The organism is Jatrophihabitans endophyticus (assembly GCF_900129455.1).
GTDB classification, from domain to species: domain Bacteria; phylum Actinomycetota; class Actinomycetes; order Mycobacteriales; family Jatrophihabitantaceae; genus Jatrophihabitans; species Jatrophihabitans endophyticus.
Genome location: NZ_FQVU01000003.1, coordinates 113,988 through 168,294, shown reverse-complemented (window position 1 = coordinate 168,294; position 54,307 = coordinate 113,988). Strand labels below are relative to the sequence as shown.

The window sequence follows — 54,307 nt, the reverse complement described above, 5'->3', positions numbered from 1 at the left end:
CGTGCCAGGGCGGTCGGCCGCCGTCACGCGGATCCGGGAACACGTCGTGCACGGCCAGCAGCCCGCCGGGGACGACGTGACGGGCGAAGGCGGCGTAGTCGTGCTGGGCGACGTCCTCGGTGTGGTTGCCGTCGAGGAAGAGCAGCGTCAGCGGCGTGCTCCACCACCGCGCGACCTGCTGCGTGCTCGAGACGAGCACCGCGACCGCGTCCTCGACCGCCGCGTCGGCCAGCGTGCGCCGGAGCGACGGCAGCGTGTCGAGGCGGCCGGTGTGCGGGTCGACGAGCGAGGCGTCGTGCCACTCCCAGCCGGGCTGGTTCTCCTCCGAACCGCGGTGGTGGTCGAGGGTGACCAGCTGCGCCCCACGGGCGCGGGCGACGGTCGCGAGGTGGACGGTCGACTTGCCGCAGTAGGTGCCGATCTCGAGCCAGGTGCCCACCGGCGCCGCGGCGGCCGCCGCGCGGAGGGCGTCGGCCTCGTCGCCGGGCAGGAAGCCCTTCGCGTCGTCGGCGACCGCGCGGGCGGCGGCGTCGTCCGGTGCTCCGTCGGTCGTCACGGCGCGGGACGGTGCGCCGTGGCGCAGTGGTCGTCGCAGCCGCCGAACTCGAGCAGCGGCGGCAGCCCGTCGCCGCGAAGGACGCCGCTGCCGGCGGTCGTGCCGGCCAGCGCGTCGGCGGCCAGGACGACGGCGCCGGCCGTCCACGTGGTCTGCTGCCGGGGCCACACCGTGTCCTCGGGGAAGACCCAGCCGGTCCAGTAGCCGCCGGTGTCCGTGCGCAGGAACTGCACGTCGCGCAACAGGGCGGCCGCCCGACCGTGCTCGCCGACGGCGTCGAGGGTGAGCACGAGCTCGCTCGTCTCGGCCGCCGTCACCCACGGCCGGTCGGCGACGCAGCGCACGCCGCGGCCGGCGACGACGAACTCGTCCCACCGCGCCGCGAGCAGCTCGTGCGCCGCCCGGCCGCGGACCGCGCCGCCCAGCACCGGGTAGTACCAGTCCATCGAGAAGCGGCTGCGGTCGGCGAACGCGTCCGGGTGCGCGGCGACGGCGTGGGCCAGCCGCGCCACCGCCAGCTCCCAGTCCGGACGCGGGTCGCCCACGAGGTCGGCCAGCGCCACCGCGCAGCGCAGCGACAGCACCAGGCAGGCGCTGCCGGTGAGCAGCGCGTCGTCGGCCGGTGCGCCGTGGACGTCGCGGGCCCACGCGATCGCGCCGGCCGCCTGCTGCAACCCGACCGCGAAACCGACGGCGCTGCGCACCGACGGCCACATCGCTCGCACGAACCGCTCGTCGCGCGTCACCAGCCAGTGGTGCCAGACGCCGACGGCGAGGTAACCGGCCTGGTTCGCGTCCCCCGCGGCCGTGTCGTCGTCGACCCCCGAGGTCTCGTCGCGGATCTCCATCGGCCAGCTGCCGTCGGCCCGCTGCTGCTCGGCGCTCCACGCGTAAGCGGCGCGGGCCTCGTCGAGCAGGCCGCCGACGGTGAGCGCCATGGCCGCCTCGACGTGGTCCCACGGGTCGGCGTGATGCCCCGTGAACCACGGGACGAGGCCGTCGCCGCGCTGCTCGTCGGCGATGTGGGCGACCGTCGCGGCGACCTCGCTCGCGGCGAGGACCCCCGGCAGGTGCGGCAGTTCCCAGCTCGACGGCTGCGCCGTCACGGCTTGGCCAGGTAGAGCACCAGGCTCTTGCCGAGGACGGGGTCGAGCACCCGCTCGGCGGTCCGGGTCAGCCAGGGTCGCTTCATGAGGTCCCAGACGAGCACCCGGTGGTACGCGCGGGTCAGCGCGTGGTCCTCGTCCACCCCGACGGCGCACTTGAGCCACCAGTAGGGCGAGTGCAGCGCGTGGGCGTGGTGCCGCCCGAGCGGCACCAGGCCGGCCTCGGTGAGCAGCCGCACCAGCTCGCTGCCACGGTAGATGCGCACGTGCCCGCCCTCGACCTCGTGATAGGCGTCCGAGAGCGCCCAGCAGATCTGCTCGGTCCAGCGCCGCGGCACGCTCACCGCGACCGTCCCACCGGGCTTGGCGACGCGCGCGATCTCGGCGATGGCGGCGCGGTCGTCGGGGATGTGCTCCAGGATCTCCGAGGCGATCACCCGCTCGAACGAGCCGTCGGGGAAGGGCAGGGCGAGGGCGTCGGCGGCGAGCGTCACCGGCCCGTCGGGACGCTTGATCTCGCCTTCCTCGGCCATGGCCTCGACCATCTCGTCGATGCCGCGCAGGTCGTCGGTGTTCTGGTCGAGCGCGACGACGTCGGCGCCGAGCCGCAGCGCCTGGTACGTGTGCCGGCCGGCGCCGCAGCCGATGTCGATCAGGCGGTCACCCTCGACGAGACCGAGCCGGTCGAAGTCGATCGTCAGCACTCAGCGGGCTCCTTCACGACGGTGGCGGGCGATCGCCTCGCGGTAGACGCCGGCCGTGGCGCGCGCCGTCGCGCCCCAGCTGAACTCGGTACGGGCCCGCTCGCGGGCGGCGGCGCCCAGCCGCGCCCGCTGCTCGGGTGCGGCGAACAGGTCGTCGAGGCGGCGCGCGAGCGTGACGGGGTCACCGGCCGGCACGAGCAGGCCGGCCGTCCCGTCGCGTCCCACGACCTCGGGCAGCGCACCGGCGTCCGACGCGACCAGCGGCGTCCCCGACGCCATGGCCTCGACCGCCGGCAGCGAGAAGCCCTCGTACAGCGACGGCACGCACGCGACCTCGGCCGAGGCGAGCAGCTCGGCCAGCTCGTCGTCGCCGAGGCCCGAGACGAACGACACCCGGTGCGCCAGGCCGAGCTCGGCGACGAGCTTCTCGGTCCGGCCGCCGGGTTCGAGGCGCGAGACGACGGTCAGCGACGCGTGCGAGGTGCGCAGCTGCGCCATCGCCCGCAGCAGCACCGACAGTCCCTTGAGCGGGACGTCGGCACTGCACATCGTGACGATGCGGCCGGGCACCCGCTCACCCCGTGGCCGGAAGCGCTCGACGTCCACCCCGATCGGGACGACCCGGAACTGCTCGTCGCGCACGCCGAAGTCGCGGATCGCGTCGGCCACGCTGTTGCGCGACGGCGAGAGCAGCAGGTCCATGCCGCGCGCGACGCGGGCCTGGGTGCGCACGAAGCCGTACCAGCGCCGCAGCGAGAGACGGCGCCGACCCGACGCGGCCGCGAGCTCGAGCGCGCGGTCGACCGAGATCGGATGGTGGATCGTGCCCACCAGCGGCAGTCCCGCCCCCGGGAGCGCGAGCAGCGCCGGACCGAGCGTCTGGTTGTCGTGCACGACGTCGAACTCGCCGGTGCGGGCGCGCAGCACGCGGACGACGCGCCGGCTGAAGGTGCGCGGCTCCGGGAAGCCGCCGGTGCACATGGTCGCGAACTCGAGGACGTCGGTGGCGTCGCGGAACTCGCGTCCGCGCCGGAACGGGTGCGCGTCGTCGTACAGGTCGAGGCTGGGGACCTCGGTGAGCCCCACGCCCGCGTCGAGGTCTGGGTACGGCGGCCCGGAGAACACCTCGACCCGGTGGCCGAGCGCCGCCAGCTCGCGCGAGAGGTTGCGGACGTAGACGCCCTGACCGCCGCAGTGCGGCTTGCTGCGGTAGGACGTGAGCGCGATCCGCAGCGGGCGTTCGTCCACGTCCTGCACTCCCCTCGACGAACGGCCCGGCGTCGGAGCCGCGGCGTCCCGGCACGATATAACGCCGGCGGCGCGGGCCGCGCGGCGGCGTGAGCGCGACGACGCCGCTGCGCAGACCGACCGTTCCTAGAGTGTGGGGGTGATCCCCCGCCGAACCGACCGACGCACGCCCCGCCGCAGCCCCCGGCGACGAGCCGCGGTCGCGGTCGTCGGGACCGCCGCCGCGGTCGTGCTGACCGCCTGCTCCGGCTCGTCCGGGGGCGACGCGTCGTCCACCCTGCCCACCGTCTCCCCGGCCACGTCCGCGACGATGCCGGCCACCGCCTCGTCGTCGTCGAGCGGCTCTCCCACCGCGGCGGCGGGCCGGCTCTACGTCTCGGTCGGGGACTCCTACGCCGCCGGCTACCAGCCGAGCGGACGCACCGGCGGCGCCACGACGCGCAACGGGTTCGCGTACCAGGTCGTGCGCCTGGCGAAGGCCCGCGGTTACGACCTGACGCTCGCCAACTTCGGCTGCAGTGGCGCGACGACGGCCTCCGCGCTGAGCCGGGCCGGGTGCGGCGACCGCCAGCTCGGCCCCGGCGCGACGCCGTACCGCAAGCCCCAGGTGGCCGCCGCGGTCGACTACCTGCGTGCGCACCGCGGCCAGGTCGCCCTGCTCACGGTGTCGCTGGGCGGCAACGATGTCACCGCGTGCGCCGCCGCCGCCGACGTCAACGCCGCGACGAGCTGCGTCAGCGCCGCCCTGCAGCGCATCACCGCCAACATCACCACGATCGTCACGCGGCTGCGCGCGGCCGCCGGCCCGGCCACCCGGATCGTCGGCCTCACCTACCCCGACGTCTTCCTCGGCGGCACGATCTCCAACGACCCGCGGCAACGGCAGCTCGCGAGCGTCTCGGTGCTCGCGTTCCGCAGCCTGATCAACCCGCAGCTGCAGGCCGCGTACGCACGGGGCGGCGCGTCCTTCGCCGACGTCACCGCCGCGACCGGGGCCTACGGGTCGCAGGAGCGCACGACGACCCTGCAGCCCTACGGCGAGATCCCGGTGCCGGTCGCGCGCATCTGCACGCTCACCTACTACTGCCAGTACCAGGACATCCACCCCCGCACCGAGGGCTACCGGCTCATCGCCGAGCTCGTGACGAGGACGCTGCCCCAGCGCTGAGCGCACCGCCAGCAGGCGGGCGGGCATACCCTCGGACGATGAGCGCATTCCTCTACGACGCGGTCCGCACGCCGTTCGGCCGCTTCAACGGCGCGCTGGCCGCGGTGCGGCCCGACAACCTCGCCGCCACCGCGCTCGGCGCGCTGCTGGCCCGCACTCCCGCGCTGGATCCGGCCGACGTCGACGACGTCGTGTTCGGGCTGGCGAACGGGGCGGGCGAGGACAACCGCAACCTGGGCCGGATGGCCGCGCTGCTCGCCGGTCTGCCGACCTCGGTGCCGGGCTCGACGGTGAACCGGCTCTGCGGTTCCAGCCTCGACGCCACGATGATCGCCTCCCGCGCGATCGAGACCGGCGACGCCGACGTCGTGGTCGCCGGCGGCGCCGAGTCGATGACGCGCGCACCCTGGGTGCTGCCCAAGCCCGACAAGGCGTTCCCCGTCGCCAACGTGACCGCGGTGTCGACCGCACTGGGCTGGCGGCTGGTGAATCCCGCGATGCCCGAGGAATGGACGATCAGTCTCGGCGAGGCCAACGAGCAGCTGCAGGAGAAGTTCGGCATCTCCCGCGAGCGTCAGGACGAGTTCGCCGCGCGCTCGCACCAGCGCGCCGACGCCGCGTGGGACGACGGTTTCTACGATCCGCTCGTCGTGCCGGTGCCCGGCGTCGAGCTCCCCCGTGACGAGGGCATCCGGCCCGGCAGCACGGCGGAGAAGCTCGCGGCGCTGAAGCCGTCCTTCCGCAAGGACGGCACCATCACCGCGGGCAACGCCTCGCCGCTGAACGACGGTGCCGGCGCGCTGCTCGTCGGCTCCGAGGCCGCGGCGGGACGGCTGGGACGCGAGCCGGTGGCGCGCATCGCCGGTCGGGGGGCGTTCGCGCTCGACCCGCGCGACTTCGGGTACGCGCCGGTCGAGGCCGCGAACCGTGCCCTCGCCCGCGCCGGCATCGGCTGGGACGACGTGAGCGCGGTCGAGCTCAACGAGGCCTTCGCGGTGCAGTCGCTGGCCTGCGTCGACGGTTGGAAGATCGACCCCGACATCGTCAACACCCGCGGCGGCGCGATCGCGATCGGCCATCCGCTCGGGGCGTCCGGCACCCGCATCCTCGGCACGCTCGCCGAGGTCCTGCGCCGCGACGGCGGCCGGTGGGGCGTCGCGGCGATCTGCATCGGTGTCGGCCAGGGGCTCGCGATCGTGCTCGAGAACGTCTCGTCCTGACGGGTCGGCCATGAGGATCGCGCTGTTCGCGACGTGTCTCGTCGACGGGCTGTTCCCCGACGTCGGGCGGGCGACGGCGACGGTGCTGCGCCGGCTCGGCCACGAGGTGGTGTTCCCGCGTGCGCAGACGTGTTGCGGGCAGATGCACGTGAACACCGGCTACCCGGACGAGGCGCTGCCGCTGGTGCGCCGGTACGCGGAGGTGTTCGCCGGGTTCGACGCGGTGGTGGTGCCGAGCGGGTCGTGCACCGGTTCGATCCGCCACCAGCACGCCGAGGTCGCGCGCCGCGCCGGGGACGAGGCGCTGGCGCGCGCGGCCGAGGACGTCGCGTCGCGCACGTACGAGCTGTCCGAGCTGCTGATCGACGTGCTGGGCGTGACGGAGGTGGGCGCGTACTACCCGCACCGGGTGACGTACCACCCGACGTGCCATTCGTTGCGGGTGCTGCGGGTGGGTGACCGGCCGGTGCGCCTGCTGCGGGCGGTACGCGGGCTGGAGTTGGTGGAGCTGCCCGAGGCCGAGTCGTGCTGCGGCTTCGGCGGCACGTTCGCGATGAAGAACGCCGACGTGTCGGCGGCGATGCTGGCCGACAAGACCGCGCACGTGGTGGCGACCGGCGCGGCGGTGTGCACCGCGGGCGACGCGTCGTGCCTGATGCACATCGGCGGTGGGTTGGGGCGACAGCGGACCGGCGTCCGCACGCTGCACCTCGCCGAGATCCTTGCCAGCACCGCGGGTACGGCGAGCCCGGCATGACCTTCCTGGGCATGCCGGCCGGGCAGGGCGAGCTCACCGGGGACCAGCCGTTCCCGGCCGCCGCCCGGGTCGCGCTGGCCGACGACCAGCTGCGCCGCAACCTCGGCACCGCGACGTCGACGATCCGCACGAAACGGGCCGGCGTCGTCGCGGAGCTGCCGGACTGGGCGCAGCTGCGTGCGGCGGGCGCGGCGATCAAGGACGACGTGCTCGCCCACCTCGACACCTACCTGCTGCAGCTCGAGGCCGCCGTCACCGCGCGCGGCGGAACGGTGCACTGGGCCCGCGACGCCGCCGAGGCCAACGCGATCGTCACCGGGCTGGTGCAGGCCACCGGGGCGGACGAGGTCGTCAAGGTCAAGTCGATGGCGACGCAGGAGATCGGGCTGAACGACGCGCTGGCCGCCGCCGGCATCACCGCCGCCGAGACCGATCTGGCCGAGCTGATCGTGCAGCTCGGCCACGACAGGCCGAGCCACATCCTCGTCCCCGCGATCCACCGCAACCGCAGCGAGATCCGCGACATCTTCGCCAGGGAGATGCCCGGCGTGGACCCCGGCCTGACCGACGACCCCGCGGCGCTCGCCGAGGCGGCGCGACGTCACCTGCGGGCCAAGTTCCTGTCGGCGCAGGTGGCGATCAGCGGCGCCAACGTCGCGGTGGCCGAGACGGGCACGCTGGCCGTCGTCGAGTCCGAGGGCAACGGTCGGATGTGCCTGACGCTGCCGCGCACGCTGATCACGGTCATGGGCATCGAGAAGCTGGTGCCCACGTGGCGCGACCTCGAGGTGTTCCTGCAGCTGCTGCCCCGCTCGTCCACCGGTGAGCGGATGAACCCGTACACGTCGATGTGGACGGGCGCGGCCGAGGGGCAGGACTTCCACCTCGTCCTGCTCGACAACGGCCGCACCGCCACGCTGGCCGATCCGCAGGGGCGCAGCGCGCTGCGCTGCATCCGGTGCTCGGCGTGCCTCAACGTCTGCCCCGTCTACGAACGCACCGGCGGTCACGCCTACGGCTCGGTCTACCCCGGCCCGATCGGGGCGGTGCTCTCACCGCAGCTCACCGGCGTCGACGCCAACCCGTCCCTGCCGTTCGCGTCCACGCTGTGCGGTGCCTGCTACGACGTCTGCCCCGTCGCGATCGACATCCCCACCATGCTGGTGCACCTGCGTGCCCGGGTCACCGAGGTCAAGGGCGCGACGCCCGAACGTGCCGCCATGCGCACCGCCGCCTGGACCATGCGCTCGCCCCGCCGCTGGACCGCCGCGCTGCGCGCGCTTCGCCTCGTGCGTCCCTTCCGGCGGCTGCGGCACCTGCCCCCACCGCTGGCCGGATGGACCGCATCGCGCGATCTCCCCGAGCCGCCGAGACGCCCGCTGCGCGACTCGTGGGAGGGGCCGTGACCGCGCGCGACGAGGTCCTCGGCCGCATCCGCGCCGCGCTGACCGACCGACCCGATCCCCCGCCCGTCGTCCGCGACTACCGCGGTGCCGGCGCGACCGAGGGCGGACCGGCGCTCGAGCTGTTCGTCGAGCGCGTCACCGACTACCGCGCGACCGTCCACCGTGCCGACCCGCACGTCGATCCCGCGGCGGCCGTCGCGGCGGTGCTCGCGACGCGCGGCATCACCCGCGTCGTCGTGCCCGACGGCTTCCCGGAGGCGTTCGTCCCCGGCGCCGGCGGCGCGACCGACACCGCGGTCGAGGTCGTGCGCGAGCCGGCCGGCACCGACGTCCTCGACACCGTCGGCGCCGTGCTGACCACCTGCCGCGTCGCCGTCGCCGAGACCGGCACCATCGTGTTGGACGCCGGACCGGGCATGGGCCCGCGTGCGCTCACCCTCGTCCCCGACTACCACCTCGTCGTCGTCCGCGCCGACCAGATCGTCCCCGGCGTCCCCGACGCCGTGGCGGCGCTCGACCCCACCCGTCCGCTCACGTGGATCAGCGGCCCCAGCGCCACCAGCGACATCGAGCTGCAACGCGTCGAGGGCGTCCACGGCCCCCGCACGCTCGACGTCGTCCTCGTCCCGGCCGCTGCGATAGCTTGATCCGGCCGGGGCGGTAGCTCAGCAGGTCAGAGCAGGGGACTCATAATCCCTGGGTCGTGGGTTCGAGCCCCACCCGCCCCACGCGCTGCGGTTCGACCTGCACCGGCGTGGCCGAGACCGCGGTGATGCAGGTCGAACCGGTTACGCGGGGACGGGTGGGTGAGAGAACCGGCATGCCCGACGAGAGCGACGCGGTGGCCGCGGCGGCCGACCGGCTGTACGCCGCGCCGGTGGACGACTTCACCGCCGTGCGCGGCGACCTCGCGAAAGAGGCCAAGGCTGCGGGCGACGCCGCGACGCCGCGACGCCGCGACGGCCAAGGCCGTCGCCGCGCTGCGGCGCCACCACCGGTTCCGCGTCAAACATCAGCACGTGAGCAACCCCCGCTACTGGCTCGGCAAGTTCGCCGCGCTCACCGACAACGGCATTCGTCAGATGATCGAGCGGCGTTGCACCGACGCCGGCATCCCGCACATCCACCTACATCAATTCGCAACACCTTCGCGCACGACTGGTTGGCGAGAGGCAGTCAGGGAACAGACTGATGCGCCCTTGCAGGCCGGCGTACCCCGAGAGATGGTCGGCCCATGCGCCGCCAGCGCCGCGGACGAACGAGCCTGCGACGCCCGCCGTCGCATGTCGCCGGGCGACCGCTTATGAAGAGGTCCGGGGCTTACGACGGCCTTCCGCGGCGCGTGCGCTTCCGCGGCGTTCGCGCAGGCGTCGTTGAGTCGACACCGCCATGACCCGACGCAGGCGTTGAGGGATTGCTTCGCCGGTCTAGTGTGTTTGTCCAAGGAATGTTGAAGGCGTACACGAGCCCAGTGTTCATGATCCAGGGGCCCTGTTTTTGCCATTTATAGGCATCGCGTCGATGATAGAACTGCACGTAACCCGCACCCGGCCGATAATTACCTATTGCGCCCTGGAGAAACGCATACTCGCCGAACCGATCTACATCACTCTGGGCTGTAAAACCAGAATCACTAAGCGCTTCTTCCAGTTCAGAGCGCGAAAAGATCCGTTGAGGAAGGCCGCTGAGAATTGCCTCAAAGCGGTCAATCATCGATTCAGGAAGCAGCCCTGTGGCTTCGGACATTATTTCCGTCAAAAGATGACGCGTCGAAAAGTTGTCCACAGCCCTCCGAACCTGACTGTTCGTAAAGTGCCCCTCCGGGCGCACCTCCTGCAGCGTGGTAAAAAGAAGCGTCATGTCGCGCGGCGTGTACCGCGTAAACTGCTGCAAATAGCCTCTTATTTCAACTCTCTGGCGAACGCCGACGCGAACCGCACGTGGGAGGTACGCGAGCAGTTCGTCTTTAGAAGTCTGCGCCTTATCCGCGATGTAGTCCCACAGGCGCATATCTGCTGGGTCCTCCGCCTCGGCCCCCCAGTCCATATGCACCCCGCCGTCCGCGGAAATCTTGGCGGCGTCGGAAAATCGCACACGGCGAAACACATCGCTTCGGCACATAACGAGAACGAAGACGTGCTCCGCGCCTGCGCTCCGGAGGTCTCGGGTAAGACTGTCCGCGACTCGCACCAGCGCCGCAAGCGTCTGCCAGTAAGCGGGATTGTCTCCAATTGCTTTATCCAGTCCATCAATTGCAAGGATGTGTCGATTTGACGTGCGAGCGTCGATAACTAAGCGCAGCAGAGCGTCCCCAAGCTGATTGACAGGCACTTGATCACTTTGCTGCGACCCGGCCGACCCGCTTAGCAAATTGCCGGGTAACGCAAAGCCGCCTTTCCTTTCTCGAACCCGACGCAGGACCTGAGGGAAGTCGTCGGAGGCTAGGCCCGCCACGCGCAGCTGCTCCACAAGACCCGACACCTGCGGATCCCGATTCAAATAACACGCTTGATCCCGAAGTAGTGAGTCGAGAAGGCGCACGCCGATGAATAGACGCCACGCAGCGTCCGTAAGGGCCGTCACGTCACCAACGAGGTGCTTATCCATGCTAGCGAGCGGTGATTGAGTGCGGTTCAATTCGTCGAAATCAACGAACGTCGGAAAGACGCTCTCGGCACCAAAGCGATTGACCCATGCGAGCCGGATGTAATGGGCAGCGGCGCTCTTCCCGGTACCCTTCGGACCCAAGATGAGAAAGCGTTTATGTTGCTCCACTGCGGGCATAAGTGACCAGCGGTCCTGGTAGGTCGCTAGGAAGCGGTCGGGATTGTCGGCGACCTCGTTCTCCGCCGCGGCCATTCCGAAATACAGCTGACCCAAACCCGGTTCTCGCACGGCTGCATCACCCTCCGGCTGGCGTATCGAGTGTGCCACGGATCCTAGCCCTAGCTTGAAACAACGCAGTGTGGAGTTTGGCGTAGAGGAGATCAAGAGCGGCCGCTGCGCGGCCGCGACGCTGTGCGCTCGCCAGTCCGTACGGTGCCGCCCGCTCCGCTTGCGGCGGCATCCACTCGGCTCAGCGGCCGCTACGCGGCTTCGGTCGGTCTGTGGTGCCCCCGTTGCCCTCGACACGATGGAGTCGCACGTTCTCTGGACCTCGTCAAGGGTCCTGCACTCGTTCCAGCGCATGCAGACTGACGACCGGGTCGCCTTTTCTTGACGAGGGCCGTCGGTCGTGCGGCGTTGCGCCTATGAGGGCAACGGAGGCGACTCATCGGCATTGATCAGCACAGCGGTGCCAAACGCTTCCAGCTCTACCACGACCGCTCGGTCGTTCGAGGCGTCGTGCTGGGCCGGCTGCGCCACCGCCCACACCGCTGCTTCCGCGCGAAGCTGCGCCATCGTCAATCCCCAGTTCCGCAATGCCGACCAGGTCCGATACCTCGCCTTGACCAACTCGCGCGTGACCTCGCCGCCGCTCTCGATGTCGACGACGTCAGCACGCCAGGGCACCTGCCAGCGGGCGTCCGCAGACTTAATAACGTACTTCGAGACGTAAGACGCTTCACGACGCGACCCCGGTTCCATGTCGTCCATCGAGACGGAATGGCCGTCACCCGCTTGGATCACGAGGCGGCGAATCTGCTTCTCGTCCAAGGCGTAGCGAGTCCGAATGATCACGTGATCGTGCAGCCCGAGGCGACCAACGCCGTCAGTGCGACGTTGGCCGTCCTGAATCTCGCACACGCAAATGTACTGCGCATCAGGCGCTTACGACGCAGCAGCGTGATGAAGTGATTCCAACGCTTGCCGTGCGAGGCATTCCAGTCAGCTAAGTCCGGCCCATCCTCGCGTGTGCAGGAGCAGAGCTTGTGACCGCAATGTGGTGCACAGTCGCAACCGGGTCGCTGGCAATGGACGCGATCGCCGACTGGAGCGAGCGTGACGAAGTAGGACCGCTCGCCGGCTATAGACGCGCCTGACAGAGCAATTGCTCTAACTCGTCGCCGGTGACGAGCCGAGCACGGTCGGCAACGTGAGGCGCTCCGCAGCAGTCGTACCGGTGGCAGCCGCGGTCGCACACCACGGCACGGGGGCTGTTGCAGTCCACTCCAGCTCGCGGACGTCCGAACAGAGGGCGAAGGCGCTGCAGTCGTCCGCCGCACCGACACTATGCTCGTTGGCGGTTCCGTCCCATTCCTGACCCCGCCCCGCCCGAACGAAGTCGCCGAGCAACGGCAGCGACACGTAGGAGATGTGCACGGCGAAGCTGATCGGCGCGACGTTCACGCTCGTCCTGGTCGAGGACTTTGTCAGGGTCAACCTGCTGAAGGAAGTTAGACCACACTGCGGCTCGAGCCGGCGCGGTTACAGCGGTGCGGTCACGCTCACGAGCCCACCGCTCGGCTGCAGCGATACGGGCACACAGAACAACGTCTTCACGGGTACGGCCAGCCACGAGGAACTCCGGGCATTCGACGATACGAATGCGCGGAGGCTAAGAACCGAATAACCGGTTCCATTGGTTCGCTGGCGGGACCAAACACCCGAGTCACACGGGCTGGTCCTCGTTCCACGGAGGACGTCCCGCTACTCGCCGGTGGCGCACTCGAAAGCTAGCACGGCAGTGCGACACGCTGCCGGGTACGCGCGCTGGATTGACCCAGGTAGCCGGCGACATGTCATCAGCCCAAGGGCCTTCGAAACCCGCAACTACGAGGCTGCGCACAGCGGCCAGGCTCAGAGATCTTATGTTCCCTGGGTCGCGGGTTCGAGCCCCACCCGCACTACACGTCCACCGCCGCCCGGCCGGCCCACGGGTCCCTCTCCCCGGTTGTCACACGGCCCGAATACGGGCCGTATACGGGCCGTGTGACAACCGGAGAACACGGTCCACGTCGGCGACTGCACTCTCCGGTCCCGATCGCGCACCTAGGTTGGTGACCGGACGGGCCGTTACCGAGGACGAGCCGGTGCCGAGGACGAACGCACCGCGAACGTCCCGACGAGAGGACCGGCATGCCCGACGAGAGCGACGCGGTGGCCGCGGCGGCCGACCGGCTGTACGCCGCGCCGGTGGACGACTTCACCGCCGTGCGCGGCGACCTCGCGAGAGAGGCCAAGGCTGCGGGCGACGCCGCGACGGCCAAGGCCGTGGCCGCGCTGCGCAAGCCGACGGTCGCCGCGTCCGTCGTGAACCGCTACGCGCTGCACGAGCGCGGCGTGGTCGCACAGCTGACCGAGCTGGGCGACACCATGCGCCGCGCGCAGCAGGATCTCGACGCCGACCGGCTCCGGGAGCTCTCGACCCGGCGCCGCGCGCTCGTCGCCGAGGTCACCCGGGCCGCGCTCGCCCACGTCGGCCGGCCCGACCCACCCGCCGCGCTGCACGACGAGGTCTCAGCCACCTTCGACGCCGCCGTCGCCGATCCGGACGTCGCCGGCCGACTGGGACGGTTGCTCCGTCCCGAGCGGTTCTCCGGCTTCGGTGTCGCCCCCGGCCCGGGGCTCACCCTCGTCGCGGGTGACGGTCACCGGCCGAGGAAGGCGGGTGCCCGCGCGTCCGACCGCCGCACCGCGCCGACGGAGCGCGCGACGGCGCCGGAACCACCGGCCGGCACGAGGGCACCCGCCGCGCCGGCCCCGCCGAAGCCTGCGGCCCGGCGCCGCCTCGCCCGCCGCGTCGACGCGGCCCGCACGGCCTTCGACGACGCCGACCGACGTCACGACGAGGCGGCAGCGACCGAGCGGCGGGCCGCCGAGCGGATCCGCGAGCTCGGTGACGAGCTCGCCGCGCTGCAGCGCGAGCTCGACGAGGCCAAGACCCGCCAGGACGCCGCCCGCCGCGAGGTCCGCGACGCCCGCAGCGCCCGGCGGGAGGCGCGCTCGGCCCTCGACCGGGCCGAGCGGGCCCAGCAGCGCGGCGAGTGAGGGTCAGCCGGGCGTGCGCGCCCCGGCGCTGTCCCGATGTGCCGAACGGTAGGCACGCGGACTGAGCCCGAACTCGCGACGGAAGGCGCGGGAGAAGTACTCGGCCGAGGCGAACCCGCACTCGACGGCGACCCGCTCGACGTGGCCGGGCCCGGAACGCGCCGCGAGGATCTCGGCCGCCCGCTCCAGACGGCGCCGGCGGATGCGCGACGCGGGGCTCTCGGTGCCGGTGAAGGCGCGGTAGAGCTGGCGCAGCGAGATGTTCAGCTGCGCCGCGATGATCGCCGGCGTGAGCTCGGGATCGGCCGCCTGCTCGAAGATGATCGCGTCCGTCCGCAGCCGGATGCTCTCGACGTGCGCGAGGTCGGGGCCGGGGCGCGACACCGCCGTGCGCAGCAGCAGCCCCGCCAGCCCGGCGAGGTAGCGGTCGACACCGACGAGGCTGGCCGCCGACTCGAACTCCTCCCCACCGGCGACGAGCAGCCCCGCCGCCGAGCGCAGCAGCTGCTGCTGGAAGGGCGAGAGGCCGTAGGTGCGATCGGCCATGGCCTTGATCGCCGGGGCCTCGAGACCGATGACCGCGTGCGGGACGCTCAGCGTGAACAGGTGACCGTTGCCGGCGAACTGCTCGGTGATCTCGTCGGCCGGGTCGTGGACGCGCAGCGCGGCGGGCGCCGGGCCGGCGGGATCGAACACGCTGCCCTCGGCGTCGATACGGGCCAGCAACTGCACGTTGCTGTCGAACGGGGCCGGCACCGCCGCCCGCGCCGGTCGGTACAGCTCGGTGCTGCTGACCGTCGACGCCGACCACACGCAGCGGGTGCCGCGCAGCCGGGCGCCCTTGAAGAAGTACGCGGCCCGCGCGTTGCGCATCGGGGCGATCTGCAGGCCGAGCGGCCCGGTCCGCAATCGGCCGCTCCAGGTGTCGGGGTTCTCGGCGGAGACGTCCAACCACGCGATCGCACCGGGGGGCGGCACGTCGTACCGCCCGGGGCTCTCGGCCATCCCTGCCACCGCTCCCTACGCGCCCGCCGGCCCACCTATCCGCGTCGCACCAGCATCGGATCGTCCGCGACGACCCGACCATCGTGTGACACGAACCGTAAGAGCCGCCTCGCTCCACCGCAAGCAAGTCGGGACCTCCGACCCGCTGGGCGTGATGTCGCCGTCAGTTCGCGAGGACGAGGACGACCACCAGCACGCCGGACACCGCCACGACGACCGACAGCAGCGCCACCAGCCGGGAGCGTGGCAGCGGCTCGCCGGCACGAAGGGCACGTTCGACGGCCCGGTGCCGGGCGTGGACACCGATCGCGAGCACGGCTCCCAGGATCGCCAGCCCGACCGCCAGCACGGTGCGTAGGGCGGTCAGGTGCGTGCCGGGGACGAAATGGACCACGCCGACGGCGGCGGCGAGGACCGCGAGCGCGGTGCGGATCCAGGCGAGGAAGGTCCGTTCGTTGGCGAGCAGGAAACGCGGGTCCGGCTCCGTCCCGTTCCCGTCGGCCGGCCGCCGGGGCATCAACGACCGAGGTCGGCGAGCGGCACCTGCTCGCGCCGCCGTTGCACGGCGTCGTCGGCGCGGCGCTTGGTGATGGCCACCCGCCGCGCCACGTACTGCTGCGTGTACCGCGCGACGGCCAGTGGGCTCGGCCGCTCGCCGATCCCGCTCGGCTCGTACCCGTTCGCGCGGAGCGCGCGTCCGGCGACGTACTCGAACAGGCCGATCTCCTGCGGCGTCAACGCGGTACGCCAGGCCTCGATGCGGGTCGGGTCGAGCTGGCCGCGGACCCGGTCGTGCCAGGTCTTGCGGGTGGGCACGATGTCCGCCGCCGACCGGGTGCGATCGAGCATCGCCTCGTCGAAGTCCTCGCCCAGGAAACCGCACACCGCGCTCAACTGGGTCACCGGGTCGGCGAGCAGGTCCTCGTAGCGCAGGTAGTGGTATGCGCCGTCGGGAAGCCGTCGTCCCAGCCGGCGCAGCTGCTGGTCGGCGAGCGCCCAGGTGGTCATCGAGCCCAGCGACCCGCGCCCCCACCACTCGACCTGGTTGAGCGAGGACACGCAGGCCCGGCCGTCCCGGACCAGGTGGACGATCTGCGCGTCGGGGAAGAGCCGCAGCACGACGTCCATCTCGCGCCAGTACGCCGGCCGCTTCTCCCCCCAGCGCACCTTGCCGCGACTTCGCGCGAACTCGCGCCAGACGATGCCCGCGGCCGAGCCCAGGGTCGGCGGACCGTTCACGATCCGCTTGATCGTCCGCTTCTTGTCCAGGCCCAGGTCGCGGAACTTCGATCCCTTGCCGGTGATGCGCTTGGCCAGTCGGCGCCGGTTGGCCCGTTCGGTCAGATCGCCGAACTCGGCGCGGTCGTGATAGGCGGGCAGCAGGAACCGGGTCTCGGGCGGGATGGCGATACGCGGATGGGCATGCAGCATGGTGCTCAACAGCGTGGTGCCCGACCTGGGGCACCCCACGATGAAGATCGGTCGGTCGCTCATCGTCGCCCTGTCTATCGCACCCCGCTGTGACCCGCTCCGCGCCCCTCCGCTCAGCGGCCGACGGCTTCGGTCAGATGTTCGAGCGTCTGCTGCAGCTGGTGCTCGGAGACGAGCGGGAAGGAGACCTTGCGCAGCACGTCCTTGTCGGTGACCTTGCCCCAGTCGTAGGTCAGGGTGACGTCCGTGGATCCCGGCCCCTGCGGGGCGAGCTCCCATACCCACTCCCACCCGGCCGGCTCGTTCCCGGCGGGTGCCGTCTGCCAGGCGAGGAGCTTGTCCTTCACGTATCCGGTGACGGTGTTGTCGGTCTGGTAGTCCCCGCCCATGTGCGGGCCCGACATGTTCATCCGGAACACCTGCCCGACGGCGGTGATCCGGTCGGTCTTCTCGTCGCTGCGCACGAAGCCCGAGCCGTCGAGCTCGGCGTGACGCTCGGGATTCGACAGGACGTCGAAGAGGTCCTTGGCCGAGGCGTCGATGGTGCGGTGGACGATCACTGCGGTGTCGGTCGTGGTCATGTCTTCGTCCTACCCAGTTCTGCGACCCGCCCACGAGTCGGCCGGGTTCCGGCGCGGAGGGAGACGTGAGCCGTCCGGACGGGTAGATCGCTGCCATGGGGAAGCACAGCAGGCCCGAGCCGGACGTCGACGAGGACGAGGCCCGCGTCGACAGTCGCGACACCGGGGGCGTGCCCGACGCCGACAAGCCCGACCAGGGCAGCACGACGGGCAGCACACCGAAGGGCGAGTACGTCGGACGAACGGCGGGCCAGGACGTCGGCTACGCCGAGGAGACGGGCGCGGAGCGCCGCGCACAGGGTTGACGGGGCTCGCGTAGGTTCGCCGGGGTGACCCCGGTGTCCCCCCGCGCGGCGCGACTCGCCGACGCACGCCTCTACCTCTGCGTCGACTCCCGGCGGCGGCAGGGCGACCTGACCGACTTCCTCGACGCGGTGCTCGGTCACGGCGTGGACGTCGTCCAGCTGCGTGAGAAGGGGCTCGAGGCGCGCGAGGAGATCGCCGCCCTCGAGATCATGGCGATCGCGGTTCGCCGGCACGGGGCGCTGTTGGCCGTGAACGACCGTGCCGACGTCGCGCGCGCCGCCGACGCCGACGTCCTGCATCTGGGCCAGGACGATCTGCCCGTCCCGATCGCCCGCGAGATCGTGGGGGCCGACGTGCTCGTCGGCCGATCCACCCACTCCCCCGACCAGGCCGACGCGGCCCGGACCGAGGACGGCGTCGCCTACTACTGCTGCGGGCCGACGTGGGTCACCCCGACCAAGCCGGGCCGCCCCGCTGCCGGACCGCAGCTGCTGACGCACGCGACCGCCGAGCAGGACGACCGGCCGTGGTTCGCCATCGGCGGCATCGAGACGATCGACCGGCTCGACGAGGTGATCGCGCGGGGCGCGCGTCGCGCGGTGGTGGTGCGCGCGCTGACCGAGGCCGCCGATCCGGGAGCCGTCGCCCGCGCGTTCAGCGAGCGGTTGCGCGCTCACCCGCTGCCCGGCCCCAGCGCGTCGACGGTGTGACCGTCACCGGCGGCCGCTTCGACGGCACGATCAGTGGCGTCGGGACGGCGACGGGCACCCGCGTCGTCCTCGGCGCCTGGACCGACACCCCGTTCGGCCCGATCACCGACCTGATGGTCGAGCACGCGGACGGCCGCCGGGTGCTGATCGCGCCGAGCGAGGAGACCGGCCGCTTCATCGCCGAGACCTACGGCTTCGACGAGGTGCGGGTCGAGGCGACGACGCTCGTCCGCGACGGCGCGACCTGGACGGTGACGTGCGCGTCGCTGCGCCTCACGCTCGCGGTCGGGTCGCGCACCGGGATCGGACGGTTGCTCGCGCTCGTGCCGCGCCGCATCGCCCGCAGCCGCCGCTGGTGCCTGCTGGTCAACCCGTTCGCGCGACTGCTGCGTCCCGGCGTGCGCACGATCGGCACCGCCGGCAACGGCCGCGAGGAGCGCTACTGCGCCCTCGACGAGCACGCGGTGGTCGCGGCGCAGGTGGAGTGGGAGGGCGTCGACCAGGGCCCGCTGCGTCCGATCGTCCCGCCGGTGCGATTCGGATTCGGCTCGACGCCGCGGCGGCCGTCGCACGTCCGGGTGACCACCTACGTCACCTGACCGCTTTTGGCGGCAGAGCGCAGTATTAAGCGCTCTGCCGCCAAAAGCGGTAGGACTGGGGGGTGCGCCCCCGCCGCTGGAGTCCCCCGACCGCCTCCGCCCGAGCGAAGCGGACGACGAGCGAGGTGCCGCTGCCGCCGCTGCGACTGCTGCCGCTCCCCGCGCCCGGACCCGAGGACGTCGTGGTCGACCACGACGGCATGCTGCTCACCGGCGTCGCGGACGGCCGCGTGCTCCGTGGCGACCCGGTCACCGGCGAGTGGCGGACGGTCGCCGACACCGGTGGCCGCCCGCTCGGGCTCGAGCCCTGCCCGGACGGCAGCATCCTGTGCTGCGACAGTCGACGCGGCCTGCTGCGCATCGGCCCCGCGGGCGACGTCGAGGTGCTGGTGGGCGAGGTGGGCGGCGTCGCGCTCAACTTCGCCAGCAACGTCGCCCGCGACGACGACGGGACGATCTACTTCAGCGCGTCGACCCGGCGCTACGACCTCGAGCACTACCTGGGCGACCTGCTCGAGCACTCGGGCACCGGCCGGCTGTTCCGACTGCGCCCGGACGGCACCCTCGACACGCTGCTCGACGGGCTCGACTTCGCCAACGGCGTCGTCCTGGCGCCCGACCGGGCGAGCGTCGTCGTGGCGCAGACCGCCGGGTACTGCGTCACGCGGTACTGGCTCACCGGCCCGAAGGCGGGCACGAGCGAACCGCTGATCGCCAACCTGCCGGGGTTCCCCGACAACATGGCGCTCGGCAGCGACGGTCTGCTCTGGGTCTCGCTGCCGACGGGTCGCAACCCGCTGCTCGACCGGTTGCTGCCGCTACCCGGGGTGCTGCGGCAGCTCACCTGGCTGCTGCCCGAGCGGGCCCGTCCCACGCCCCGCCCGACCGTGTGGGCGCTCGCGCTCTCGTGGGACGGCGAGATCGTCCACGACCGGCAGGGTGACCACGACGACTTCCGTTTCGTGACGTCGGCGGTCGAGCACGACGGGACGGTCTACCTCGGCAGCCTCACCGCGGGTGCCGTCGCGGCGTTCGAGCTGTAGGTCGCTCGCCGCTCAGCCGGCCGCGCCCAGCCAACCGCCCAGCAGCAGGGCGACGAGCCCGACCGCGAGTGTCGCCGTGGCGGGAACCGGGATGCGCCGCGGTCGCGCGCCGGCGCCCGCGCCGTGCGTGATGGCGTGTCCCTTGCCCCGTGCCAGGAGCCAGCGATTCACCGGGAACGCCGCCGCATAGGCGACGACGAGCGACAGCAGCAGGCTCCACCAGAAGATCGCGTCCGAGAGCATGGCGTTCAGCGCGCCCGGCACGACCGCCTCCACCGTGTTGTCGACCGCCTCCATCGTCGCGATGGACAGCGTGTCGGCGGCGAGGACGAGACCGAGCACGGCCCGCACCGGCAGTCCCGCGGCCAGCAGCGGCAGCGACGAGAGCGTGTACCCGAAGACGAAGGAGAGCGCGACCGCGACCACGATCGACGCGGCGTTGCCGAGACCCGCGCCCGCGCTGATCATCATGCCGACGATCTCCCCGATCGCGCAGCCGGTGAGGCAGTGCAGGGTCGCCGCCGCGGCCATCGAGACGCCCGCCCCGCCGTGGCCGGCGTGCGATCCGCCGCCCGGACCTTCGTCGTGTCCCGCCGTCATGCCTACCCGCCTCCGTCCAGATACCCTAGGGGGGTAGAGTAGCCGCCATGGACGGCCACACCACGCCCGGTTACGCGGCACGCAAGGACGACTACGCCAAGCGGATGCGTCGCATCGAGGGCCAGGTGAAGGGCATCGAGCGGATGATCGCCGAGGACAAGTACTGCATCGACGTCCTCACCCAGGTCTCCGCGGTCACCAAGGCGCTGCAGGCGGTCGCGCTCGGCCTGCTGGACGAGCACATGGCCCACTGCGTCCTCGACGCCGCCCGGGCCGACTCCCCCGAGGCCGAGACCAAGCTGCGCGAGGCGTCCGACGCCATCGCCCGGCTCGTCCGGTCCTGACACCACGCCACCCACCCCTGCAGAAGAGGACGACATGACCACCACCACGTACACCGTCACCGGGATGACCTGCGAGCACTGCGTCGCCTCGGTGAGCGAAGAGGTCGGCGAGCTCGCCGGCGTCACCGGCGTCGACGTCGACCTCGCGACCGGCGCGGTCACCGTGACCAGCGAGGCTCCCCTGGCCGACGTCGACGTCGCCCGCGCCGTCGACGAGGCGGGCTACCAGCTCGCGTGAGCACCCGATGACCACCGGTACCGACCCTGCCGCGGGATCCGTCGAGCTCGACATCACCGGGATGACGTGCGCGTCGTGCGCGAACCGCATCGAGCGCAAGCTGAACAAGGTGCCCGGCGTCCACGCCACCGTGAACTACGCGACCGAGAAGGCGCGGGTCGAGCACGGCGCCGACGTCACCACCGACGACCTCGTCGCGACCGTCGCCGCGGCGGGCTACGGGGCGACGGTCCCGGTGCCGGTCACGGCCGACGCCGTCGACCCACCCGGCTCGCCCGTCGACCCGGCGGACGCGTTGCGGCAGCGGCTGTTCGTCTCGCTCGTGCTGAGCGTCCCCGTCGTGGCCATGGCGATGGTGCCGGCGCTGCAGTTCGACGACTGGCAGTGGCTGTCGCTCACACTCGCCTCGCCGGTCGTGGTCTGGGGTGCGCTGCCGTTCCACCGCGCGACGTGGACGAACCTGCGCCACGGCGCGGCGACCATGGACACCCTCGTCTCCCTCGGCGTGCTCGCCGCCTACGCGTGGTCGCTCTACGCGCTGTTCCTCGGGACGGCGGGCGAGCACGGCATGACGCACGGTTTCGACCTCACCATCACCCGCACCGACGGCGCCGGGACGATCTACCTCGAGGCCGCGGCCGGCGTCACCACGTTCCTGCTCGCCGGCCGGAACGCCGAGGCGCGCTCTAAGCGCCGCGCCGGCGCCGCACTGCGCAGCCTGCTCGAGCTCGGCGCACGCGACGTCGCGGTGCTGCGCGGCGGGCGCGAGGTCCGGGTGCCCGTCGCCGAGCTGGCCGTCGACGACACCTTCGTGGTGCGCCCGGGCGAGAAGATCGCCACCGACGGCATCGTCGTCGAGGGCAGCTCGGCGGTCGACGCCGCCCTGCTCACCGGCGAGTCGGTACCGGTCGAGGTCGGCGCCGGCGACCCGGTCGCCGGCGCCACCGTCAACGCCGCGGGCCGCCTCGTCGTCCGGGCCACGCGGGTCGGTGCCGACACCCAGCTCGCGCAGCTGGCCCGGCTGGTCGAGGACGCGCAGAACGGCAAGGCCGCCGTGCAACGGCTGGCCGACCGCGTCTCCGCGGTCTTCGTCCCGGTCGTCGTCGCCCTAGCCGTCGCCACCCTCGCGGGGTGGGTGCTCGCCGGCGCCGGCTTCACGGCCGCCTTCACCGCGTCGGTCGCCGTGCTCATCATCGCCTGCCCCTGCGCGCTCGGGCTGGCCACCCCCACGGCGCTGCTGGTGGGCACCGGCCGCGGCGCGCAGCTCGGCATCGTGGTGAAGGGACCCGAGGTCCTGGAGCAGACCCGGATCGTCGACACCGTCGTCCTCGACAAGACCGGCACGGTCACCACGGGCCGGATGAGCCTGACCGGGGTCGTGCCCGGCGACGGCGAGGACGCCGCCGAGGTGCTGCGCGTCGCCGGCGCGCTCGAGGACGCGTCCGAGCACCCGATCGCGCGCGCCGTGGCCGACGCCGCGCGGGCGCGCGCTACGCAGCTGCCCACCGTGAGCGATTTCGCGAACGTCGCCGGCTCGGGCGTCCGCGGGACGGTGGCCGGCCACCCGGTGCTCGTCGGACGCCCCGACCTGCTCGCCGAGCACGGCATGCCGCTGCCCGACGACCTCGTCGCGGCCCTGCGCGACGCCCGCCGCACCGGCACCGCCGTCGCCGTCGGCTGGGACGGTCGGGCCCGCGGCGTCCTGGCCGTGGCCGACACCGTCAAGGACACCTCGGCGGAGGCGGTCGCGCGGTTGCGTGGGCTCGGCCTGCGACCGGTCCTGCTCACCGGTGACAACGCCGACGTCGCCCGGTCCGTCGCCGCCGAGGTCGGGATCGACGCCGACGACGTCGTCGCCGACGTCCTGCCCGCCGGCAAGGTCGACGCCATCAGGACGCTGCAGCACGAGGGCCGCACCGTCGCGATGGTGGGCGACGGCGTCAACGACGCGGCCGCGCTCGCCCAGGCCGATCTCGGCATCGCGCTGGGCACCGGCACCGATGTCGCGATCGAGGCGAGCGACCTCACCCTCGTGCGCGGTGACCTGCGGGTCGCGGCCGACGCGATCCGGCTCGCCCGCCGCACGCTGCGCATCATCAAGGGCAACCTGTGCTGGGCCTTCGGCTACAACGTGGCGGCGATCCCGCTGGCGGCGGCCGGACTGCTCGATCCGATGATCGCGGGCGCGGCCATGGCGTTCTCGTCGGTCTTCGTCGTCGGCAACAGCCTGCGACTGCGACGCTTCGCGCCGGCGACGAGCTGACACCGACCAACGCCGACGGGCGTCGCACCGGGTGGTGCGACGCCCGCCTGCGCTCAGCGCGGGACGCGCGACTTCTCGTCGGGGACGTCCTCACGCGGATCGTCTCCGGGCTTGTTCGGGCTGACCTGCGGGTCGGCCTTGCCGGTGTCGTCGTTGTAGCCGGTGTCGGCAGTGCTGTCGGTGCCGCCGGTGCGCTCCTCGCTCATGCCAGGGCTGTACCCACTCACGGGTGCAGCAGCACCTTCGTCCAGCCGTCCTCGCGGTCGTCGAAGCGGCGGTAGCCCTCCGCCGCCTCGTCGAGGCCCAGCTCGTGCGACACGATCAGCCCCGGGTTGAGCTTGTCGCGGTGGATCAGGTTGCGCAGTTGGCGGTTGTACTGCTTGACGTTCGCCTGACCCGTCCCCATGGTCTGGCCCTTGAAGAAGAACGTGCCGAAGTCCATGCCGAACTTGCCCTCCTGCGCGAGGTCGTCGCCGGAGTTCGGATCCGCCGGGACGAACACCCCGACGACGCCGATGCGCCCGGTGGGGCGGACGGCCTCGATCAGGCTGTTGACGGTCAGCCCGGGGCGCTCCTCGCCGGTGTGGTCGTGGGCCTGGTAGCCGACCGCCTCGACCCCCTTGTCGGCCCCCTCGCCGCGGGTGGCGTCGAGGATCTGCTGCACCGCGTCCCCCGCGCTGTCGTCGATCGGCGTCGCACCGATCGTCTCGGCGAGCCGCAGCCGGTCGGGCTGCCGGTCGACGACGAAGACCTGGTTGGCACCGCGCAGGCCGGCCGACATCGCGGCCATCAGGCCGACCGGCCCGGCTCCCCAGACGACGACGGACTCGCCGATCCCGACCCGCGCCAGCTCCGTGCCGTGGTAGCCGGTGGGCAGGATGTCGGACAGCATGACGTAGTCCTTCTCCTTCTCCCGGGCGTCCTCGGGCAGGACGAGCGCGTTCCAGTCGGCGTAGGGCACCCGCAGCAGTTCGGCCTGGCCGCCGCTGTACGGACCCATCGACGCGTAGCCGTAGGCGGCGCCGGCGCTGCCGGGATTGGCGGTCAGGCAGAAGCCGGTGTAGCCGTTCTCGCAGTTCTTGCAGAAGCCGCAGCCGATGTTGAAGGGCAGGACGACCACGTCGCCGACCTTCACCCGGTCGACGCCGTCGCCGACCTCGATGACCTCGCCCATGTTCTCGTGGCCGAGGACCTTGCCCTCCTCGACGTCGGTGCGCCCCTCGTACATGTGCAGGTCGCTGCCGCAGATGTTGGTCGTGGTGATCCTGACGAGCGCGTCGGTCGGCTTCTCGATCCGGGCGTCGGGGACGTTCTCGACCGCGACGTTCTTCGGGCCGTGGTAGACGAGTGCACGCATGGTGGCTCCTTCGGTGGCGGACACGGTGGTCCGGTGGGTGGTGGTGGATCAGGTCGCGCCGAGGATGTCGACGGGACGGCTGTCGGGCTCACCGGCGAGCAGCTCGCCCGCCGCGTGGGCGATGCCGGCCGGGATCGCGCCGGCGAGGTGCACCCGCCGCGCCGGCTCGCCCTGGAAGGTCGCGAGCAGGCCGAACGTGGTCTCGGACAGCCGCAGCGCGAGCCACGCGACCGTCCCGGTCTCCGACGCGGCGAGCCCGTGGCACTCGCGCAGGAACTCGGCCAGCACGTCGCCCTTGCCCGGCTGGGCCTCGAGCAACGTCCACTGGCCACGGTCGACCGTCATCGGCGACCCTCTCGGTGTCGTCGCCGGAGATGTTCGCCGACGTCGTGCTCCACCGGCCAGGTACCCGCGAGCGCGGTCCGGGTACCGCGGCGGTGAGGCAGGATCCGAACCGCGGGCGCGCCGGTGACGCCCCGGGGAAGTCATGACCGCCAGCCGCATGTCCCTGCAGTTCGTCGGAACAGCCACCACGGTGCTGCGGATCGGGCCGTTCACGCTGCTCACCGACCCGAACTTCCTGCACCGCGGGCAGCGCGCCTACCTCGGTCACGGGCTGTGGTCGACGCGGCGCACCGAACCGGCACTGTCGATCCCGCAGCTGCCGCACCTGGACGCGGTCGTGCTGTCGCACCTGCACGGTGACCACTGGGATCGCGTCGCGCGCCGAGGCCTGCCGCGCGACCTGCCGATCGTGACGACGCCGAAGGCCGCGCGGGCCCTGCTGCGACAGGGCTTCCACGCCGCACAGGCGCTGCCGACCTGGGGCGCGACCCATCTCGTGCGTGACGGGCACGTCCTCACCGTCACCGCGACCCCCGGCCGGCACGGCACCGGCGTCGCCGGCCTGCTGCTCCCACCGGTCATGGGCAGCGTCCTGGACCACACCGCGCCGGACGGCTCGACGCTGCGCACCTACATCAGCGGCGACACCGTGTTCGTCGACGAGCTGCGCACGATCCCCGAGCGTTTCCCCGACATCGACGTCGCGGTGCTGCACCTGGGCGGCACGACGCTGCCCGGCGGCCTCGTGGTGACGATGGACGCCCGGCAGGGCGCGGACCTGCAGGAGCTGTGCCGACCGGGGGTCGCCGTGCCCGTGCACAACGACGACTACGGCGTCTTCCGCTCGCCGCTCGCGGCGTTCCTGGCCGAGACGGGCCGGCGCGGGCTGGCCGACGTGGTGCGGGTCGTCCGTCCCGGAGAGATCGCGGTGCTGCGCGCGTGACGCTCAGCCGGACGTGCCGCCGGCCATCACTGCCCTGAGCTCGGCCAGCGCGTCGCGCAGCAGCCCGGCGAGATCGGCGATGTCACCCGTGTCGGCGGGGTCGGGCTCGGCGACCCAACGCGCGAAGGCCACCTTGAACACGGCGACGCCGGCCTCGGCGGTCAGGCTCGCGGCCGGCTCGGCGACCCCGCGCTCGCGCAACGCCGCTGCGATCACGCTCGACAGGCTCGCCAGCTTGATCAGTTCGCGTTCGCGCAGCGCAGGGTCGCGCGCGATGACGAGCGCGCGGGCGCGGGCGTGCGGCCGGCGGGTCTCGGGCAGCACGGTGGGCGCGGCGGCGAGCGCGACGGCGACGGCGTCGAGCGGGGCGGCCCCGGCGGGCGCGGCCGCGACGCCGGCGACGAACGCCCGGTTGAAGTCCTCCTGGCCGCCGAAGAGCACCTCGCGCTTGTCGGCGAAGTGACGGAAGAAGGTCCGTTCGGTGAGCCCGGCGCGCTGGGCGATCTCGGCGACCGTCGTCTTGTCGAAGCCGTGCTCGGCGTACAGCTCGAGCGCGGCGCCGGCGAGGCGCTCGCGCGCGTTCGGCTCCCACCGTCCCATGGCCCGATCCTAGGCGATGACAGACACTGACATGACTTTGCTAGAGTCGATGTCAGGGACTGACATGGCTCGCGACCGGCGCGGGCCCTCACCGACCTGGAGGTCTGTCATGCGCGTCTTCGTCACCGGTGCGTCGGGATGGATCGGCTCCGCCGCCACCACCGAGCTGCTCGCCCGCGGCCACGAGGTCGTCGGCCTCGCCCGCTCCGACGCCGCGGCGGCGCGGATCGCCGAGCTCGGCGCCGAGGTGCGCCGCGGCAGCATCGACGACCCGGCCGGCCTGCGCGACGGCGCGGCCGCGGCCGACGCCGTCGTCCACCTCGCCTACAACCACGACTTCTCGCGCATGGCCGACGCCGCGCGCACCGACTCGCAGGCGATCGAGGCCTTCGGCGAGGTGCTGGCCGGGACCGACCGGCCGCTGCTCATCGCCTCCGGCGTCGCCGGTCTGGCGAGCGGCACGGTCGCGACCGAGGACGACCGGCCGGCGCACGACGGCCACCCGCGCCTCGTCAACGCCGCGGCCGCCCTCGCGCTCGCCGAACGCGGCGTCCGTTCCTGCGTCGTCCGCTTCGCCCCGACGGTGCACGGCGCGGGCGACTACGGCTTCGTCCCGGTGCTCGTCGCCACGGCTCGCGCGAAGGGCGTCTCGGCGTACGTCGGCGACGGCACGAACGTCTGGCCCGCCGTCCATCGCTCCGACGCCGGCCGACTGGTCGCCCTGGCCACCGAGTCCGCGCCGGCCGGTTCCATCGTCCACGCCGTCGCCGAGCAGGGCATCGCGACCAGGGCGATCGCCGAGACGATCGGCCGCGGGCTGGGCGTCCCGGTGACGTCCGTCCCTGCCGAGGAGGCGGGCGCCCATTTCGACTGGATGGGGCAGTTCTTCGCCGCCGACCTCGCGACGTCGAGCGAGCTCACCCGCGCGCGGTTCGGCTGGCGGCCCACCGGTCCCGGCCTGCTCGCCGATCTCGAGCAGGGGCACTACTTCGCCGCGCCGCCGTCCTGAGCCGACCCGGCCCCGCGGGCGGCCGCGTCGCGGTCGAGATAACACCGCGCCCGCGGGCGCTGGTAGGCCGCCCAGACTCCGCTGCCGATCGCGAGCGCGGCGACGCCGAGGAACGCGGCGCGACCGACGCCGGTGAGGTCGGCGGTGACCGCGAACAGGCAGAACCCCAGGCCGAGGACCGGGGTCACCGCCGGCGCCCATCGCCCGGCGCGGACGAGTCGCACGGCGGTGTCCAGCTCGGCCTCGCGCAGCTCCGGGTCGGCGCTGGGCTCCGCCCGGCGGACGGCCCGACGCGCGGCCCGTCGACGGGAGCGGGTCAGCCCCTGCAGCAACGGCGCCGACCACAGCGTCGGACCTCGATCGGGCGGTGACGGGCGACGCGCGAGCAGTGCCTGCATCCCGACGTACACGAGTACGAACACGACCACGTCGAGCACCGCCATGACGCCGTCCACGGAGCCGGACGGCGTGAAGAACTTCGGTGCCAGGATGATGCCGGCCGCGATGCATGCGCCCGTCGGAGCCGAGATCCACCTGCGCCGCCGCTCGGCGCGCTCCCGCAGCGTCCCTCCCGCATGCGACATGGCTGCAGTCTGCCGCACCGGCGTCGACGGCGCGATCCGGCCAGGGCGACGAATCAGCGGGCCCGGCCTCCGCCGGCGGCGGATGTCAGCGCGCGGGCCGGGCGGGGGTGTCGGGCCCCTCGTGCGCGTCCTCGAGCTCGTCCAGCGCGTCCGTCACGTAGTGCGCCAACCGGTGCGTCCCGGCCAGCGCATCGGGGCTCGCGGTGAACGTGATGTGCAGTCGGCCGCCGCACGACAGCGCGGTCACGTTCAGGGCCTGCCCGGCCTGCAACAGCGACACCGGATGGATTCCCAGCAGCTCCACGCCGTTGTAGAACTGGGTGTCCGAGGGGCCGGGAACGTTCGACACCGCCAGGTTGAACATCGGTCTCGCCCGCGCGCCGAGGCCGAGGACCTGGGCGGCGATGACCGGCGCCATCGTCAGCACCGTGTACGCCGCCATCGCCGGCCGGGGCACCGTCGCGAGATCGGCCTTCGCGATCGTCGTCGCGGCGATCGTCGCCGCCGCCCGGTTCGCCGCGCCCTCGACGTCGGTCGGCAGCGGGACGAACGCGAACGTGATGGCGTTGCCGGCGCGGTCACCGTCGGGCGCACGGACGGACACCGGCACCGCGGCGACCACCGGCGAGTGCGGGAGCGCGCCGGCGTCATCGAGGTAGCGCCGCAACGCACTGCTGCACGCGGTGAGGTACACGTCGTTGATCGTGCCGCCGATCGCGCCGGCGACCCGACGCAGCCGTGCGATGTCCACGGTCATGGTGGTCACCTGCCGCCGTGCGCCGATCGCGGGGTTGAGGATCGTCCGCGGCGCCCGGTAGGCCGCCGTGCCTGCGCCGAGGAGTTCCCGCCCGGCGGATCGCGCGGCGCCGAGCAGGTGGCCGACCCGTGGTCGCTCGCCGCCCCGGGACGCGGCGTGGCCGTCCCCGGCCTCGGGCGCCCAGAACGGCGGCCGACCGCGATCCATGGGATCGGCGGAGAGCGCCGACAGCAGGATGCGAGTCGCCCCGACGCCGTCGACCAGTGCGTGGTGGAACTTGGCGTAGATCGCGAAGCGACGCTCGTCGAGGCCGGTGACGAAGCGCAGCTGCCACGGCGGCCGGGTGAGCGCGAGCGGCTCGCCGTGGAACTGCGACACCAGGGCGGCGAGCTCGCGATCGGTGCCGGGACGGTCGAGGGCGTCGATGCGGACGTGCTCGTCCAGCTCCACCTGCGCCACGGATTCCCACCACGGCCAGACCCGCCCCAGGCCGCGACGGTGCAGCCGGCGGTCGAACGGCTCGCTCGGGGCGGTCCGCTTCATCGTGCGCACCAGGTCGGGGACGAAACTCGCCGACGCGTCCGCCGGGAGGCGGCACACGAGGACGCCCGCGACGTGCATCGGATGACGCGCCTCCATCAGGATCCACGGCAGGTCCAGCACCCCGACGCGGCGACGCCCGGGTCGGCTCATGTCGGGTCGGCCTCGCGCACCGGGGACGTCACGAGGCAGCGGCGGACGGACCGCCCGGCGCGGCGACGTCCCGGGGGTCGAGCAGGAGGACCCGACCGCCGACGAAGGCGACCCGCAGCGTTCCCTCGGCGTCGCGCTCGACCACCGTGCCGCTCGTGCCGCGCCGCACCGGGGCGCGGAACAGCCGCCCGAGATGGTGCAGCGCGACCACGCGATCGCCGACCTCCAGGTCGGGGGGCGCGCTCCCGGCGCCGAACCGGTCCATGGTCATCGTTCGTGCCTTCGGGTGGGCGATCCGGTGCGCACGAGCGCCGCGAAAGGGCCGATCTTCCTGCGCTCCGAGCTGATGCTTACACCGTATCCCCGCGTCCGGCCGACCTAACCGGTGCGCGACGTCCGATCCGGCGGCCGGGTCAGCTCCGGCGGCGGGCGTGCCGGCCGACGAACGCGGCCAGCACGACGAGCGGCACCTGCAGTGGCAGCCGGGCCAGGGCGACGACGACGCTGCCGTCACCGTGCAGCGCGTTCACCGCCATGGCGATGTTGGCGGGGAAGACGGCCACGAAGAGCGCCACGCAGGCCCACCCGGCCGACCGCATGGTGGCCTGGTACAGCAGCCCGGCGGCGCACCCGAGCTCGGCGACGCCGCTGCTCGCCACCCAGAAGCGCGGCGCTCCGAGAAAGCGCGGCACGATCCGCTCGAAGCCGTCCGGTGCCACGAAGTGCAGCACGCCCGTCGTCACGAGCAGCACGGCGAGACCCACCGCCACCGCGCGCGCCTGTCGCACGCGCGGTGGCGGTGGGGTGGCTCGTCGGTGCGCGCTCACCGCCGCCGGCGGCTCAGCGCTCGGCGCCGACGGCCACCGGCTCGGAGGTCGCGGTCGCGCGGTGCGCGGCGTCCGCGGTGACGGCCCGCAGCTCGGCCAGCCGCCGCTTGGACGGGAAGAGCAGCACGCCCATGATCGCCCCGGCCGCGAACGTCCCGGCGCTGATCGCGAACGCGACGGTGTAGCCGTGCGTCTGTGCCTGCGCAGCCACCGCCGCGCCCAGCGACCGGTGCGTGTCGGCGTAGCTCGTCGTCACCGAGGCGACGATCGTGCTCAGCACCGCGGTGCCGATGGAGCCGCCGACCTGCTGCATGGTGCTGACGAGCGCGGACGCGACACCGGAGTCCTGCGGCTGGACACCGGCGGTGGCCGTGTTCATGGACGGGGCCATCACCATGCCCATGGCGAAGCCCATGAAGATGAGCGACGGCAGGACGCCGGCGGCGTAGCTCGAGCTCACGTCCAACCGGCTCAGGTAGAGCAGCGCGAGCGAGCCGACGACCATGCCGATCGTGATGACGACCCGCGGCCCGAAGCGCGGCAGCGTGACGATGTTGGACAGGTTGGAGCTGATCATCACGCAGCCGATCATCGGCAGGAACGCGAGACCGGACATCACCGGGCTGAAGCCCTTGACCTGCTGCAGGTAGTAGGTGAGGAAGAGGAACAGTCCGAACATCGCCAGACCGGCGACGGCGACCGCCGCGAACGCGACCGCACGGGAGCGGTCGGCGACCACCCGCAGCGGCAGCAGCGGGGTACCGACGTGCTGCTCGGCGAACGCGAAGCCCACCAGCAGCACCACGCCGAGGACGAGTGAGGCGACGGTGACGCCCGACGTCCAGCCGGCGCTCTCGGCGTGCGAGAACCCGAAGACGAGGCCGAACAGGCCGGCGGACGCGAGGACGGTGCCGACCACGTCGATACGGGCGCGGACCGCGGGCCGCTCGTGGACCATGTAGACGACGGCGCCGATGCCGGCCGCTGCGGCGAACAGCACGTTGACGTACATGACCCAGCGCCACGAGAGGTACTCGGTCAGGATGCCGCCGAGGATCAGGCCGACCGCGCCTCCGCCGACGGCCACGGTGCCGAAGACGCCGAAGGCCCGGCCCCGCTCGTGGGGCTCGCGGAAGGTCGTGACGAGAGTGGACAGCGCGGCGGGAGCGAGCATCGCGCCCGCGACGCCCTGCAAAGCGCGGGCCGTGACGAGGACGCCGAACGACGGCGCGGCTCCCCCGATCGCCGAGGCCAGCGCGAACGCGACCAGGCCGCCGAGGAAGACCCGTTTGCGGCCGAACATGTCGCCGACCCGGCCGCCGAAGAGCAGCAGGCTGCCGAAGGCCAGGGCGTAGGCGGTGACGATCCACTGCCGCTGCCCGTCGGCGAAACCGAGATCGGCCTGCGCGGACGGCAGCGCGATGTTCACCACCGTCGCGTCGAGAACCACCATCAGTTGCGCGATGGAGACGACGACCAGGATCAACCAGCGATGGTCGGGACGTCGGGCGTCGGCCGCCTTGCGGTCGGCCAGGGTGGGGCTACTTGTCATGTGCTGCTTCCAGGTGAGAGTCGAGCCGGGCGGAGATGCCGGCGAGCAGCGTGGCGAGCTGCTCGCGTTCGGCACGGTTCAGCCCGCCGAAGATCGTGGTCATTGCCTTCTTCTTCACCGCGACCGCGCGTTCGAGGGCGACGGCACCGGCCGGCGTGATCTCGACGAGCCAGGCTCGCCGGTCACGTGGGTCGGGGCTGCGGGTGGCCAGGCCCTCGCGCTCCAGGGCGTCGAGGGTGTCGGTCACCGAACGGGGCGCGAAGCCGAGGCAGGTCGCCACCGCCGCCTGCTTGACCGGACCCTGCTCGGCGAGCACGCCGAGCACCTTGGTCCGCGACAGCGACAGCCCCGCCTCGCTCATCTCGTGGTCGACGAGGCGACGGATCCGGTGGAACAGCTCGAAGTAGAGCTGACCCACCTCGATCGGTGTCTGCCGCGTCATCGACGCCACCCCTCACGGTTCGGATCGGAAGTACCTCATCATGAGGTACGCAATGATGAGGTACCTCATTAGCCTACCTCATGATCCGGCAGGGCGCCGCCCGATCCCTCGCGAGTCCGTCAGTGAGCGCCGGCGACCGGACGTCCGGCCGCCTTACGGACCAGCGAGTACAGCGACACCAGGGCCCACACGCCCTCGAGGAGGATGAAGCCCCACTCGCGGCTGATCACGGCGGTCACCGTCAACACCGCCGATCCCGCCGCGTTGACGGCGAGGTAGCCGTAGCCGGACTGCGCCACCCGGCCGAGCAGAGCGGCGACGAAGGCGCCGAGGATGAGCAGCGAGCCGACGATCTGGACGGTGTCGTACATGACGGTCTCCATCGACACCGTCTTGTCCTGGCCGGGTACGGCGTGCCTCGTCCGGATCGCTCGTCACGAGCGCCGTCCCCAAGTATGCCCGTTCGGCAAGGGTGTACGGTCTTTGCACCCCGGGCAGCCCGGGAGACCATCAAGGCCTTGGGAGGGACCTCGATGACCATTTTTTCGACCGCCAAACTCGGCGCCGTCACGGCAGTGCTGGTCGGCGTCGCGGGGCTGGCGACCGCTCCGCTCGCATCCGCCGCACCGCCGGCGAATCACGGTGTCGACAAGAACGGCTTCTGCAAACCGGTCTGGGTCGGCAACGCGGACTGCTGGCACGAGAGCGGCAAGACGTACAAGACCAAGTCCGCGTGCGTGGCGGACATGAAGGAGTACGCCACGGGTGGTGGGAGCTACAAGGGCACGACGACCGGCAACTGCTACGCGATCCCACCGGACGGCTACTACCGCCTGGAGGCGTACTCGTCGGCCTGCAAGCAGAACGAGACGCTGCAGGCCTGTCGCAAGCACGGCTGACCGCGGCCCCACGCGGTGCCGGCGCGTGCTCTGGTGCACACGTCGGCGCCGCGCCGGGGCGGCAGGCACCGGAACGCGGTGCGACACCGGCGTGACTGTCCCCACGCGAAAAGCGAAAGGCCCCGGTCGCCCGGGGCCTTCTTGCTCTCCCGACTGGACTCGAACCAGTAACCCTTCGATTAACAGTCGAATGCTCTGCCAATTGAGCTACGGGAGATCGCTCACGCGGCCGCACAGGGCGACCGGACGAGGATAACCCACGGCGCCCACCGACCGCGGGCTAGGGTTGGCGGCGACGGGCAAGGAAACGGAGCGAGTCGTGAAGCTGTCGAACCTGGTGTACGCCGCGATCGGCTACACCCTGGGCGCCCGGGCGGGCCGCGACCGCTACGAGTCGATCGTGCGCGCGGCCCGACGCGTCAGCGGCAGCCAGACGGTGCAGGCGACGGCGGGGGTCGTGCAGGCCAACGTCGACCAGCGGGTGCAGCGCGCGAAGGAGGCCGTCGCCACGCGCCTCGGCGGCCCGCCCGCCCGCTCGTCGCACCGGGCCCGCCCCTGAGCCCCGCAGCCGCGGAACGCCGCTAGCCCGCGCGCAGGATCGCCAGCCGCGCCCGCACGGCCGAGCGCACCCGCTCGGTGTCCGGGGTGCCGGGTTCGAGCCGCGCCCACCACGTGATGCCGTCGCGGCCGGGCAGCCGCCGGGCGACGAACCGCACCGCGCCACCGGTGACGCTCACCAGCTCGGTGCGCACGATGTTCTGCTCCACGCGCTTGCGCACCGTCGGCGGCAGGTCACGCGGGACGGTGATCCTGGCGTGGACGGCGGGACGGTCCACCAGCACCGCGTCGTCCTCGACGTCGGCCTCGGTCACCGACAGCACGTTGTCGTGCCAGACGGCCTTGTCGATGCGGTCCCAGGCGATGCGACGCCGGCCCGCCGGGTCGGGCCACCACACCCCGAGCGTCGTGGCGACGACCACGTCGTCACCCGCGTCCGCCCACGACACGACCCGCTCGTCGCCGTCGAGCGCGGCGACGACGTCGGCCGGGGGCCGCTCGCGACGGCCGAACAGCGGCATCAGGCGTTCCCGATCGCGCGCTCGCGCAGACCGCGGTGGTAGGACTCGAGCGCGATCAGCTCGCCGAACATGCGGGCGTACGCGTCCGGTTCGTCCTGCGGATTCGTCCGCTGCAGCTTGCCCTTCACCGCGTGGATCTGCCGGCCGGTGACGTTACTGAGCATGCGCGCCACGATGCCGCCGGCGAAGCGCTCGCGGGCCTCCTCGCCGGAGCGCAGCGGCGCCACGGCCAGCGCGCCGATACCGCTGCGGATGTGCTCGTCGGGGGCGCTGCGGGTGACCGCGTCGATCCACGCCAGGCCGGTGAGGCCGCTGCCCACCCCGCCCGCGGCCACGATCGCCTCGAACACCCGCCGGTAGCGCTCGGTGAGGAAGGCCTCGGGGGCGAGCGCGTCGAACTCGGGGCCGGCGACCGTCGGCAGCTGCAGGGCGACCTGCAGGGCCTGCCGCTCGACCGCGGCGACCGACTCGTCGACCTGGGCGGGGGCGGCCGGCGCGGGAGCGGGCCGAGCCTCGGCCCCGGCGCGCCGGTCGTCGGAGCGCACCAACCCGCGCACCCGAGTGACCACCCGCATCGGGTCGTCGGTGCCGACGAGGCCGCTGAGCCGGCGGGCGTACTCGTCGCGCAGACCGTGGTCCTTGATCCGTGCGACGAGCGGGACGCCGCGGTCGAGTGCCGCGGTGCGTCCCTCGGCGGTGTCGAGGTCGAAACGACCGGTGGTGGCACGCAGCACGAACTCCACCAGCGGGATGCGGCGCGCGACGAGGTCGAGCACCGCGGCGTCGCCGGACTTGAGCCGCAGGTCGCAGGGGTCGAGGCCGGTGGCCTCGATCGCGACGAACGTCTGCGCCATGAACTTCTGGTCGTCGGCGAAGGCCCGCTCGGCCGCCTTCATCCCGGCGGAGTCCCCGTCGAAGGTGAAGATGACCTCGCCGGTGAAGGTGTCGGAGTCCATCAGCAGCCGCCGGACGACCGACACGTGCTCGTTGCCGAAGGCGGTGCCGCACGTGGCGACCGCGGTGGTGACGCCCGCCAGATGGCATGCCATGACGTCGGTGTAGCCCTCGACGATGACCGCCTGGTGCTTGCGGGCGATCTCCTTCTTGGCGAGGTCGACGCCGTAGAGCAGCTGACTCTTCTTGTAGATCGGGGTCTCGGGGGTGTTGAGGTACTTGGCCTCGATGCGATCGTCGTCGAAGAGGCGCCGCGCGCCGAATCCGACGACGTCGCCGTTGACCTCGCGGATCGGCCACAGCAGCCGGCGGTGGAACCGGTCGATGAGCCCGCCCCGACCACCCTCGCGGGACAACCCGGCGAGCGTGAGCTCCTGCGGGGTGAACGTGCGGGCCAGCAGGTGCCGGGTGAGCGCGTCCCACCCCGACGGCGCGAACCCGCAGCCGTAGCGGGCGGCGTCCAGGGCCGAGAAGCCCCGGGCGGCGAGGAACTCGCGCGCCGGCGCGGCCTCGGCCCCGCGCAGCTGCTCGGCGTAGAACTCGACCGCCGCGGCGTGCGCCTCGATCAGCCGAGCGCGCTGCCCGCGGTTGTGCCCCGGCCCGGGACCGCCGCCCTCGGTGTAGCGCAGCTGGATGCCGGCCCGCGTGGCGAGCTGCTCGACGGCCTCGCCGAAGTCGACGTGCTCGATGTCCTGCACGAAGCGGATGACGTCACCGCCGGCCTGGCAGCCGAAACAGTGGTAGAGCCCCCTCGACGGCGTGACGTTGAACGACGGGCTCTTCTCGTCGTGGAACGGGCACAGCCCCTTGAGGTTGCCGCCGCCGGCGTTGCGCAGCTGGATGTGCTCGCCGATGACCTCGTCGATGGGCGACTTCTCGCGGACGGCGGCGATGTCCTCGTCCCGGATTCGCCCTGCCACGTCGTCGATTCTAGAGAGCCGGTCGGACGCCGGTGTGCCGCGGCCGGACCAGCCGTTCGTGCCAGGCGACGGCGGAGGAGTCGGTGAGCTGCGCGACCTGGTCGACGACGACGCGCAGCCGGTCGGCGGCCGTGCCGGCCGCCTGCCAGCGCGGCGCGAGGCCGCGGTCGAGGCTGCCCGGCGCGCCGTCGAGGAGGGCGCTGACGAGCTCGGCGAGCAGCCGCCGCTGGCCGGCCTGGCGCTGCACCGCACCCGGGCGGCGCATGACGTAGTGCACCGCGACCGCCTTGAGCAGCGCGCACTCGGCCGCGACCCGGTCGGGGACGACGAGGTCGGCGTCGTAGCGGCGCAGCCGCTCGTGGCCGTGGACGGCCCGGGTGGCCTCGACGGCGGCGACCGAGAACCGGCCCGTGAGCTCGCTCGCCGCCCGCTTGGCCGCCGCCTGCGCCCGGTGCGTGCCGTCGTAGTCGGCGAGGTCGCGCAGTGTCGGCAGCGCGAGCAGCTCGTCGAGCACCGGCGCCAGCTGCTCCGGACGGCGGGTCGAGTAGTCGCTCGCCGCGATGCGGCAGAGCACCTCGCGCTCGGCGTCGTCCAGCTCGGCCAGCCGCACCTGGCCGGCGTGGATGCCGTCCTCGACGTCGTGGACCGAGTACGCGACGTCGTCGGCCCAGTCCATCACCTGCGCCTCCAGGCAGCGTCGCTCGCCGCCGCCCTCGCCGCGCACCCAGCCGAACGCCGCGCGGTCGTCGCCGTAGACGCCGAACTTGCCCCCCTCGGGCCGCCGTGCCCACGGGTACTTGCAGGTGGCGTCGAGGGTGGCGCGGGTGAGATTGAGCCCGGCCGGGCGACCCGCCGCGTCCAACGTCTTGGCCTCGAGACGGGTCAGCACGCGCAGCGTCTGGGCGTTGCCCTCGAAGCCGCCGCACTCCCCCGCCACCTCGTCGAGGGCCGTCTCGCCGTTGTGGCCGAACGGCGGGTGGCCGATGTCGTGCGCCAGCCCGGCGGTGTCGACGATGTCGGGGTCGCAGCCGAGCGCGGCCGCGATCTCCCGGCCGATCTGCGCGACCTCCAGCGAATGCGTCAGCCGGGTGCGCGGGAAGTCGTCCTCGCCCGGGACCACGACCTGCGTCTTGTCGGCCAGCCGGCGGAACGCGTACGAGTGCAGCACGCGGGCGCGATCGCGGGCGAAGTCGTCCCGGTCGACCGCGCCGCGCTGGGCCCCGGCCCGCTTGGGCGGCTCCTCCACCCGGCGGGCGCGGTCGGCCGGCCCGTACCCGCTGTCCACGGCTGTGCTCCGACTCAGACCTGGTCGTCCACCCAGTCGGCGAAGCGCAGCAGCGAATCGATCCAGGTGGCGACGGTGAACTTGAGCTGGGAGCGGGTGGAACCCTCGAAGTCGTGGCACTCCTCGGCACAGATCGCCACCATGCCGTCGTCGGGCAGGATCGTGTACGCCTTGCCGAACAGCCGCGTCCGGTTCCACTCGTCGAGCAGCAGACTCAACGATCCACGATCGTCGACACTGAACCTGCGATTGAGGTACAGCCGTGCTTGTAGCACCTCGTCCTGCTCGCCGTAGAAGAAGAAGTACAGGCTGCACTTCTCCCAGCGGACGAGCAGGTCGCCGTCGCCGTCGAGGGAGTGGGTGAGACCGAACTCGTCGAGCAGCTGCTGCAGCAGCGGCACCGTGGGTAGCACCTCGGTGGAGCCGCTGCGTTCCGCGCGCTTCGCCCCGCGATCGACGGACAGCTCGGAGCGGAAGCGGCGCAGGAACACGGCTACAAACTACTCGTCGGGATCGGGGTGGCAACGATGCGCGTTGCGGTGCTGGGGACCGGGACGATGGGCGCCGGCATGGCGCGCTCGGCCCGGCGCGAGGGGCTGGACGTGACGGTGTGGAACCGCACGGCGGAGCGGGCCCGACCACTGGCCGCGGACGGCATCACCGTCGCCGGCTCGGTGACCGAGGCGGTCTCGGCCGCCGACGCCGTGATCACCATGCTGTACGACACCGACGCGGTGCTCGCGGTCACCGCCGAGCTGGTCGCGGCGCTCGACGGCGGGGCGGTCTGGCTGCAGGCGGCCACCGTCGGCCCCGGCGGTATCGGCCGCATCGCCGCCGCGGCGGGTGACGCCACGCTGCTGGACGCCCCGGTGCTGGGCACGAAGCAGCCGGCCGAGCAGGGCACGCTCGTCCCGCTGGTGTCCGGCGACCCCGCCGCGATCGACCGGGTACGCCCGCTGCTCGAGGCGATCGGCGCCAGGACCGTCGTCGCGGGCGAGCGGCTCGGCGACGGCAGCGCGCTCAAGCTGGCGTGCAACGCCTGGCTCGCGACCATCACCGCCGCCACCGCGCAGTCGGTCGCCCTGGCGCGCGGCCTCGGGGTCGACCCGTCGCTGTTCCTGCAGGCGATCGACGGCGGCCCGGTCAACTCCCCCTACGCCCAGCTCAAGGGTGGCGCCATGCTCGCGCGGGACTGGACCCCGTCCTTCGCGCTGGACGGCCTGCGCAAGGACATCGCGCTCGTCGCCGGCGCCGCCGCCGACGCGGGCGTCGACACCACGCTCGCCGACGCGCTCGCCCGCGTCTTCGCGCAGGCGTCGGAGCGCGGCCACGGCGCGGACGACATCGCCGCGGTCGTCACCGCCTGGGACTGACTGGCGACTCCGCGGGTCGACTGGCGACCTCTACGCCGACTGGCGAGCTGTAGCTCGCCAGTCGGACGGGAAGTCGCCAGTCGAGCGGAGAGGTCGCCAGTCGAGCGGCGAGGTCAGGTCCGGTCGCCGCGGCCGGCCTCGAGCCGCGCGACGGGGACGCGGAAGGGCGAGCACGAGACGTAGTCGAGCCCGACCCGGTCGAAGAAGTGCACGGAGTCCGGGTCGCCGCCGTGCTCGCCGCAGACGCCGAGCTTGAGGCCCGGGCGGCGCGAGCGGCCCTTCTCGGTCGCGATGCGGACGAGCTCGCCGACGCCCTCGACGTCCAACGACTCGAACGGGCTGACGCCGAAGATGCCCTTCTCCAGGTAGGCGGAGAAGAACGCGGCCTCGACGTCGTCGCGGGAGAAGCCCCACGTCGTCTGGGTCAGGTCGTTGGTGCCGAAGGAGAAGAACTCGGCGGCCTCGGCGATCTGGTCGGCGGTCATGGCCGCGCGGGGCAGCTCGATCATCGTGCCGACGAGGAACTCGAGGTGGACGCCGGTCTCGGTGCGCACCTCGCGAGCCACCTGGATGATGGCCTGCTTCACGGTCTCGAACTCCTGCACGTTCGCGACCAGCGGCACCATGATCTCGACCCGCGGGACCCCGCCGGCCTGGATCCGCTGCGCGGCGGCCTCGAGGATCGCGCGCGACTGCATCTCGAACAGCCCGGGGATCACCACGCCGAGCCGCACGCCCCGCAGCCCCAGCATGGGGTTCTGCTCGTGCAGCTTGTGCACCGCCTGCAGCATCCGCAGGTCGTTCTCGCGGGGCTCGCCGCGGGCCTCGGCCACCGCGACCCGCACCGACAGCTCGGTGATGTCGGGCAGGAACTCGTGCAGCGGCGGGTCGAGCAGCCGGATGGTGACGGGCAGGCCGTCCATGGCCTCGAGGATGCCGACGAAGTCCTCGCGCTGCAGCGGCAGCAGCTCGCCGAGCTGCTTCTCCCGCTCGTCGTCGGTGTCGGCCAGGATCAGCCGCTCGACGAGGGTGCGGCGGTCGCCGAGGAACATGTGCTCGGTGCGGCACAGCCCGATGCCCTGCGCGCCGAACCGGCGCGCACGGGCAGCGTCGTCGGCGGTGTCGGCGTTGGCGCGCACCGACATGCGACGCGCTCCGTCCGCGTGGCGCATGACGCGGTCCACGGCCACGACGAGGTCGTCGCCCTCGTCGACCGTCCCGTCCTCGAAGTAGCGCACCACGGGCGAGTCGACGACCGGCACCTCGCCGAGGAAGACCTCGCCGGAGGTGCCGTCGATCGAGATGACGTCACCCTCCTTGATCTCGTCACCCTTGCGGGTGCGGATCACGCGGCGCTTGGTGTCGACGTCGAGCGACTCGGCACCGCACACGCAGGTCTTGCCCATGCCGCGCGCGACGACGGCGGCGTGGCTCGTCTTGCCGCCGCGCGAGGTGAGGATGCCGCGCGCGGCGATCATGCCGTTGAGGTCGTCGGGGTTGGTCTCGCGGCGCACGAGGATGACGTCCTCGCCCGAGCGGGACCACTTCACGGCGGTGTAGGAGTCGAAGACGACCTTGCCCACGGCGGCGCCGGGCGAGGCGTTCATGCCCTTGCCGATGGCCGACTTGCGGGCGTCGGCGTCGAAGCGCGGGAACATCAGCTGCGCGAGCTGCGCGCCGGTGACGCGCGCGACGGCCTCGTCCATGTCGATCAGGCCCTGGTCGACGAGCTGGACGGCGATGCGGAAGGCGGCCGCCGCGGTGCGCTTGCCCACCCGGGTCTGCAGCATCCACAGCTTGCCGCGCTCGATGGTGAACTCGATGTCGCAGAGGTCCTGGTAGTGCTGCTCGAGCGTCTGCATGATCTGCAGCAGCTCGTCGTAGGAGGACTTGTCGAGCTCCTCGAGGTCGGCCAGCGGCACGGTGTTGCGGATGCCGGCCACGACGTCCTCGCCCTGGGCGTTCTGCAGGTAGTCGCCGTATATGCCCTGCGCGCCGCTGGCCGGGTCGCGCGTGAAGGCGACGCCCGTCCCGGACTCCATGTCCAGGTTGCCGAACACCATGGAGCACACGTTCACGGCGGTGCCGAGCTCGGCCGGGATGCGCTCCTGACGCCGGTAGATCACCGCACGCTCGGTGTTCCAGGACTCGAACACCGCGCGGACCGCGAGGTCCATCTGCTCGCGGGGGTCCTGCGGGAACGCGCGGCCCGCCCGCTCGACCACGACCTCCTTGAACGTCTCGACCAGCTTGCGCAGGTCGTCGGCGTCGAGGTCGAGGTCGGACTCGCTGCCCCGGGCCCGCTTGGCGTCCTCGAGCGCGTCGTCGAAGTGCTCGCCGTCGATGCCCAGCACCGTCTTGCCGAACATCTGGATCAGCCGGCGGTAGGAGTCGAACGCGAAGCGTTCGTTGGCCGCCTGCTTGGCCAGCCCGCGCACCGACTGGTCGTTCAGCCCGATGTTGAGGACGGTCTCCATCATCCCGGGCATCGAGAACTTCGCGCCGGAGCGGACGGAGACGAGCAGCGGGTCGTCGGACTGGCCCAGCGTCTTGCCCATGACCCGTTCGAGCGCGGCGAGGTGCTCGGAGACCTCGTCGGCGAGCTCCTCGGGCTCGTGGCCGCTCTTCAGGAACGCCTGGCAGGCCTCGGTGGTGATGGTGAACCCCGGTGGGACCGGCAGGCCGAGGTTCGTCATCTCGGCCAGGTTGGCGCCCTTGCCACCCAGCAGGTCCTTCATGTCCTTGCTGCCTTCGGCGAAGTCGTACACGTACTTGGTCGAGTGCGACATTGGGGTCTCCGTCCGCTCGCGAGTCGTGTTACGGGGAGCCTATTGGGTGGGAACTCTGCACTCGCGGCGAGACCGGCGTCACCCTTTCGGTTGACACTTGTGCACTGAACGGGTGGACTTGGCGTGACGGACCGCAAGTCGGCCGAGCACGACGACGGGAGCCCCATGGTCGAGACCGGAGCCACGCCCAAGGTGTCGTTCGTACGGCGCCAGGTGTCGCGGATCGGCCGCGTGCTGACCAGTCCCTTGCTGCCCGACGACTACTTCGCCCTGGTTCGCCCCACCTGGTCCACCCGCGAGCTCACCGGGACGATCGTGCGCACGCAGCAGGAGGCCGGTGGCGCCACCACCGTCGTCGTCAAGCCGAACTTCGTCGTCGAGCCGCACCTGTCCGGCCAGTACCTGCGCATCGGCCTGGAGATCGACGGCATCCGGCACTGGCGGGCGTACTCCATCACCTCCGACCCCGACCATCCCGACGGGCTGCTGAGCGTCACGGTGAAGGACACCGAGGGCGGCACGGTGTCACCGGTCTTCAACGGCCGGGTCCGTGCCGGGCAACGGGTGTACCTCGGCGACATCGAGGGCGAGTTCACCCTGCCCGATCCGCTGCCCGAGCAGCTGCTGTTCGTCTCGGCCGGCAGCGGCATCACCCCGATCATGAGCATGCTGCGCGAGCTCGACCGGCGCGACCGCATGGGGCGCGAGGGCGAGGTCGTCCACGTGCACAGCAGCCGCACCAAGGACGAGATGATCTTCGGCACGATGCTGCGCGACCTCGCCGACCGCCGCGAAGGGTACCGGCTCATCGAGGTCCACACCGAGCACGAGGACCGCCTCGGTGCCGACGACCTCGACCGGCACTGCCCCGACTGGCGCGAGCGCCACACCTTCCTGTCCGGCCCGCGCGAGCTGATCGACGCCGTCGAGGAGCGCTTCGAGGCCGAGGACGTCGTCGACCGCCTGCATACCGAACGCTTCCAGCCCGTCATCGGCAACGGGGGCGGCGACGGCTCCGGCGGCACCGTCCACTACCGCGTGTCGGACGCCCAGGGCGAGTGCGGCCCCGGCGTCTCCATCCTCGTCGGCGGCGAGGAGGCCGGCGTCGACCTCGCCTTCGGCTGTCGCATGGGCATCTGCCACACCTGCGTCGGCCGGCTGCAGGACGGCGCCGTGCGCGACATCCGCACCGGCAACGTCGAGAACGCGAACGGCCAGATGATCCGAGTCTGCATCAACGCCCCCGAGGGGCACGTCGAGATCGACCTGTGAGCACGCACCACCCGAACGGATGAGGAGTTCCATGCCCTACGACGAGAACAACCCGCTGTACACATTGTCCGAGGAGCAGCTGGAGAGCCTGGGCAAGGAGCTCGACGCCCTCCACGACGAGGTGTTCGCCGAGCTCGGCGACGTCGACGCCGGCTACATCCGCAACATGATCAAGCTGCAACGCCGGCTCGTCGCGGCGTCGCGCGGCCTGCTGCTCTTCTCGCGCTTCAAGCCCGCCTGGGTCGCGGGCACGGCGGCGCTGTCGGTGGCCAAGATCCTCGAGAACATGGAGATCGGCCACAACGTCATGCACGGCCAGTGGGACTGGATGAACGACCCGAACATCCACTCCTCGACGTGGGACTGGGACACCGCCTCCCCCGCGGCCGCGTGGAAGCACTCGCACAACTACGTCCACCACACCTATACGAACGTCATCGGCAAGGACAAGGACGTCGGGTACGAGATCTTCCGGGTCGACCCGCGCCAGCCGTGGAAGCCGGGCTACCTCTTCCAGCCCATCGGCAACGTGATCCTGATGGCGCTCTTCGAGTGGGGGGTCGCGCTGCACGACCTCGACTTCGAACAGATCAAGAGCGGGCAGAAGTCCCGCAAGCAGGTCTGGCAGGAGCTCAAGGCCATCGGCGTCAAGGCGCGTCGTCAGATCCTCAAGGACTACATCGCCTACCCCGGCATCAGTGCCGGCGCGAACGCCGCCGTCGCGCTCTCGTCGGGCGGGGACGCCGAGGCCGCCGCGCGCGGCGCGTTCAAGGCGACGCTCGTCGCCGACGCCGTCGCCAACGTCGTGCGCAACGTGTGGTCGAACGTCATCATCTTCTGCGGCCACTTCCCCGACCAGACCTTCATGTTCACCGAGGAGGAGGTCGCGAACGAGACCCGGGGCGGGTGGTACGTCCGGCAGATGATCGGCGCCGCCAACATCGACGGCGGCCCGCTGTTCCACATCATGAGCGGCAACCTCTCCTACCAGGTCGAGCACCATCTCTTCCCGGACATGCCGAGCTCGCGCTACCAGCAGATCGCACCGCGGGTGCGCGAGATCTGCGAGCGCTACGGCCTGCCGTACAACACCGGGCCGCTGCGCAAGCAGTGGGGCACGGTGCAGCGCACCATCCTGCGGCTGGCCTTCCCCGGCGGCGGCCCCCGGCCCAAGCCCGGCCCCTACGAGATGTCGGCGCAGGAGAAGGCCGACAAGCAGGCTCTCGAGGACCGCGTTCCCGCGTTCCCGTAACCACCCGCGTTCGAGACGGACGGAGATCACCGTGGATTCCGAGCCTGACGACGACCGCCCCCGCCCGGGCCCCGGCCGACCGGCCGAGGGCTCGGCCGAGAGCGAGTCGAACGAGACCGCGCCGAACGAGACCGCGTCGGGCAACGATGCGTCCGACGAGGACGCATCGCGAGGTGCGGACGAGGACGGCGGCGACCGCGACGGGGCCGAAGGCGAGTCGTCGAAGACCGGCTACGAGGACGAGGACGACTCCGTGCTCGTCGACCGGTCCACGATCGACTTCGACCCCGACGACGGCCTCTACACCGGCACGGCGGTCACCGGCGAGAGCGAGATCCCGAATCCGGAGGACGTCGCAGCCGAGGCGGACGAGGACGGCGGCGCCGACTCGGGCGCGGCCGAGTCCGACCGCGGCGACGACGACAGCTCCGACTCCGACGACGAGCGGGAGACCGCGGCCGACCCGTCCTGAGCGCACGGGCCGGGTCAGTCCACGGGCGACACGCGCACCAGGTTGCCGTCGGGGTCGGCGATCACGAACGTCCGACCGAACACGTCGTCGTGCGGCTCCTCGATGACCGTCACGCCGGTGGCCACCCACCGGTCGTGGATCGCGTCGACCTCGGCAGCGCCCCCGGTGACCATCAGGCCGACCTCGCTCGTCCGTGGCGTCGCCGGGGTGGCGTGCTCGCGGTGGCCCGTCCACACCGCGAACAGCACCCCCGGCGCGACCTCGAAGGCGACGTAGCGGGGGCTGGTGAACGTCGGGGCGATGCCGAACAGCTCGCCGTAGAACGCGGTCGCCGCCCGGGCGTCCTGCACGTACACGAGGAACAGGTTGGGTGCGGGCACGATCGGTCTCCTGGGGGTCGAGGTGCGCTGACCGGTCCACGACACCGCGGAATCACGACAGCTTCCGTCACCTTTTCGCGCAGGATCGTGGCGTGAAGTCGTCCCGGTTGCTGTCCCTGTTGTTGCTGCTGCAGACCCACCAGCGCACGACGACGGCCGAGCTGGCGCGGCGGCTCGAGGTCTCGCGCCGGACCGTGCTGCGCGACGTGGCGTCGCTCGCCGCCGCCGGCGTCCCGGTGTACGCCGAACGGGGGCGGCACGGCGGCATCGTCCTGCTCGCCGGCGCCCGCCTCAACGCCGCCCACCTCGATCCCGGCGAGATCGAGGCGCTGCGCCTCACCGGCCTCGACCGCGACCGGCTGGCCCAGCTCGGCCTGCACGCCGCCGCGGAGCAGGCCGGGCGCAAGCTCGCCGCGCGCGGGGCCCCACCGGGGCCGGGGGCCTCGCTGGCCGATCTCGTCGTCGTCGACAACGCCGGGTGGACGCAGCCACGCGGCGCCACCGACGCCGCCGACCTCGCCGAGGCGTTGCGGCTCGGTCGCCGGCTGCGGATCGCCTACCGCCGCAGCGGCGAGCCCGCGCCGACCCGCGAGCTCGTCGACCCCTACGGGCTCGCCGCCAAGGCGGGACGCTGGTACCTGGTGGCCGACGTCGCCGGCGCCCCGCGCCTGTTCGCACTCGCCCGGCTGACGTCCTACGAGCTGACGAGCGAGCCGTCGCGTCCGCGCGCGGGGCAGACCCTCGCGAGCGTCTGGGAGGCCCTACGCGCGCGGTCCGACGATCGCGGGAACGTCCGCGTGCGCGCGTGGCTGCGCGCCGACCGCCTCGACCTGGCCCGCCGGGTCCTCGGCTCGCGGCTGGTCGACGAGGGGCGGGTCGAGGACGACCGACAGCTGGTGACCGTCGCGTACGAGAGCGTCGAGGGTGTGCGTCAGCTGCTGCAGTTCGGCGACCACGTCGAGGTTCTGGACCCGCCCGAGGCACGCCGGCGGGTCGCCGAGCTGGCGGCCGACCTCGCCCGCCGACACGCCGCCGACCCGGCCCCGAGCTGATCGCGCCGGGGCCGGCCGGTCAGCCGCCGCTGCCTTCGACCTCCGCGCCCGCCGGCACCGCCCGGGAGTCCCGGGTCGCCAGCCAGCCCTCGGGCAACGAGACCGAGCGGCCCGCCGTCGTGCGCCCGCGCGGCTGGCCGAGCACGACCTCGGGGAAGGGCTGGTCGAGGTCGAGGCGGGCGAGCTCGTCGTCGAGCTCGGCCAGCGTCGAGGTCATCGCGAGCGATCGCCGCAGCTCGCCGCCCACGGCGAAGCCCTTGAGGTACCAGGCCACGTGCTTGCGGAACTCGGTCACGCCCCGCTGCTCGCCCTGCCAGTCCGCCAGCAGCCCGGCGTGGCGGCGCATGGTCGCGGCGACGAGCCGCAGCCCGGGCCGTACCCGCTCGGCGCGACCGGCGAAGGCGGCGGCGAGGTCGGCGAACAGCCACGGCCGGCCGAGGCAGCCGCGCCCGACGACCACGCCCGCGCAGCCGGTCTCGGCCACCATGCGGACGGCGTCGTCGGCCTCCCAGACGTCGCCGTTGCCCAGCACCGGGATGTCGAGCAGCTCGACGAGCTCGGCGATGCGGTCCCAGTCGGCGTGACCGCCGTAGTACTCCAACGCGGTACGCCCGTGCAGGGCGACGTGGCGGACCCCGGCGTCCTGCGCGCGGAGCCCTGCCTCGCGGAACGTATGGTGCTCGGCGTCGATGCCCACCCGCATCTTGACGGTGACGGGCAGGCCGCGCGCCTCACGGACGGCGGCACGCACGATGTCGTCGAAGAGCCCGATGCGCCACGGCAGGGCCGCTCCCCCGCCCTTGCGCGTGACCTTCGGGACCGGGCAGCCGAAGTTGAGGTCGACGTGGTCGGCGAGGTCCTCGTCGACGATCATCCGCACCGCCGCGCCGACCACGGCCGGGTCGACGCCGTAGAGCTGCATGGAGCGCGGGCTCTCGTCGGGCCGGAACTCGATCAGCTGCAGCGTCTTGGGATTGCGCTCCACCAGCGCGCGCGTCGTGATCATCTCGCTGACGAACAGGCCGGGGGTGTCGCCCATCTGCTCGCGGCACAACCGCCGGAAGGCAGTGTTGGTGATGCCCGCCATCGGGGCGAGGACGACGGGAACGGCCGCCGCCACCCGCTCGGAGTAGCGCAACGGCGCGGCGGCCAGCACGGTCATGCCGCCACCACCTGCAGAGGTGTGTGCCGGGCCAACACGTCGAAGTCTCGGTCGCGGTGCAGCACCGGCAGATTCACCCGTATCGCTACCGCTGCAAGCAGGCAATTGTTGAGTGCCCTCGGCGTCTTCCCACGACTACGACAACGCCGATACAAGTCGGCCGCGGTCTCGACATCCTCGCGCGGGCGCTGCTCGAGATAGGCACATCCCGCCATCAGCCGCTGCCAGCGTTCGAGCCGTGCCGAACTCGTAGTGCCGCCGAGCACTTCCAGCAGGACCACGTCGGTCACTGCGGCCTGCTGATCTCGGATGGCAGCCCGCACCGCCTCACTGGCCGAGGTGTCGTCCCGACGCAAGTACTCGATCCACGCTGACGAATCGATCAGGAGCATCAGTCGTCCCAGGGCACGTAGCCCGGGCGCACGTCCTCCAGCTCGAGCTCGCCGTCGCCCCAACCAGTGCCCTGCATCGCCAGCATCTCTTCGACGGTCATGGGCTCGATTGACGCGCGCCGCAAGGCGACGTCGACTGCTTCGCGCTTGGTCTTCACGCCGTAGCGGCGCATGACGTTCTGCACCAAGCGGTCGTCGAGTTCGATGTTGGTGCGCGTCATACACCAAGCGTACACATCGTCAGCACCCGAGCAGCTGCCCCGCCAGATAGCCCTCGACCCGGTCCAGCGAGATCCGCTCCTGGGTCATCGAGTCGCGCTCGCGCACGGTCACCGCGTCGTCGTCGAGGGTGTCGAAGTCGACGGTGACGCAGAACGGCGTTCCGATCTCGTCGTGGCGGCGGTAGCGACGCCCGATCGCCTGGGCATCGTCGAAGTCGACGTTCCAGTTCCGCCGAAGCGTGGCCGCGAGCTCGCGCGCCTTGGGCGAGAGGTCGGTGTTGCGCGAGAGCGGCAGCACGGCGGCCTTGAACGGCGCCAGCCGGCGGTCGAGCTTCAGCACGGTGCGCTTCTCCATGACGCCCTTGGCGTTGGGGGCCTCGTCCTCGTGGTATGCGTCGAGCAGGAACGCGAGGACGGCGCGAGTCAGCCCGGCGGCGGGCTCGATGACGTAGGGCGTCCATCGCTCGTTGGCGGCCTGGTCGAAGTAGCTCAGATCGGTGCCGGAGTGCTTCGAGTGCGTCGCGAGGTCGAAGTCGGTGCGGTTCGCGATGCCCTCGAGCTCGGCGAACTGCGAGCCGCCGAACCCGAACGCGTACTCGATGTCGACCGTCCGCTTTGAGTAGTGGCTGAGCTTCTCCTGCGGGTGCTCGAAGCGGCGCAGGTTCGCGGGGTCGATGCCGAGGCCCACGTACCAGTCCCAGCGCTGCTCCAGCCAGTACTCGTGCCACTCGTCGTCCGTGCCGGGCTGGACGAAGAACTCCATCTCCATCTGCTCGAACTCGCGGGTGCGGAAGATGAAGTTGCCCGGCGTGATCTCGTTGCGGAAGCTCTTGCCCGTCTGCGCGATGCCGAACGGCGGCTTGCGTCGCGAGGTGTTGAGGACGTTGAGGAAGTTCACGAAGATGCCCTGCGCGGTCTCCGGCCGCAGATAGTGCACGTTCTCGTCCGACTCAACGGGTCCGAGGAACGTCTTCAGCATCATGTTGAAGTCGCGCGGCTCGGTCCACCGGCCGCGGGTGCCGCAGTCCGGGCATGGGATGTCGGCCAGGCCGTTCTCCGGCGCCCGGCCGTGCTTGCCCTCGTAGGCCTCCTCGAGCTGGTCGGCGCGGTGCCGCTTGTGACAGTTCAGGCACTCGATCAGCGGATCGGTGAACACGTCGAGGTGGCCCGACGCGCGCCACACGTCGGTCGACAGGATGACCGCCGAGTCCAGACCCACGACGTCGTCGCGACCCTGGACGACCGCCTTCCACCACTGCCGGCGAACGTTCTCCTTGAGCTCGACACCGAGGGGGCCGTAGTCCCACGCCGAGCGGGTGCCGCCGTAGATCTCGCTGGAGGGGAAGACGAAGCCGCGTCGCTTGCTCAGGTTGACGACGGCGTCGTTTCTCTTGACGGCGCTGGCGAGGTCGAGGGCTGGCATCCCTCCAGCGTATCGACGTCCCGGCGGCCGGCTCGCCACCGCTCGATCCGGTTCGCGGCGAGGTGGACACCGACGGCCACGAGCGCCCCGGCCAGGCAGTCCGACACGTAGTGCTCGGCCGAGTACACCAACGAGAAGGTCATCAGCAGCGGGTACGCGACCAGCAGCGGGCGCCACCACCGCCGCACGCGGGGCCACAGGAACAGGACGAACAGCATGGTGCCGCCGAGGTGCAGCGACGGCACGGCCGCGACCTCGTCCACGCTCGTCTGCCCCACCCGGACGACGTTCGCGGCGAGATTCAGATGCAGTTCGGCGAAGCCGCGTCCGGAGAGGCGCTCGACGTACTCGCCGGCACCGAAGCGGTGCGTGGTGAAGGCGCCGAGCAGGCCGCCGTCGTAGGACTTGCCGTGGTGCATGCAGTCCGGCGCCGACGGATGACCGGCCACCTCGGCGGCGCTGCAGTTCGCGGCCGCCCACGGGGGCGCGGCGGGGACGAGCGCGAACAACGCAAAGCCCACGAACGACGTCGCCACGAAGCGCAGCGACCACCGGTAGAAGCCGGCCCGGCTGCGCAGCCAGAGCACGCCGGCGGTGACGTAGGGCAGGAAGAAGAACGAGAAGTAGCACAGCGAGACGAGGACGTCCCACCACCGCGGCTGCGGGTACTTCAGGTGCTCCTGCAGCCAGACGGTCGGCTCGTGCCCGGCGAACAGGAACCGGTCGACCTCGAGCTGCGGGTGCCACCAGGTCGGCATGCCCATCGTGTCGGCGAAGCCGCGCAGGTAGTCGTAGGCGACGAGCACCGCGGCGAAGGGCAGGAAGTCGATGAGGACGGTGAACACCGAGCGACGGCCGATGCTGCACGCCAGCAGCAGCGCGGCGATCCACAGCAGCAGGTCCGAGCGCAGCCAGGGGACGCCGTCGAGCACGAAGATCTGCCAGGCCAGGGCGAAGACCCATACCCCGACGAGCCCCCACCGCAGCCCGAAGAGCACGTCGTCGGTGACCCACGACGGCCGCAGCCGACGCATCGAGCGGGTCCAGGCCGCGCCCAGCCGCGCGCCGGGCGCCGTCACCAGCCGGGCTCGCGGTCGCTCGCCCGGGCCACCACGACACCGCCGGGGGCGGCGTCCAGCAGGGCCTCGAAGCCGCCCGGCAGGTCGCGGGCCTCGGCGAGCAACGGAGTCGCGTGCAGCTTGACCTCGTAGTTGCCGAGCGCGCGGCGGTAGGAGCCGACGTCCTCCCACTCGGTCAGCAGCACCCACGCCCGCGTGTCGTCCGTGGAGCGGCCCAGGCTGCCGCGGCGATAGCCCGGTCGCGCGGCCAGCGCCGCGAGCGCCGTGCCCGCCCGCGACTCGAAGTCCGGCGCGTCGGTCTCGAAGTGGGTCAACGCGATCACGGCGCCGCCCCCGGCGTCGGATCGTCCGGCCCGGCCACGACGACCGGCGCGACCGGGCCCGCCGCCCCGAAGCGCCGGTCGCGCTTCGCGTAGTCCAGGCACGCCTGCCACAGGTGTCGCCGGTCGAAGTCCGGCCACGGGGTGTCGATGAACGCCAGCTCGGCGTACGCCGACTGCCAGAGCAGGAAGTTCGAGGTCCGCTGCTCGCCGGAGCTGCGGATGAACAGGTCGACGTCGGGGAGGCCTGGCTCGTCGAGGTAGCGCTCGATCGTCCGCTCGTCGATCTTCGCCGGGTTCAGCCGACCCGCCTGGACCTCGCGGCTGAGCGCGCGGACGGCGTCGACGAGCTCGGCGCGGCCGCCGTAGTTCACGCAGAACTGCAGCGTGAGCCGGTCGTTGTCGCGGGTGTACTGCTCGGCGTCCTCGAGCTGGCTGATGACGCTGCGCCACAACCGCGGCCGCCGCCCCGCCCAGCGGATGCGGATGCCCAGCGCGGCCAGCTCGTCACGGCGGCGCCGGATGACGTCCTTGTTGAACCCCATGAGGAAGCGGACCTCCTCCGGCGAGCGACGCCAGTTCTCGGTGGAGAACGCGTAGGCCGAGACCGTCCCGACGCCGAGCTCGATGGCGCCGTGCAGGACGTCCATCAGGCTGGCCTCGCCGGCCCGATGCCCCTCGGTGCGCGACAGCCCGCGGGCATGGGCCCAGCGCCCGTTGCCGTCCATGACGATCGCGACGTGCCGCGGCACCAGCTCGGCCGGGATCGCCGGCGGCCGCGCCCCCGAGGGGTGGGGCGGCGGATCGGGCCAGCTCGCGCCGGCGGGCGGACGGGGGGCGGCGCTCATCGCGACAGATTATCCGTCGTCCGGTGAGCGAATGCCGTGCCCGGAACATCCCGATTCGACGCTTTGTCGCGATAGCGTGCCCGCATGACGATCTCGATCCCCCGCCCCGCACTCCGCACCCGCGTCCTCACGCTCGGCTCGGCCGCAGCGCTCGCCGTCACCGGCGGCCTCGCGCTCGCCCCCGACGCGCTCGCCGTCACCAAGCTGTCGCAGGCCCAGGCGGCCTCACAGCTGTCGGCGGCCGGCATCACGCACTCGTCGTCGGGGGGCTGCACCACGCGGTCGAACTCGACGTGCACGTCCTACGAGCAGATCAACCAGAGCACGGTCGACGGCGCGGTCACGCTCAAGCGGGCCAGCGGCTGCGCCATCAACATCAGCGGCGGCACCGAGGTGGGTCACGCCAGCGGCACCTACAGCCACTACAACGGCTACAAGATCGACATCTCCAAGAACAGCTGCATCAACGGCTACATCACCGGCAGCTTCACCCGCATCGCCGACCGCGGCGACGGCTACCCGCAGTGGCGCGCCGCCTCGGGCAACGTCTACTGCGACGAGGGCAGCCACTGGGACATCACCTACTACTGACCGGTCCTGCTCCTTCGCGGCCGACTGGCGACTCCCCTCGCCGACTGGCGACTTCCGGCCCGACTGGCGAGCTATAGCTCGCCAATGGCCGCGAAAGTCGCCAGTCGGCTGCGAAAGTCGCCAGTCGGCTGCGAAAGTCGCCGGTTGGCTGCGAAAGTCGCCAGTCGGCTGCGAAAGTCGCCGGTCGGCCGCGAGAGTCCGGTCGGGCGGGTCTCACACCCGGTCGACGAGCGGCAGCGAGCGCAGGCCGCGTTCGAGGTGCCACTGCAGGTGGGCGGCGATGAGCCCGCTCGCCTCGCGACGCGGCCCGGGGCCGCTGGCGTCGGCGACCGGCCAGTCACCGCCGAGCAGCGCCACCATCAGCTCGACCGACGCCGGGGTCGGGCGGGCCGAGCCCGCCGGCCGGCAGCCGTCGCACACCGCGCCGCCGGCGGCGACGTTGAAGGCGACGTGGGGGCCGGGGGCCGAGCACTGCGCACACTCGCGGAGCGCCGGCTCCCAGCCCGCGCCGGCCATGGCCCGGATGAAGAAGGCGTCGAGCACGAGCGCCGGGTCGTGCTCGCCGACGACGAGCGCGCGGAGCGCGCCCACGACGAGCAGGTAGAGGCGGAGCGCCGGCTCGCCTTCCTCGGTCAACCGTTCTGCGGTCTCGCAGATCGCCGACAGCGCCGTCCACCGGCCGTAGTCGTGGGCGATGCGGGCGCCGAACGCGTCGAGCGACTCGGTCTGCTGGACGACGTCGAGCCCGCGCCGGCCGCCGGGCGAGGCCTGCCCCTCGGGCAGCCGACTGTAGAGCTGGACGTCCACGTGGCTGCCCGGCTCGAGCCGTGCGCCGAAGCGCGACGACGTGCGGCGCACCCCCTTGCCGACGGCGCGGACCCGCCCGTGGCGGCGGGTGAGCATGGTGACGATGCGGTCGGCCTCGCCGAGCTTGTGCACCCGCAGGACGACCGCCTCGTCACGGAAGAGCGGCACGACTCAATCGTCGCACCGACCACCGACAGCGGCCGGTTGCGACGCCGCCGCGGCATCGGTGGCGTGCCCGACACCGGCGACCCGGCCGCCCGGTCGCAGCCGGGCGTGCAGCGCGACGGCGAGCGCCGTCATCGCCAGCCCGGCGCCGACGGTGACGAGGAAGGCCCAGCGCGCGCCGTGCGCGTCGGCGACGCCACCGACCAGCGAGGCGCCGGCGCCGTAACCGACGCTGAGCCCCGTCACCAGCCACGCCAGCCCCTCGGTGAGGGCGGCGGCCGGCACCAGCTGCTCGACGAGCCCGAACGCGGTCGTGAGCGTCGGCGCGATCCCGGCACCGACGACGTAGGCGCAGGCCGCGAGGACCCCGACGTTCGTGGCGAGCAGGAACACCGGCGGCAGGACGCCCAACACGACGGCCTGCAGCCTGAACCGGTCCAGCAGCGGTGCGTGCCAGCGGCGCGCACCGTAGAGGAACCCGGCGGTGGCACTGCCGGCGGCGAACGCGGCGAGCACGGCGCCGCTCAGGCCGCGGGAGCCGTGCTGACCGCAGAACGCCACGATCGTGACCTCGGCGCTGGCGAAGATCCCGCCCATCGCCACGGTGACGAGCGTGAGCAGGGGCATGCCGCGTTCGAGCACGGCGGTGCGCTGCCCCCCGACGCGCTTGGCCGGTGGCTCGGAGTCGCGCAGCGAGGCCAGCCACACCGCGCCGGCGAGCACGAAGGCCGCGCCCAGGTACAGCACGAGCACCGGTTCCACCTGCGTGGCGACGAGGGTGGCCACCAGCGGGCCGAGCACGAAGATCGTCTCGTCGAGCGTCGACTCGAGCGAGTAGGCGGTGTGGACCTCGGGGCGGCCGGCGAGGACGTAGGACCACCGGGCCCGCACCAGCGAGCCGACCGACAGGAAGGCGAAACCGCACACAGCGGTGGCCGCGACGAGGACGCCGTCGGGCCAGCGCGCCGTGACCGCGGCGGCGGCGGTCACGGTGGCCGCGACGTGGACGAGCGACGTGGGGACGAGCAGCCGCCGCTGCCCCAGCCGGTCGCTGAGCCGGGCGAGCGCCGGGTTGCCGGCGCCGTTGGCGATGACGTACACGCCGCTCAACACGCCGGCGAAGCCGTAGCGGCCGTCGCGCGCGGACACGATGAGGACCAGGCCGATGGGGTACATGGCGATGGGCAGCCGCATCACCCAGGCGGCGACGCAGAACGAGGCGGTACCCGGCGTCCGGAACACCGCCC

Annotated in this window: 62 protein-coding genes, 2 tRNA genes and 1 riboswitch (2 of these 65 only partly in view); of the genes, 25 read left to right on the top strand and 39 right to left on the bottom strand. The window is 72.3% G+C overall.

Going from position 1 to position 54,307, the window contains the following annotated elements:
• The 4 genes in view from BUE29_RS10915 to BUE29_RS10900 are tightly spaced (each overlapping or abutting the next) and all read right to left on the bottom strand, a layout consistent with a single transcriptional unit that may run on beyond the window.
• Positions 1–556, bottom strand: the 5' portion of a protein-coding gene (locus BUE29_RS10915; protein WP_073390032.1) for a class I SAM-dependent methyltransferase. 95 nt of this gene lie to the left of the window's left edge; 556 of the gene's 651 nt are visible here — the first part of the coding sequence; it begins with the start codon at positions 554–556; the stop codon falls past the left edge of the window.
• Positions 553–1,662 carry a prenyltransferase gene (locus tag BUE29_RS10910; protein WP_073390029.1) on the bottom strand — a complete coding sequence of 370 codons (1,110 nt, stop codon included), beginning with the start codon at positions 1,660–1,662 and terminating at the stop codon, positions 553–555. Before BUE29_RS10910 ends, BUE29_RS10915 begins: the two co-directional genes overlap by 4 nt.
• Positions 1,659–2,366 carry a class I SAM-dependent methyltransferase gene (locus tag BUE29_RS10905; RefSeq protein WP_073390025.1) on the bottom strand — a complete coding sequence of 236 codons (708 nt, stop codon included), beginning with the start codon at positions 2,364–2,366 and terminating at the stop codon, positions 1,659–1,661. Before BUE29_RS10905 ends, BUE29_RS10910 begins: the two co-directional genes overlap by 4 nt.
• A complete protein-coding gene (locus BUE29_RS10900) occupies positions 2,367–3,614 on the bottom strand; it encodes a glycosyltransferase family 4 protein (protein WP_234971419.1) in 1,248 nt (415 codons plus the stop codon). It lies immediately after the preceding gene.
• Between the two features lie 139 nt (positions 3,615–3,753).
• Between BUE29_RS10900 and BUE29_RS10895 the strand changes: the two genes are divergently transcribed.
• The 7 genes from BUE29_RS10895 to BUE29_RS22005 all read left to right on the top strand — a co-directional run bounded on the left by BUE29_RS10895 (position 3,754) and on the right by BUE29_RS22005 (position 9,472).
• Complete coding sequence (locus tag BUE29_RS10895) at positions 3,754–4,782, top strand: SGNH/GDSL hydrolase family protein (protein ID WP_143168132.1); 1,029 nt, start codon at positions 3,754–3,756, stop codon at positions 4,780–4,782.
• Between the two features lie 38 nt (positions 4,783–4,820).
• A complete protein-coding gene (locus tag BUE29_RS10890; RefSeq protein ID WP_073390019.1) occupies positions 4,821–6,002 on the top strand; it encodes a thiolase family protein in 1,182 nt (393 codons plus the stop codon).
• 10 nt (positions 6,003–6,012) lie between these two features.
• A complete protein-coding gene (locus BUE29_RS10885) occupies positions 6,013–6,759 on the top strand; it encodes a (Fe-S)-binding protein (RefSeq protein ID WP_073390017.1) in 747 nt (248 codons plus the stop codon).
• Entirely contained in the window at positions 6,756–8,165 is a 1,410-nt protein-coding gene (locus BUE29_RS10880; protein WP_073390014.1) for a lactate utilization protein B, read from the top strand. The genes BUE29_RS10885 and BUE29_RS10880 overlap by 4 nt, the downstream gene beginning before the upstream one ends.
• The gene (locus BUE29_RS10875) at positions 8,162–8,812 is read left to right on the top strand and encodes a LutC/YkgG family protein (RefSeq protein ID WP_073391072.1); all 651 of its coding nucleotides are present in this window, start codon (positions 8,162–8,164) and stop codon (positions 8,810–8,812) included. Before BUE29_RS10880 ends, BUE29_RS10875 begins: the two co-directional genes overlap by 4 nt.
• A gap of 7 nt (positions 8,813–8,819) precedes the next feature.
• Positions 8,820–8,893 (top strand) — tRNA-Ile (locus BUE29_RS10870).
• A gap of 291 nt (positions 8,894–9,184) precedes the next feature.
• Positions 9,185–9,472: a hypothetical protein gene (locus tag BUE29_RS22005; protein ID WP_143168131.1), complete on the top strand. Its 288-nt coding sequence runs from the start codon at positions 9,185–9,187 to the stop codon at positions 9,470–9,472.
• 13 nt (positions 9,473–9,485) lie between these two features.
• On the opposite strand, the gene BUE29_RS22000 is transcribed toward BUE29_RS22005, so the two are convergent.
• From BUE29_RS22000 to BUE29_RS22495, 3 genes are all read right to left on the bottom strand, one after another.
• Positions 9,486–11,060, bottom strand: a complete 1,575-nt coding sequence (locus BUE29_RS22000; protein ID WP_143168130.1) for a P-loop ATPase, Sll1717 family — start codon at positions 11,058–11,060, stop codon at positions 9,486–9,488.
• A gap of 354 nt (positions 11,061–11,414) precedes the next feature.
• Complete coding sequence (locus BUE29_RS10865; RefSeq protein ID WP_073390011.1) at positions 11,415–11,912, bottom strand: hypothetical protein; 498 nt, start codon at positions 11,910–11,912, stop codon at positions 11,415–11,417.
• Between the two features lie 249 nt (positions 11,913–12,161).
• Positions 12,162–12,455, bottom strand: coding sequence for a hypothetical protein (locus tag BUE29_RS22495; protein WP_159440864.1), 294 nt, complete (start codon positions 12,453–12,455; stop codon positions 12,162–12,164).
• A 729-nt stretch (positions 12,456–13,184) separates the two neighbouring features.
• On the opposite strand from BUE29_RS22495, the gene BUE29_RS10855 reads away from it, so the two are divergent.
• Positions 13,185–14,096, top strand: a complete 912-nt coding sequence (locus BUE29_RS10855; RefSeq protein WP_073390005.1) for a hypothetical protein — start codon at positions 13,185–13,187, stop codon at positions 14,094–14,096.
• A gap of 3 nt (positions 14,097–14,099) precedes the next feature.
• Here the strand turns inward: BUE29_RS10855 and BUE29_RS10850 are convergent, their stop codons facing one another.
• From BUE29_RS10850 to BUE29_RS10835, 4 genes are all read right to left on the bottom strand, one after another.
• A complete protein-coding gene (locus BUE29_RS10850) occupies positions 14,100–15,101 on the bottom strand; it encodes a helix-turn-helix transcriptional regulator (RefSeq protein WP_073390002.1) in 1,002 nt (333 codons plus the stop codon).
• Positions 15,102–15,264: 163 nt separating this feature from the next.
• Complete coding sequence (locus BUE29_RS10845; RefSeq protein ID WP_073390000.1) at positions 15,265–15,618, bottom strand: YidH family protein; 354 nt, start codon at positions 15,616–15,618, stop codon at positions 15,265–15,267.
• Positions 15,618–16,595 (bottom strand): sulfotransferase family protein, encoded by a 978-nt coding sequence (locus BUE29_RS10840; RefSeq protein ID WP_084180960.1) that lies wholly within the window; start codon positions 16,593–16,595, stop codon positions 15,618–15,620. Before BUE29_RS10840 ends, BUE29_RS10845 begins: the two co-directional genes overlap by 1 nt.
• A 50-nt stretch (positions 16,596–16,645) precedes the next feature.
• Positions 16,646–17,113: an SRPBCC family protein gene (locus tag BUE29_RS10835; RefSeq protein WP_073389997.1), complete on the bottom strand. Its 468-nt coding sequence runs from the start codon at positions 17,111–17,113 to the stop codon at positions 16,646–16,648.
• 95 nt (positions 17,114–17,208) lie between these two features.
• Here BUE29_RS10835 and BUE29_RS10830 point away from each other — a divergent pair, with 95 nt between their 5' ends.
• From BUE29_RS10830 to BUE29_RS10815, 4 genes are all read left to right on the top strand, one after another.
• Entirely contained in the window at positions 17,209–17,418 is a 210-nt protein-coding gene (locus BUE29_RS10830) for a hypothetical protein (RefSeq protein WP_084180959.1), read from the top strand.
• A 24-nt stretch (positions 17,419–17,442) separates the two neighbouring features.
• Complete coding sequence (gene thiE, locus BUE29_RS10825; RefSeq protein ID WP_084180958.1) at positions 17,443–18,129, top strand: thiamine phosphate synthase; 687 nt, start codon at positions 17,443–17,445, stop codon at positions 18,127–18,129.
• Positions 18,126–18,728, top strand: a complete 603-nt coding sequence (locus BUE29_RS10820; protein WP_073389995.1) for a hypothetical protein — start codon at positions 18,126–18,128, stop codon at positions 18,726–18,728. Before thiE ends, BUE29_RS10820 begins: the two co-directional genes overlap by 4 nt.
• A 125-nt stretch (positions 18,729–18,853) precedes the next feature.
• Positions 18,854–19,771, top strand: coding sequence for an SMP-30/gluconolactonase/LRE family protein (locus BUE29_RS10815; protein WP_200800150.1), 918 nt, complete (start codon positions 18,854–18,856; stop codon positions 19,769–19,771).
• A 12-nt stretch (positions 19,772–19,783) separates the two neighbouring features.
• Here the strand turns inward: BUE29_RS10815 and BUE29_RS10810 are convergent, their stop codons facing one another.
• Positions 19,784–20,371, bottom strand: coding sequence for a DUF4396 domain-containing protein (locus tag BUE29_RS10810; RefSeq protein WP_143168129.1), 588 nt, complete (start codon positions 20,369–20,371; stop codon positions 19,784–19,786).
• Between the two features lie 47 nt (positions 20,372–20,418).
• On the opposite strand from BUE29_RS10810, the gene BUE29_RS10805 reads away from it, so the two are divergent.
• From BUE29_RS10805 to BUE29_RS10795, 3 genes are read left to right on the top strand one after another with little or no spacing between them, the layout of a single operon-like run.
• Positions 20,419–20,715 carry a metal-sensitive transcriptional regulator gene (locus tag BUE29_RS10805; protein ID WP_073389992.1) on the top strand — a complete coding sequence of 99 codons (297 nt, stop codon included), beginning with the start codon at positions 20,419–20,421 and terminating at the stop codon, positions 20,713–20,715.
• Positions 20,716–20,749: 34 nt separating this feature from the next.
• Positions 20,750–20,953, top strand: a complete 204-nt coding sequence (locus tag BUE29_RS10800; protein ID WP_073389989.1) for a heavy-metal-associated domain-containing protein — start codon at positions 20,750–20,752, stop codon at positions 20,951–20,953.
• Positions 20,954–20,960: 7 nt separating this feature from the next.
• Positions 20,961–23,216 (top strand): heavy metal translocating P-type ATPase, encoded by a 2,256-nt coding sequence (locus BUE29_RS10795; RefSeq protein WP_073389986.1) that lies wholly within the window; start codon positions 20,961–20,963, stop codon positions 23,214–23,216.
• Between the two features lie 53 nt (positions 23,217–23,269).
• On the opposite strand, the gene BUE29_RS22490 is transcribed toward BUE29_RS10795, so the two are convergent.
• From BUE29_RS22490 to BUE29_RS10785, 3 genes are read right to left on the bottom strand one after another with little or no spacing between them, the layout of a single operon-like run.
• Entirely contained in the window at positions 23,270–23,422 is a 153-nt protein-coding gene (locus tag BUE29_RS22490) for a hypothetical protein (RefSeq protein ID WP_159440863.1), read from the bottom strand.
• A 17-nt stretch (positions 23,423–23,439) separates the two neighbouring features.
• Positions 23,440–24,573, bottom strand: coding sequence for a glutathione-independent formaldehyde dehydrogenase (locus BUE29_RS10790; protein WP_073389983.1), 1,134 nt, complete (start codon positions 24,571–24,573; stop codon positions 23,440–23,442).
• 48 nt (positions 24,574–24,621) lie between these two features.
• Positions 24,622–24,918 (bottom strand): putative quinol monooxygenase, encoded by a 297-nt coding sequence (locus tag BUE29_RS10785; protein WP_073389980.1) that lies wholly within the window; start codon positions 24,916–24,918, stop codon positions 24,622–24,624.
• A gap of 142 nt (positions 24,919–25,060) precedes the next feature.
• On the opposite strand from BUE29_RS10785, the gene BUE29_RS10780 reads away from it, so the two are divergent.
• Positions 25,061–25,861 carry an MBL fold metallo-hydrolase gene (locus BUE29_RS10780; RefSeq protein WP_073389977.1) on the top strand — a complete coding sequence of 267 codons (801 nt, stop codon included), beginning with the start codon at positions 25,061–25,063 and terminating at the stop codon, positions 25,859–25,861.
• Between the two features lie 3 nt (positions 25,862–25,864).
• On the opposite strand, the gene BUE29_RS10775 is transcribed toward BUE29_RS10780, so the two are convergent.
• Positions 25,865–26,461: a TetR family transcriptional regulator gene (locus tag BUE29_RS10775; protein WP_073389974.1), complete on the bottom strand. Its 597-nt coding sequence runs from the start codon at positions 26,459–26,461 to the stop codon at positions 25,865–25,867.
• A 109-nt stretch (positions 26,462–26,570) separates the two neighbouring features.
• Between BUE29_RS10775 and BUE29_RS10770 the strand changes: the two genes are divergently transcribed.
• Positions 26,571–27,470 (top strand): SDR family oxidoreductase, encoded by a 900-nt coding sequence (locus tag BUE29_RS10770; protein ID WP_073389971.1) that lies wholly within the window; start codon positions 26,571–26,573, stop codon positions 27,468–27,470.
• Here BUE29_RS10770 and BUE29_RS10765 read toward each other — a convergent pair.
• The 7 genes from BUE29_RS10765 to BUE29_RS10735 all read right to left on the bottom strand — a co-directional run bounded on the left by BUE29_RS10765 (position 27,446) and on the right by BUE29_RS10735 (position 32,696).
• A complete protein-coding gene (locus BUE29_RS10765; protein WP_073389968.1) occupies positions 27,446–28,054 on the bottom strand; it encodes a hypothetical protein in 609 nt (202 codons plus the stop codon). The genes BUE29_RS10770 and BUE29_RS10765 overlap by 25 nt on opposite strands.
• An 85-nt stretch (positions 28,055–28,139) precedes the next feature.
• Positions 28,140–29,504 (bottom strand): wax ester/triacylglycerol synthase family O-acyltransferase, encoded by a 1,365-nt coding sequence (locus BUE29_RS10760; RefSeq protein WP_084180957.1) that lies wholly within the window; start codon positions 29,502–29,504, stop codon positions 28,140–28,142.
• Positions 29,505–29,532: 28 nt separating this feature from the next.
• Entirely contained in the window at positions 29,533–29,775 is a 243-nt protein-coding gene (locus tag BUE29_RS10755; protein ID WP_143168128.1) for a hypothetical protein, read from the bottom strand.
• Between the two features lie 142 nt (positions 29,776–29,917).
• The gene (locus tag BUE29_RS10750; RefSeq protein WP_073389958.1) at positions 29,918–30,292 is read right to left on the bottom strand and encodes a DoxX family protein; all 375 of its coding nucleotides are present in this window, start codon (positions 30,290–30,292) and stop codon (positions 29,918–29,920) included.
• 52 nt (positions 30,293–30,344) lie between these two features.
• A complete protein-coding gene (locus BUE29_RS10745; RefSeq protein ID WP_084180956.1) occupies positions 30,345–31,883 on the bottom strand; it encodes an MFS transporter in 1,539 nt (512 codons plus the stop codon).
• Complete coding sequence (locus BUE29_RS10740) at positions 31,873–32,325, bottom strand: MarR family winged helix-turn-helix transcriptional regulator (protein WP_073391062.1); 453 nt, start codon at positions 32,323–32,325, stop codon at positions 31,873–31,875. Before BUE29_RS10740 ends, BUE29_RS10745 begins: the two co-directional genes overlap by 11 nt.
• Before the next feature lie 119 nt (positions 32,326–32,444).
• The gene (locus tag BUE29_RS10735; RefSeq protein ID WP_073391061.1) at positions 32,445–32,696 is read right to left on the bottom strand and encodes a CBU_0592 family membrane protein; all 252 of its coding nucleotides are present in this window, start codon (positions 32,694–32,696) and stop codon (positions 32,445–32,447) included.
• An 11-nt stretch (positions 32,697–32,707) separates the two neighbouring features.
• Positions 32,708–32,773: riboswitch (guanidine-III (ykkC-III) riboswitch) on the bottom strand.
• Positions 32,774–32,858: 85 nt separating this feature from the next.
• Here BUE29_RS10735 and BUE29_RS10730 point away from each other — a divergent pair.
• A complete protein-coding gene (locus BUE29_RS10730; protein ID WP_143168127.1) occupies positions 32,859–33,224 on the top strand; it encodes a hypothetical protein in 366 nt (121 codons plus the stop codon).
• Between the two features lie 144 nt (positions 33,225–33,368).
• Here the strand turns inward: BUE29_RS10730 and BUE29_RS10725 are convergent.
• Positions 33,369–33,441: transfer RNA gene (locus tag BUE29_RS10725), tRNA-Asn, on the bottom strand.
• A gap of 102 nt (positions 33,442–33,543) precedes the next feature.
• On the opposite strand from BUE29_RS10725, the gene BUE29_RS10720 reads away from it, so the two are divergent.
• The gene (locus BUE29_RS10720; RefSeq protein ID WP_143168126.1) at positions 33,544–33,783 is read left to right on the top strand and encodes a hypothetical protein; all 240 of its coding nucleotides are present in this window, start codon (positions 33,544–33,546) and stop codon (positions 33,781–33,783) included.
• Between the two features lie 22 nt (positions 33,784–33,805).
• Here the strand turns inward: BUE29_RS10720 and BUE29_RS10715 are convergent, their stop codons facing one another.
• The 4 genes from BUE29_RS10715 to BUE29_RS10700 are packed head-to-tail and all read right to left on the bottom strand — an operon-like array spanning position 33,806 to position 37,953.
• Positions 33,806–34,303 (bottom strand): hypothetical protein, encoded by a 498-nt coding sequence (locus BUE29_RS10715; protein WP_073389949.1) that lies wholly within the window; start codon positions 34,301–34,303, stop codon positions 33,806–33,808.
• Positions 34,303–36,177 (bottom strand): DNA primase, encoded by a 1,875-nt coding sequence (gene dnaG / locus BUE29_RS10710; RefSeq protein ID WP_073389946.1) that lies wholly within the window; start codon positions 36,175–36,177, stop codon positions 34,303–34,305. Before dnaG ends, BUE29_RS10715 begins: the two co-directional genes overlap by 1 nt.
• A 10-nt stretch (positions 36,178–36,187) precedes the next feature.
• Complete coding sequence (locus tag BUE29_RS10705; RefSeq protein WP_073389943.1) at positions 36,188–37,462, bottom strand: deoxyguanosinetriphosphate triphosphohydrolase; 1,275 nt, start codon at positions 37,460–37,462, stop codon at positions 36,188–36,190.
• Positions 37,463–37,476: 14 nt separating this feature from the next.
• Complete coding sequence (locus tag BUE29_RS10700; protein ID WP_073389940.1) at positions 37,477–37,953, bottom strand: YbjN domain-containing protein; 477 nt, start codon at positions 37,951–37,953, stop codon at positions 37,477–37,479.
• Between BUE29_RS10700 and BUE29_RS10695 the strand changes: the two genes are divergently transcribed.
• Positions 37,915–38,835 (top strand): NAD(P)-dependent oxidoreductase, encoded by a 921-nt coding sequence (locus tag BUE29_RS10695; RefSeq protein WP_327077579.1) that lies wholly within the window; start codon positions 37,915–37,917, stop codon positions 38,833–38,835. The genes BUE29_RS10700 and BUE29_RS10695 overlap by 39 nt on opposite strands.
• 113 nt (positions 38,836–38,948) lie before the next feature.
• Here BUE29_RS10695 and ppdK read toward each other — a convergent pair whose 3' ends face one another.
• A complete protein-coding gene (gene ppdK / locus BUE29_RS10690) occupies positions 38,949–41,624 on the bottom strand; it encodes a pyruvate, phosphate dikinase (protein WP_073389934.1) in 2,676 nt (891 codons plus the stop codon).
• Between the two features lie 165 nt (positions 41,625–41,789).
• Between ppdK and BUE29_RS10685 the strand changes: the two genes are divergently transcribed.
• Genes BUE29_RS10685 through BUE29_RS10675 form a run of 3 tightly spaced genes read left to right on the top strand, consistent with a single transcriptional unit; the run spans position 41,790 to position 44,620 of the window.
• Positions 41,790–42,896 (top strand): ferredoxin reductase, encoded by a 1,107-nt coding sequence (locus BUE29_RS10685; RefSeq protein ID WP_073391058.1) that lies wholly within the window; start codon positions 41,790–41,792, stop codon positions 42,894–42,896.
• A 31-nt stretch (positions 42,897–42,927) separates the two neighbouring features.
• On the top strand, positions 42,928–44,148 hold the full coding sequence (locus BUE29_RS10680) for a fatty acid desaturase family protein (protein WP_073389932.1): 1,221 nt from the start codon (positions 42,928–42,930) through the stop codon (positions 44,146–44,148).
• Positions 44,149–44,179: 31 nt separating this feature from the next.
• Positions 44,180–44,620: a hypothetical protein gene (locus BUE29_RS10675; protein WP_073389929.1), complete on the top strand. Its 441-nt coding sequence runs from the start codon at positions 44,180–44,182 to the stop codon at positions 44,618–44,620.
• A 14-nt stretch (positions 44,621–44,634) separates the two neighbouring features.
• Here BUE29_RS10675 and BUE29_RS10670 read toward each other — a convergent pair whose 3' ends face one another.
• Positions 44,635–45,000 (bottom strand): VOC family protein, encoded by a 366-nt coding sequence (locus BUE29_RS10670; RefSeq protein ID WP_073391056.1) that lies wholly within the window; start codon positions 44,998–45,000, stop codon positions 44,635–44,637.
• A gap of 92 nt (positions 45,001–45,092) precedes the next feature.
• Between BUE29_RS10670 and BUE29_RS10665 the strand changes: the two genes are divergently transcribed.
• Positions 45,093–46,052: a helix-turn-helix transcriptional regulator gene (locus BUE29_RS10665; protein ID WP_073389926.1), complete on the top strand. Its 960-nt coding sequence runs from the start codon at positions 45,093–45,095 to the stop codon at positions 46,050–46,052.
• Between the two features lie 19 nt (positions 46,053–46,071).
• Here the strand turns inward: BUE29_RS10665 and dusB are convergent, their stop codons facing one another.
• The 7 genes from dusB to BUE29_RS10630 are packed head-to-tail and all read right to left on the bottom strand — an operon-like array spanning position 46,072 to position 51,497.
• Positions 46,072–47,214, bottom strand: a complete 1,143-nt coding sequence (dusB, locus tag BUE29_RS10660) for a tRNA dihydrouridine synthase DusB (RefSeq protein WP_073389923.1) — start codon at positions 47,212–47,214, stop codon at positions 46,072–46,074.
• A complete protein-coding gene (gene vapC, locus BUE29_RS10655) occupies positions 47,211–47,606 on the bottom strand; it encodes a type II toxin-antitoxin system VapC family toxin (RefSeq protein WP_073389921.1) in 396 nt (131 codons plus the stop codon). The genes dusB and vapC overlap by 4 nt, the downstream gene beginning before the upstream one ends.
• Positions 47,606–47,827, bottom strand: coding sequence for a type II toxin-antitoxin system VapB family antitoxin (locus BUE29_RS10650; protein ID WP_143168124.1), 222 nt, complete (start codon positions 47,825–47,827; stop codon positions 47,606–47,608). Before BUE29_RS10650 ends, vapC begins: the two co-directional genes overlap by 1 nt.
• Before the next feature lie 19 nt (positions 47,828–47,846).
• The gene (locus BUE29_RS10645) at positions 47,847–49,250 is read right to left on the bottom strand and encodes a glycine--tRNA ligase (RefSeq protein WP_073389910.1); all 1,404 of its coding nucleotides are present in this window, start codon (positions 49,248–49,250) and stop codon (positions 47,847–47,849) included.
• Entirely contained in the window at positions 49,193–50,329 is a 1,137-nt protein-coding gene (locus BUE29_RS10640; RefSeq protein WP_143168123.1) for a phosphatase PAP2 family protein, read from the bottom strand. Before BUE29_RS10640 ends, BUE29_RS10645 begins: the two co-directional genes overlap by 58 nt.
• Positions 50,326–50,652, bottom strand: coding sequence for an antibiotic biosynthesis monooxygenase (locus BUE29_RS10635; protein WP_073389907.1), 327 nt, complete (start codon positions 50,650–50,652; stop codon positions 50,326–50,328). The genes BUE29_RS10640 and BUE29_RS10635 overlap by 4 nt, the downstream gene beginning before the upstream one ends.
• A complete protein-coding gene (locus BUE29_RS10630) occupies positions 50,649–51,497 on the bottom strand; it encodes an isoprenyl transferase (RefSeq protein ID WP_073389904.1) in 849 nt (282 codons plus the stop codon). Before BUE29_RS10630 ends, BUE29_RS10635 begins: the two co-directional genes overlap by 4 nt.
• Positions 51,498–51,581: 84 nt before the next feature.
• On the opposite strand from BUE29_RS10630, the gene BUE29_RS10625 reads away from it, so the two are divergent.
• On the top strand, positions 51,582–52,088 hold the full coding sequence (locus tag BUE29_RS10625) for a hypothetical protein (protein ID WP_073389902.1): 507 nt from the start codon (positions 51,582–51,584) through the stop codon (positions 52,086–52,088).
• 213 nt (positions 52,089–52,301) lie between these two features.
• On the opposite strand, the gene recO is transcribed toward BUE29_RS10625, so the two are convergent.
• Both recO and BUE29_RS10615 read right to left on the bottom strand, forming a co-directional pair.
• Positions 52,302–53,063: a DNA repair protein RecO gene (recO, locus tag BUE29_RS10620; protein WP_073389899.1), complete on the bottom strand. Its 762-nt coding sequence runs from the start codon at positions 53,061–53,063 to the stop codon at positions 52,302–52,304.
• 3 nt (positions 53,064–53,066) lie between these two features.
• Positions 53,067–54,307 carry the 3' portion of an MFS transporter gene (locus tag BUE29_RS10615; protein ID WP_073389897.1) on the bottom strand. The gene runs 16 nt beyond the window's last position, so the window shows 1,241 of its 1,257 coding nt (coding positions 17–1,257); its start codon lies beyond the right edge, outside the window; its stop codon occupies positions 53,067–53,069.

What these genes read in the sequence shown, in the direction of transcription:
- BUE29_RS10745 (WP_084180956.1), bottom strand. Translation starts at nt 31,883, where the DNA reads ATGACAAGTAGCCCCACCCTGGCCGACCGCAAGGCGGCCGACGCCCGA.
- BUE29_RS10740 (WP_073391062.1), bottom strand. Translation starts at nt 32,325, where the DNA reads ATGACGCGGCAGACACCGATCGAGGTGGGTCAGCTCTACTTCGAGCTG.
- BUE29_RS10685 (WP_073391058.1), top strand. Translation starts at nt 41,790, where the DNA reads ATGGTCGAGACCGGAGCCACGCCCAAGGTGTCGTTCGTACGGCGCCAG.
- BUE29_RS10780 (WP_073389977.1), top strand. Translation starts at nt 25,061, where the DNA reads ATGACCGCCAGCCGCATGTCCCTGCAGTTCGTCGGAACAGCCACCACG.
- BUE29_RS10855 (WP_073390005.1), top strand. Translation starts at nt 13,185, where the DNA reads ATGCCCGACGAGAGCGACGCGGTGGCCGCGGCGGCCGACCGGCTGTAC.
- BUE29_RS10770 (WP_073389971.1), top strand. Translation starts at nt 26,571, where the DNA reads ATGCGCGTCTTCGTCACCGGTGCGTCGGGATGGATCGGCTCCGCCGCC.
- BUE29_RS10845 (WP_073390000.1), bottom strand. Translation starts at nt 15,618, where the DNA reads ATGCCCCGGCGGCCGGCCGACGGGAACGGGACGGAGCCGGACCCGCGT.
- BUE29_RS10680 (WP_073389932.1), top strand. Translation starts at nt 42,928, where the DNA reads ATGCCCTACGACGAGAACAACCCGCTGTACACATTGTCCGAGGAGCAG.
- dusB (WP_073389923.1), bottom strand. Translation starts at nt 47,214, where the DNA reads ATGACCGTGCTGGCCGCCGCGCCGTTGCGCTACTCCGAGCGGGTGGCG.
- BUE29_RS10890 (WP_073390019.1), top strand. Translation starts at nt 4,821, where the DNA reads ATGAGCGCATTCCTCTACGACGCGGTCCGCACGCCGTTCGGCCGCTTC.
- BUE29_RS10755 (WP_143168128.1), bottom strand. Translation starts at nt 29,775, where the DNA reads ATGACCATGGACCGGTTCGGCGCCGGGAGCGCGCCCCCCGACCTGGAG.
- BUE29_RS10625 (WP_073389902.1), top strand. Translation starts at nt 51,582, where the DNA reads ATGACGATCTCGATCCCCCGCCCCGCACTCCGCACCCGCGTCCTCACG.
- BUE29_RS10775 (WP_073389974.1), bottom strand. Translation starts at nt 26,461, where the DNA reads ATGGGACGGTGGGAGCCGAACGCGCGCGAGCGCCTCGCCGGCGCCGCG.
- BUE29_RS10730 (WP_143168127.1), top strand. Translation starts at nt 32,859, where the DNA reads ATGACCATTTTTTCGACCGCCAAACTCGGCGCCGTCACGGCAGTGCTG.
- BUE29_RS10805 (WP_073389992.1), top strand. Translation starts at nt 20,419, where the DNA reads ATGGACGGCCACACCACGCCCGGTTACGCGGCACGCAAGGACGACTAC.
- BUE29_RS10715 (WP_073389949.1), bottom strand. Translation starts at nt 34,303, where the DNA reads ATGCCGCTGTTCGGCCGTCGCGAGCGGCCCCCGGCCGACGTCGTCGCC.
- BUE29_RS10735 (WP_073391061.1), bottom strand. Translation starts at nt 32,696, where the DNA reads ATGTACGACACCGTCCAGATCGTCGGCTCGCTGCTCATCCTCGGCGCC.
- BUE29_RS10760 (WP_084180957.1), bottom strand. Translation starts at nt 29,504, where the DNA reads ATGAGCCGACCCGGGCGTCGCCGCGTCGGGGTGCTGGACCTGCCGTGG.
- vapC (WP_073389921.1), bottom strand. Translation starts at nt 47,606, where the DNA reads ATGCTCCTGATCGATTCGTCAGCGTGGATCGAGTACTTGCGTCGGGAC.
- BUE29_RS10790 (WP_073389983.1), bottom strand. Translation starts at nt 24,573, where the DNA reads ATGCGTGCACTCGTCTACCACGGCCCGAAGAACGTCGCGGTCGAGAAC.
- BUE29_RS10630 (WP_073389904.1), bottom strand. Translation starts at nt 51,497, where the DNA reads ATGAGCGCCGCCCCCCGTCCGCCCGCCGGCGCGAGCTGGCCCGATCCG.
- BUE29_RS10840 (WP_084180960.1), bottom strand. Translation starts at nt 16,595, where the DNA reads ATGAGCGACCGACCGATCTTCATCGTGGGGTGCCCCAGGTCGGGCACC.
- BUE29_RS10885 (WP_073390017.1), top strand. Translation starts at nt 6,013, where the DNA reads ATGAGGATCGCGCTGTTCGCGACGTGTCTCGTCGACGGGCTGTTCCCC.
- BUE29_RS10765 (WP_073389968.1), bottom strand. Translation starts at nt 28,054, where the DNA reads ATGTCGCATGCGGGAGGGACGCTGCGGGAGCGCGCCGAGCGGCGGCGC.
- ppdK (WP_073389934.1), bottom strand. Translation starts at nt 41,624, where the DNA reads ATGTCGCACTCGACCAAGTACGTGTACGACTTCGCCGAAGGCAGCAAG.
- BUE29_RS10835 (WP_073389997.1), bottom strand. Translation starts at nt 17,113, where the DNA reads ATGACCACGACCGACACCGCAGTGATCGTCCACCGCACCATCGACGCC.
- BUE29_RS10830 (WP_084180959.1), top strand. Translation starts at nt 17,209, where the DNA reads ATGGGGAAGCACAGCAGGCCCGAGCCGGACGTCGACGAGGACGAGGCC.
- BUE29_RS10795 (WP_073389986.1), top strand. Translation starts at nt 20,961, where the DNA reads ATGACCACCGGTACCGACCCTGCCGCGGGATCCGTCGAGCTCGACATC.
- BUE29_RS10800 (WP_073389989.1), top strand. Translation starts at nt 20,750, where the DNA reads ATGACCACCACCACGTACACCGTCACCGGGATGACCTGCGAGCACTGC.
- BUE29_RS10850 (WP_073390002.1), bottom strand. Translation starts at nt 15,101, where the DNA reads ATGGCCGAGAGCCCCGGGCGGTACGACGTGCCGCCCCCCGGTGCGATC.
- BUE29_RS22490 (WP_159440863.1), bottom strand. Translation starts at nt 23,422, where the DNA reads ATGAGCGAGGAGCGCACCGGCGGCACCGACAGCACTGCCGACACCGGC.
- BUE29_RS10645 (WP_073389910.1), bottom strand. Translation starts at nt 49,250, where the DNA reads ATGCCAGCCCTCGACCTCGCCAGCGCCGTCAAGAGAAACGACGCCGTC.
- BUE29_RS10810 (WP_143168129.1), bottom strand. Translation starts at nt 20,371, where the DNA reads ATGACGGCGGGACACGACGAAGGTCCGGGCGGCGGATCGCACGCCGGC.
- BUE29_RS10650 (WP_143168124.1), bottom strand. Translation starts at nt 47,827, where the DNA reads ATGACGCGCACCAACATCGAACTCGACGACCGCTTGGTGCAGAACGTC.
- BUE29_RS10785 (WP_073389980.1), bottom strand. Translation starts at nt 24,918, where the DNA reads ATGACGGTCGACCGTGGCCAGTGGACGTTGCTCGAGGCCCAGCCGGGC.
- BUE29_RS10880 (WP_073390014.1), top strand. Translation starts at nt 6,756, where the DNA reads ATGACCTTCCTGGGCATGCCGGCCGGGCAGGGCGAGCTCACCGGGGAC.